Consider the following 55,404-nt stretch of genomic DNA (forward strand, 5'->3'; position numbering starts at 1 on the left):
TCGCATTCGACGGGGTCGGCAAGCACCGACAGTACCTCGGGGTAGCACAGACTCGGCAGCGTGTCCCCCGTGATGTCCTGGCGGACGCCCTGCTGGTGCAGGGAAGCGCCCAGCAGGAGGGAGACCGCGTCGTCCCAGCCCGGCACCGCGACATCGTCCTGGTTCCCGGCCGCCCGCTCCTGGATCTGCTCCCAACGGAGCCGGAGTCGTTCGGCGTGGCGGGGCACGGCTTGAGCCCACCAGTAGGCCATTAGAGCGGCCGTGGCCACGCTTGCCTCAGGCAGGGACTGGCCGCCTCCGATGCCGTCCTCCTCGTTCGCGACGAGCAGGAACCCGGCGAGGCACTCCAACGCGCTGTCGGCGACGGCGCGCCGCCGGTCGTCGGTCATCGCCTCGCACGCGCCGTGGATGTCGCGGCCAGCGCGCAAGATCGTGGCGAGCTCGCGGAACTCCGGAGTCCCCGGGCCGCCATGGTCGTCCTGGAGCATGTGGGAGGGCAGGTCTCCGCCGCTGACACGCAGTGCGATGAGGCACGCGGTCTCGACCAGTCGGACAACCGCCACGGCGTCCTGGCAGGCTGCGTCCAGCAGCCGGTCTCGGCACTCGGCGCAGCCCTGCACCGTGGCGGCTGCCAGCTCGCCGATCATCAACAGGTCTACTGGCCGGCCGAAGGAGTCCGTCTCGCCCCCGGGCAGTTCCTGCAGGCCGTGCCAGTGACGGTCCACGACAGCCCCCTTCTTCTTCGCGGATGATCCACGGGCTCCTGGATGCCCGTAGTGGTGGTGCGGTCCAGGTTCACGCAGGCTACCTCGTGGCTGCCCCCCCGGTACGGCGGTCGCGTTCGGCTTGTCCCCCATGCCGAGGAACAGGCCGTCGACGCCCGGCACGGCGGCGATCGCCTCGGCGTTCTCGACGCCGTGGGCCGTCTCGATCTGCACGACGCACAGCACCCGGTCGTTGGCCTGCTCGAAGTAGCCGGGCAGGTCGCTGAAGTAGCCGGATTCCCGCACCGGGTTGACCCCGCGGCGGCCGGCCGGCGGGAAGCGCGTCGCTGCGGCCACCGCCTCGGCTTCGGCGCGGGTGCTGACCTTGGGCACCATCACGCCGTCGGCTCCGATGTCGAGGGCGTGCTCGATGGCGTGCTGATCGTGCGAGGGGACTCGCACCAGGACGGATACTGCTCGGCCGGCGAGGGCCTTCGTCATCCGCAGCACCTCGGGCCTTCCGAGCGCCCCGGCCTCCATGTCGATCACGACGAAGTCGAGCGGGAGCAGCCCGCACGGCTCGGCGATGCCGGGCTCGCTCCAGAGCAGGAACAGACCGAGCAGACTTGGATCCAGCCCGTCCACCGGCCCTGGCTGGCGACGGAGCTGCAGTCGGCTTGAGAGGCCGTTCGGTGCGCTTCGATGTGCAGACAGACCGGCCACCCGCCGGACGCGGGGAGTCCTGCCGGCCGAGCGAGAGGATCAGGAACAGCGGGTCGGCGGGGCGGGAGTCCAAGCGGAGCTGGAGCGCATGCGGGGCTTGGTCAGCGGCGAGCGGGCGCCGCAGGCGTTGAGGGCGATCAGCAGCACGTCCTCGGTGTTGACGTTCCACTGCTTGGCCACCTTCTCCAGGTGGCCGACCGATTCGAGCATCTCGTCTTCTCCTTCGCGCAAGTGGCGTGCGGGCGGGACGTGGCCGGGCGGCCGCGTCCGCGAGGAGCGGTCGTGCGATGTGCGGTGGTGCGGGCCCGCCGTCAAGCGGCGGCCGGGACGAGCGGCAGTTGGACGACGATCGACTTGCCGCCCGTGGCCTTGTCGCCGACGACGTCGTGGCTGCCGTGGGCCTCCTCGACCAGGCCCTTGACCAGGGCCAGACCCCAGCCGCCCGACCCGTGCGGGGCGGGCAGGGCCTTGGGTCGGTAGGGGTGGGCGTCCGTGACGACCAAGGTCAGCTCGGCGGTGTCGGCACTCAGCTCGACCTTCGCGGTCGGCGAGAGCACCGCCGCATGCCGGGCGACGTTCGTGACCAGCTCGGTGACGATCAGACAGGCGATGAACACCAGGTCCTCGTCCAGCCCCCAGGCGACCAGGACCTTCCGGGTCTCCCGGCGGGCCACCGGAATGTGCTCCTCGGTGGAGAGCACCTGGAAGACGTGGCTCGTCGCACTGGTGGACATCACAACCCCCTCCCTCCGGGCTGCTGGCCGACCCGGACAGTCACCGAAGGTAAGGGAGGGAACACACTGCGGTATTCACGGCTGTGAACTCCGTGTGCCCTGACAGCGACCAGGGGCCCTCCCGGCGGAAGAGCCCCTGGTGGAAGGACGGACGGAGCGGTCGGTCGAGTACGAGTGAACGTGCTCAGCCGAGTACGACTCCAACGTGCCCAGGCGGGCGGTCAGAACTCCCGCAGCGTCCAGGCGGGGTCGAAGTCCGGATGGTGCGGATAGGTCATGGCCAGTGCGCGGACGGCCTCCCGGAGGGCGGCCTTGCGCTCGGAGCCGGCCGGGGCCGCCTCGAACAGGTCGACGATCAGGCGCCGGGAGTCGATGTTGGCCCGTGCCCGATTGGGGTGCCAGGTCTGAAGGTGGTCGGCGACGTGCCTCCAGGTCTGCACGACCTCCACATCGTGGTCGTCGATGACGGTGCCGCTGCGGGCCGGGCGGTGCCGCCAGCCGGTGCCGTCGCCCGAGCTGCCCTCCTCGTCCTCGTCGAGGCGGGCGTGGACGAAGGCGGCGAGCGGGTCGTGGCGGCGGTGCGCGTGCGGGCGGGCTTCAAGCTCCGGCCCGGCCTGGGAGCGGTCCGGCGCGTGCTCGGGGCAGTAGGTCAGCCAGCCGGTCCGCCCGCGCATCAGCGTCCCCTCGCCCGGCTTCACCAACCCCCGGCAGGTCGGGCAGAAGTCCTCGTACTTGTTCGTCGCCACCGGCCAATTGTGCAGCTCAGAACTGCAGGCCCATGCGGTGGGCAAGCCCGCGAAGGTCCCGGGCGGCATGTGAGGGCAGCTGGCGGTCCAGCAGGTCGGAGACGGTGTCGCGGACGAGCGCGTTGGCGTGGATGCGCTGGGGTGCGACGTGCTCGGCGGCCAGCAGGGATGCGACCGCCTCGGTGTCCCGCCCGCGCAGGTGTGCGAGCGAGCGGCCCAGGTCGGCGCGGAACGCGGCCTCCCGGCCCGGGGCGGCCAGGATCTGCGGGCGGACGCCGCCGCCGGCCTCGACGGCCTGACCGTGCAGGCCGAGGTCGGTGTTCAGGCTCACCTTGTGGATGCCGACGTTGGTGGGCCCGAAGTTCAGGTGCCATGCCTTGGTCTCACCGGTGCGGGTGGCCAGGCCGGCGGCCTCTGCGAGGTGCTGGTTGACCTCGCGGGTCCGCTCGGCGCCCGAGCGGCGGACGTCCTGGGTCAGACAGGTGGCCTGGATCAGGTGGAGCTCGCCCAGCAGCGCGTGCGCGGCCGGGTTCATCAGGTGCCGCTCGACCTGGTCGGCGGCCTGCCCGGCTCTGACCAGGGCCTGCGTGGGGCTGCCGGCCGACATCAGCACGTGCGTGTGGAAGAACCCGGACAGCGCGTGGTAGATCGGGTCGTCCAGCTCGGCGATCGCCTCAGCCGCCCGGGTGACCGCGATGAACGCCAGGTCGGTGTAGCCGAGGTTCTTCAGCAGCAGCGTGCAGGCCGGGTGGTAGGCGTCTGCCAGCAGCCGCAGCAGTCCTGCCCGCTGGGCGGAGGCAGCGGTGTCCACTGCGGCGTGCAGATCGCTCAGCAGACGGGGAAGAGCCGCGGCGACCTGCCCGTACTCGCAGGCGTGATAGAGCCGGTTGGCGTCCCTGACCCGCTCAGCCAGCCGGCTGGCCGGACCGGCCGGCGGACCCTGGTCCGGCGGCAGGCCCAGATTCATGCCCATCAGAGCCAGGCGAAGCGCCGGAATCGACTCATGCGCGCTCTCGGTGGACGGGTCAGCAGGTGCGAAGGGCTGCCCTGTCAGCTCGGAGGGAGCGATCTGCAAGGCCTCGGCCAGGGCGGTGATGTGGCCGGTGCGCTCCAGGTGCCGCTGCCCGTTCTCCACCATCGACAGGAAGCTGGCCGACAAGCCCGACAGGCCGGCCAGCGTTCGCAGGCTCATCCCGCGGCGACGGCGGGCCGACCGCAGGCGCTCGCCGATCTGCTGGATCTGCTCTTCGCTCATCGCGCCCCGCCCTCGCAGTCCTGTGGCTCAGCCGTAGCGTAGGGCGACCGGACGGCCCGTCAGGACAGGATTCCCCGAACCGAGTGGTCCAGTCACAGCATTCCGGCCCGGGCAGCGATCCGCCGGACCGCCTCCGCAGCCGCCGGGCTGCCGGTGCGGGCGGGCAACGCGGCCAGCAGCTCGCGGGCGAACGGGTCGAGATGGACCCGCAGCGGCGCCAGCTCCTCGGCAGCGGCGAGGTGGGCAGCCGCCTCCTCGGGGTGGTCGAGCCGGGCGTGAGCCGAGGCGGCGGCCACCATCACCGAGGCTCGCCCGGCCGGCTCCAGGGCGTCCAGATCCGCAGACCGGGCGTGCTCGGCCACTTCGTCCGCCGATCCGCCCTCCGCGGCGACCGCGACCCGGGTGGCCGCGACCACCGAGAGCATCCGGGCGTCCTCCGCCCGCTGGGCCACCTGGTGAAGCAGCCCGTCGGCCGTCTGCCGTCGCCCGGCGGCGGCGTGCGCGAGTGCTTCCAGCAGCGGCAGGTTCCGGTCGCCCCCGGCGGCCTTGGCCCGTTGGGCCCGGGCGAGGGCATACTCCGGCAGGGCCATGTCGATCAGCAGCCGGGCCTCCTCGACGAGGACCGCCACCGGCTCGGGGCCGCCGGGCCGGGCGGTGTGCAGCAGCATCCACGCCAGATCCCGATAGCCCAGGCGCCGCAGCAACCCGGCCGCCGCGACGTGTCCAAGCACTCTGAGATCCGCCGCCCGCTGCCTGCCGGCGGCCGACGGCGCCGCCGCCGCCGCCGCGATGCTGTCGGCCAGGCGGATCGCGCCCGGCAGGGCAAGCGCCAGCGCGTACTCGTCCCCGGCCGCCTCGGCGGCCAGGACCCACGAGGTGCGGGCGTCGAGATCGTCCACCGACCCCGGCAAGGACTCCGGTGCGGATTCGGCGATCTCGCGCCGCAGCTCGAAGGCGACGGCCCGCACCGCCGCGTGCTCGGCACCGGCTGGCGGGTAGGGCTGCCCGGTCAGATCGGTGGGGTCCAGCCGCAGGGCCCCGCTCAGGGCGGCCAGCTCGCCGCGGCGGTCCACCCAATCCCGGCCGTTCTCCAGGACCGCGATGCGGCCTGGCGGGATCTGGGCCCGCGCGGCGAGTTCGCCGACGCTCACTGCCCGTCGTGTGCGCCAGGCGGCCAAACGCCCGCCTATCGGGCTCCGGCCGTCCTGATCGCCGTGTTCGTCGTGCCTCACGGGGCTTGCTCGATCCTCTGCCGTCACGTCCACTGCCAGCCGAAGGCAGGCTCCCTCCGACCAGCGGAGGCCCCCGTGCGAGCGCATGTACCCTTCGCCCGCACCACAGTAATGACCCCGACTCACCTGAAGCGAACGCTCCCGCAGCACGAGACGGGGATCCTTGTGATGCGCGGCCACGATCGACGGCGGACCCCGGCACTCGGCCGATCGTGGATCTGTCCGCCGACGCGCGGACATCAGCACGACGTTCCTGCCTGCGGCCGATCAACGGCCGCAGCTGTTCTGGTGTCACCTCAAAAGCGACACTCCGCCCCAAGAGTGTCGGCCGGGCCGACATCTTGGTCGTCCCAGCCGACACGCTCCTCGGGGACTGGCTGGAGGGGAGGTCAGCGCCGGGTTGGTAGGACCACCACGGTGCCTGCGGCCTCTTCGAGCTGGTGCCGTAGTCTCCGGTTGTCCTCCTCCAGTTCCGCGTTTCTCAGTGCGAGGACCTGGATCTGGTTGGCGTAGGTCGACACGGTGTCCAGGAGCTCCCGCAGCGCAGTGGCGTGCTCGCGGCGAAGCGCGCGTTCGTCCTTGCGTAGGCGTGCCACCTCCGCCCGGAGCTCGTCGGGTTCCGGCCGCCGGGTCTGGGGTGCCTCAAGGATCTCCTTGATGGCCTTGGCCACCGGTGAGCGGCAGTAGGACGCCCGTGAGACTCCGGCCTCGGTGCAGATGTTCACCACCGTGACCGCCCCGTCGGTGATCTCCGGGGTCCCGTGCATCAGCCTCTCGAACGCCTCCATCAGCGACCGGTCAAGGTCCGTCAGCGCAGAGCCGTCCTGCGACAGCTGGACAGCTGCAAGCCCACCACCTCGTCCACCGTGCGGGTGACCACGCGCTCCCCAGCGCGCAGTCTCGATCCGGGCGGGCGGGGATCGGGCCAGCACGTCCTGGTGCCGCTCTTGCGAGTGCGTGCAGGTTCCGCGGTCGACCCGGCGCTCAGATGCCAACTGATTACCGCTCTCATCCTGGCCACCCGCGCGGGCGGCCAGGATGAGCTTTCTATGCACACAACCCGTGCGCTTCTCCTTCTCCGAAGGCTCCGTGGCCCTCGGCCGCCCCGCCGTGACCCGTGACGCCGAGTAGCGCCAGCAGGTCCGCGGTCACGATGCGGTAGGCACTGCCGAGTCGCAGGACGCGGACGGGGTACTCGCCTGCCTTCGCGAGCGCATACCCGGTGGACCGGCCGATCCTCAGCGCGCGGTTGGCCGTGTCGAGGTCGATCGCCACCGGAAGGGCGAGCAGTTCGGGCGCGCTCATGCCGTCAGAGGTGGGTGCCGTCATGATGCTCTCCTGGTCGCTAGACGTGCTGCGGTGATGCCGTCAGTTTGTATCACGGAGTTGCGGCAGCACTTCTTCTGATCGTAAAGTGCATCCATGACCCCAGAGCATTGGTCGACGACCTTCACCACCCGGGTAGCACAGTCCATGCGCGAGGCCCGGAAGGCGGCCGGCCTCACGATGTCGGCGGTCGCGGACGGCTGCGCCGCCCGAGGCCTGCCGGAGATCACCGATCAGACGATCAAGAACTTGGAATCAGGACGTCGGAGCACCATCACGCTCACCGACTTCGCTGTCCTCGCAGACGTGCTCGGGGTGCCACCGATCACCCTGCTGTTCCCTCTAGGTTCCGCCGAGACCGTCGAGGTTCTGCCTGGCCAGGAGGTCTCCACCTGGGATGCGCTCGCCTGGTTCACCGGGGAGACACCGGCCGCGGATCCGGCACCGCCGGGGAGCGCTCGCGACGTGCTGGACACCTTCCGGGCCCACGCCGACCTCGCCGCCGCAGCCAGAGCATCCGCAGCACTGGCAACGGAGCGGCGCCGGGCCGCGAGCACCACACCGGCTCCGGATCGCAAGGCCGCTCTTCTGGAACTGGCCGCTGGTTATGAGGAGTACGCGGGCGCCGACCGCAAGGAGCTGGCCTCCTTCCGGAAGCGGATGCGTGAGCGGGGTCTCATCCCGCCCGTGCTCCCCGACGATCTCTCGGCCGTCGATCAGGCCGAGGACGCAGTACGCACAGAAGACAGCGAATGAAGGAAGCTACATGAAGGAACCCATACGCAAGATCACCCACAAGGATGGGAGCGTTCGGTACCGCCTGGTTGTCGACATCGGCGTCAACGCCAACGGTAAGCGCAAGCAGCTCACCCGGACCTTCAAGACCAAGAACGAGGCGCTCGCCGAACTCTCCCGCATCCGCCACGAACTGGGCGCCGGCACGTTCGTCGCCCCCAGCAAGATGACGCTCAACGGCCTGCTGGACATCTGGCTGAAGAGCGCGACGCGCGACATCGAGGAAGGGACCGCCTCGAACTACGAGAGCGCGATGGTTCCGGTGCGCACCCACAGTGGCGACAAGGAACTCCAGAGCCTCACCGAGGAGGACATCGAGGCCCTGGTCGACTGGATGCTGACGAGCGGCCGGCGTCGCGGCGGAAAGCCGGGGACCGGACTCGGCATCAGGAGCGTGCGGCTTGCGCTGGGCCGTCTGCGTGCCGCCCTGAACCTCGCCGTCCGGCGCGGGCTGATGGTGCGTAACGTCGCCCAGCACGTGACCATCTCCCGTGAGGCCAAGACGAAGGCGGAGGCGGCCAAGCCGAAAAGCGTCCACGCGCGTGCACGGTCCACTTGGGCTGACGGAGGCCCAGGTGATATCTCGGCCAGAAAATGTCCGACTCCGTCCGTAGGCGCTCACCGGCAACCAAAATGGCTGGTCCCAAAGTGGTCCCAAGGCCCGGCAACGGGTCCGGATACGCCGAGTAACCGCACTCCAGCCAACGCTCGCCCCATGCCAATGACTCCGTCTGGGAGAGCGGCCTGCAGGCTCACCTATCGCGGGGCATCCACGGGCAGTCAAAGCCACCTACCCGCCAACTACGTTCCGTGATCTCCGGGGCGGCGTGTCGTCCTGCGCGTGTCATCGCCGACCAGCCTCGGCGGCGCTGCTGGAATCGAGCGGATCCGTGTAAGCGTCGCCTCGGCTGGCGCTCATCGGCGAAGCTGGGACTGAAGCCGGGTTTGCCGGTCCGGTGGCCTCAACCGGCCACCACTGTCTCCGATACGGTCAGCCTCATGACACAGACCTTCGCCGCACCCGCCGATGCCGCTGAAGCCATCATCAGGGAGGTCCTGCAGATCCGGGAAGACGCGCGGCGGCAGGCACACGATGTCAGCCACCACGGTGGTGGAGCCATCCAAGACATGGAACACACACTCAGCGCCATGCGCGAGGACGCGATCCTGCGGTGCCTGGGCCACCTTCTGGGCGTCACGGACAATGCCTCCGTCGACAGCTATGTCATGAACTGGGCTGCAGCGCGTGGAATGGATCTGGGTGAGACGTCGGTGCGCGTTCGGGAGTCACCGAACGCCAGCGAGCTCTACAAGCGGCGCGCACAGGCGCAACTGCTCGACGTACTTCGCGAGACGGGCGACGCCGGCATCCTCAAGACCAAGCTCCTGCCACTGATCGGGGAGGCAGACAGGAGCGCGTGGCGCGGAAGCAGTCAATGGCTCGAGGAGTGGCTCGGCGACGGTACCGTGATCGCTCGGCAGCGCGGTCGCAGCACCATCTACGTACACCGTGACTTCGCCGCCCCCAATGTCGCTCACGGCCTGCACCCGTTCGGGGATGTGGCGACGGACGCCAGCTGACTGCTCGTTAGGACTCCGCCATGTCTGGTCACCCCACCACCGGTAGCTCCGAACGTGCTCGCGCGCACCGTCTGGGCCGCCAGCTGCGAGCACTGCGAGAGGCACACGGCTTGACCCGACCCGAGTTGGCCTCCGCAGCCGGTGTGCCCCTGCGCACACTGTCCCGTCTGGAGACCGAGTGCGTGGCGCAGCCCGGGCTGTTCACCGTCGCGGCGTTGGCGCGGGCCCTGGAGGTGACGGTGGACGAGCTGGTGGCGGTTGCGGGTCCGGTACCGGGCCTGTGGTCCACGGGTTACGAGGGTCGCACGATCGACTCGTTCGTGGCGGCGCTGGTCGATGCGGGTGTGGACGCGGTGGCGGATGTCCGGCTGACGCCGATCAGCCGCAAGCCCGGGTTCAGCAAGTCCCGGCTGAGTGCGGCTCTGGCCGAGGCGGACATCTCCTATCTGCACCTGCGCTCCCTGGGCAATCCGAAGGACAATCGGGCGCCGTTCTGGGACGGCCGCGTCGACGAGGGCCTGGCGGCGTTCGCCGGCGTCCTGGCGGCGGAACCGGCCCGCCGGGAGCTGGAGGAACTGGCTGAGTTGGCCGTCGAGCGTTCGGTGGCGGTGCTGTGCTTCGAGCAGGACGAGAGCCGCTGCCACCGCCAGGCCGTCCTGGCCGAACTGCACCAGCGAACCGCGCTGCCCGTCGCCGCCCTGACCTGATCCGCTTCAACTCCCGGCCCAACAGGCACCCTTGCGCTTTCGGCACCGTGCCCGCCCAATGGTGACAGGAGTCGGACCAGGGGGCTGGCATGTCGGCATCGGGCTGGGAACGAGCACGGATCCTGATCACCGTCAAGACGTATCCCGACGTCTCGCACAAGTACCTGGAGACCTGCTGCGTCGCCGGCATCCGCCTGGACACCGACCCGGTGCGGCATGTGCGGCTCTTCCCCGTCCCGCACCGGCTGCTCGACGAGGAGAAGCAGTTCGGGAAGTACTCCGTCGTCGAGGTCGACGTCCGGCGTCACCATGCCGACCGGAGACCGGAGAGCCTGAGACCCAACCTGGACACCCTCCGGGTCGTCGACACGGTCAGCAGCCGGAACGGCTGGGCCGAGCGCCTCGACATCGCCAGACCGCTGATCCAGCCGTCCCTGTGCGCGATCAAACGTCTCCAGACCGCCGACGGCACCTCCCTCGGGCTCTTCCGTCCCGCGCGCATCGACTCCTTCCGCCTCGCCGACGCCAGCCCCTGGAGCGCGGAGCAGCACGGCATCGTCAACCAGACCGACGTGCTGCACCCCGACCACCGGCCCCTCGAATGGGTTCCCTACGAGTTCCGCTACCGCTTCCGCTGCGAGGACGACGCCTGTCGGGGCCACAACATGGGCCTGCACGACTGGGAAGCCGGCCAGTCGTGGCGCAAGTTCCGCCGCAGCTACCCCTCCGACCGGCTCACCGGCGTCCTGCGTGAGCGATGGTGGACCAGGATGGTCACGCCGGAGCGGGCCACGCACTTCTTCGTCGGCAACATCGCCGCCCGCCCGAGGACGTTCATGCTCCTCGGCGTGTTCAACCCAACGATCGCCGCCCTCACCGCCCCCCACCAGGACGCGCTCTTCTGAGCGCACACTTCGATCCTTTCATCGGTATCGGACCGCGGGCGTGTGCGGCGGCTCATGGGACCAGCCCCGCCACCGCGGAGCCCGACGGAGGCGGCGTGGTCCTGCTCAGCCAGCATCGTGCTCCAGCTCAATCAGACCGGCGCAAAGCCTGCTGGATCACCAGCATCGCCCGGAGGCGGGTACGTGCTCACCAGGCCGATCGGCGGACTGGTTGCCCACGTTTCAACATGGTTACTTCGTTGCGTCGCGGAGAGCGGCCGTCCTAGCGTGCCGGTACGGGGAGTGGCGGCTGCCTCGGCAGCCAGAGGACGTTAGAGGGTTCATGTATCTGGCACGCGTGCAGGCCGAGAACTTCCGTATCTTCGGCGGGCCTGCTACCGACTCGGATCCCGGGTCGGCTCTGGACCTCGCTCTTCAGCCGGGCCTCACCGTTCTGGTTGGAGAGAACGACAGCGGCAAGAGCGCCGTGATCGACGCGATCCGGCTGTGCCTGACGTCGAGCGCCGACTTCACCCGCATCACAGCGGACGACCTCCACTACGGTGCCGGTGGCAGAGCCGACTACCTTCAGATCAGCTGTACGTTCGAAGGCCTCGACGACCAGGAACTCGGCTCCTTCAGCGAGTTCCTGACCGCACTCCCGGGGGAGGCCCCCCGGCTGACCGTGACCCTGCGGGCAGAGCCGTTCGACCCGGATGTGCCCCACCGCATGTCCGTCAGGGTGCGTGCTGGCGAGACCCCGCTCGACGGCGAAGCCCGCGAGCGTCTGCGCGCGACATACCTGCGGCCGCTGCGCGACGCCGAAGGAGAGATGCGGGCAGGCCGCAACTCCCGGCTGTCGCAGATCCTCACCCAGTACCCCGGCATGCACGAGCAGCGGGAGGACGACTTCGACTCCGCCGAGGACAGCGCCGGCACCTTGGTGGGCATCCTGCAGCGCGCCGACCACCACATCAATGCCAACGCCCTGGTGCAGAAAGCCCGGGACGAGCTCAACAGCGGATACCTGAACAGGTTCGCCATCGGCCAGGACACCCTCTCCGGCGCGATCAGCATCGCCACGACCGCATCGCTCCAAAGCGTCCTTGAGCGCCTCGAGCTGGCCTTCGCACCCGACCCCGGCCTCACCGAGTCGACCCGTCACGGCCTCGGCTACAACAACGCCCTGTTCATGGCCGCCGAACTCCTCCTGCTGGGCCGGGAAAGCACCTCCCCCATCCTCCTCATCGAGGAGCCCGAGGCTCACATGCACCCGCAGCTGCAGACCCGCGTCGTCGACCTGCTCCAGGACCGCAGCCGGGGCGAGTCCCCCGTCCAGATCATCGCCACCACGCACAGCCCGCACATCGCCTCCAGTGTGCCGGTGGAGCACCTGACCCTCGTGGCGTGGGGCCGGACGTTCCCTCTCCGGCCGAAATGCACCCACCTCGACTCCGCGGACTACGCGTTCCTCAGCCGGTTCCTGGACGCCACCAAGGCGAACCTCTTCTTCGCCCGAGCCGTCGCCATGGTCGAGGGAGATGCGGAGGTCCTGCTCCTCCCCGCACTCGCCCGTGTCGCCGGCCACTCATTCGCCGAGAACGGCGTCAGCATCGTGAATGTCGGCAGCACCGGTCTGTTCCGCTATTCCCGGATCTTCCAGCGCAAGGACTCCACCCTGCCGCCGGTACGCGTGGCCTGCATCACGGACATGGACCTGGCTCCCGATGGAGCCGACAAGGAAATGGCCAAGGAGCTCACGCGGTGGAGCAGCCTCACCGCGGCGGAGCGGAGCGAACGCATCGTCAATAAGCAGAAGCGCGACGGCGGGGCCGTCCGGACCTTCGTGTCGAACTGGTGGACCCTCGAATACGACTTGGCTCGCGCCTCATGGCCGATGGCGACGCTGATGCACCAGGCGATCAGCGCGGCCAAGCGCTCCAAGTGGCCTAAGGCGGAGGACCTCGTGGGAATCGAGGAGATCGCGGCCATGGAGGTGAAGAAGTGGCGGGAGGACGATCGCCTCTCGCTGGAGGAGTGCGCGCTCAGGATCTACCGTCCGCTGCGCGTGGGAAACACCAGTAAGCCGATCGCGGCCCAGCACGCTGCCCGCCTACTGGAGACATCCGGTATCGCTCCCGAGGACCTGCCGGGCTACCTGGTGGAGGCGATCGGCTACCTGCGCGGGAGTGCCCGGTCGTGACGCTGCCCCTGTCCACCACCGCCCTGGACCGTGAAAGCATCGAAGCCAAAGCCCGGAGCATGGGCCTCGCCCTGACGTCTCCCGAGCAGTTCGCGTTCCTGGAAGCCCGCGGCCCACTGCACCTGCAGGCGGCCCCCGGCTCGGGCAAGACCACCCTCGTCGCTCTGAAACTCGCACTGGTGGCGGACGACTGGTCGTCCGACCGCCAGGGCATCTGCGTCCTGTCCCACACCAACACAGCCACCCAGGAGATCGCGAGCCGACTGACCGGACGGGCACGGCGGTTGGAGCACTACCCGCACTTCGTCGGGACGTTCCAGAGCTTCGTCCACACCTTCCTCGCTCTGCCGGCCCTGCGTTCGTTGAAGGTCGCCACCCGAGCCGTCGACGACCAGGCCTTCGCCGCCCAGGCCCGCAGACTTCTGGATCTGGGCCCGTTCACGACGCTGAGGGCCTACCTGAAACGGCGGAGTGACGGGCTGAAGATGGTCACCGAAGCCACGTACGTCTTCGACCCCGCCGAGCCGGAACTGCAGGTCCGGGTCGACAACCTCAAGCGCGGCACCGCCAGCTACAAGCAGCTGATGAAACTGAAGGAGCACCTTTTCCTGCGTGGTGTCTTCCGCTACGCCGACATGTACGCGATCGCCACCCGGCACCTGCACCAGCACCCCCGCCTGGCCGCCGGCCTGCGCTCCCGGTTCCCGTTCGTCCTGATCGACGAGATGCAGGACACCGGTGAGGAACAGCGCCGCCTGTTGGAAGCGGTGTTCAAGGACGGCACCGTCGTGCAGTGTGTAGGAGACGTCAACCAGCGCATCCTCAGTGCAGATGGTGTCGGACCTGCGGCAGGGAGCTTCCTGTACGAGGAGGCGATGGAGCTCCCGGTTAGCCTGCGCTTCGGCGCGGGGCCCGCGAGAGTGGCGAGCAGACTCGCGGTTCACCGCCCGCAGGAGATCCGCGGCCACGGCCCCGAGAGCGCTCTCGCCCTCATCACCTTCACCAAGGACAGCATCGTCCGGGTCCTGCCAGCTTTCGACGAACTCGTCCGACGAACGGTGCCGCCCGAAGCCGTCGCCGCGCACCCGCCGAAGGTCCTCGGCGCTCGCGAGAGCCCTGGAACCTCACAGCTCTTCCCCCGCGCGGTCGGCTGCTACCTGCCCCAGCCGGATACCGGGACGGCGGTGGAGGTGAGTCGGCTACTGCAGGCCTACCGGCGTGCCAGGGCGGTCCTGCTGCACACCGGCCAGGTCGGCTCAGCGGTCACTGTTCTGTGGGGAGCCGTCCGCGCTCTCCTCTGGGAGTTGCAGGCACCGACCACTCCCCCGACTCTTCCGGATAGTCTGCCGCCGTTCCCCCAACTCGACCGCAGACCAGGCACACCGGGCCACCATCTGCGAGTGCTCCTGGTCAAGGCACTGCACAACGACTGCGACACCCCTGCCGCCTGGGAGGACTTCGTCAACCGCCTCGGGAGTCTGGTGCGGGAGGCCGTCGGCGCACCCGTCCCGATGGACAGAGCCACCTATGCCTTCTGGCTATCCCACACGCCGCTGCCGCAGGCCTCGGAAGAAACTCTCCCATCGATGCTCACAGCTACCGTCGCGAGCGCGAAGGGCGAGACGCACTGCGCGACCCTCGTCCTCGAATGCGCCACCAAGCACGGGAGGAGCCACGATCTCGGCATCCTGCTCCCCGTGATCACCGGAGCGACTCCCGTCGGGAACCTCAATGCCACCGATCGGCATGCCGCGATGACCACCTTCGTCGCAGCCACACGCGCCAGGCACCTGCTCGCGCTCGCCGTTCACGAGGGCCGCGCAAACCCCCACCTCGACGCCTTGGCGCGCGACGGCTGGTCCATAGTCAGCCTCTGAGCGGGCGTGCGGTTCAGCGTGAGACCTGTCCGGGGGCAACAGCGGAGTGGAGTATCGCCGTGCCTGATGGGAAGCCAGGTCGAAGCTCCCATCCCCTGCAGGGTTGATGGTGATAACGGCGGCCTCCGCCAGAATCATCGTGCCCGCCGACCGGTTCCCCATCCGCGCGCGAGGCCGAGATATATGGGGCGCCGAACTCGACGGCACCCGCCTCCTGGTGGGCAGCCCGGCGCTGCTACGCCGGCACGGGGTCGACCTCCCCGAGCAGGCCGCGCTCTGGACCGAGCAGTTGCGCGCCCACGGCGAGACCGTCATCTGCCTCGCCCACGACGAAGACCTGATCGGCATGCTCGGCGTCTCCGACGCCGTGCGTGCTGAGGCCTACACCGTCGTGCGCCAGCTCCAGGACCTCGGTGTCACCCGCATCCTGCTGCTCACCGGCGACGCCCCCGAGACCGCCCAGGTCGTCGCCGACACCCTCGGCATCACCGAGGTGCACGCCCACGCCCTGCCCGAGGCCAAGCTCCAGATCGTCCGCGACCTCCAGACGGAGGGCCACCTGGTCGCGATGGTCGGCGACGGCACCAACGACGCCCCCACCCTGGCACTGGCCGATGTCGGCATCACCATGGGCGAGCACTCCTCCCATGTCGCTCTGGAGGCTGCCCACATCGCCCTCGCCACCAACGACCTGCGCCAAGTGCCCGCCGTAGTGGAGCTGAGCCGCCACACCCTGCGCGTGGTCCGCCAGAACTACGGCCTCGCCACCGGCGTCAACCTCGTCGGCCTGCTCGCCAGCGCCAGCGGCTCCCTCAACCCCGTCCTTGCCGCCCTACTCCATAACACCAGCAGCATCGCCGTCGTCGGCAACTCCGTCCGCCTCGTCAACCACCGGCCCCACCTCCCCAGTGCCCCTGGGCCCGTCCGCCACGCCGCCCCGCTGGAGGACCGTCGGGTGCGCTGAGCCGGGCCCGGCCGCCGTCAGATCCGGTTGCCACGACCGTCGCGTCGACGGCGCCGACGCCCGTGCCGCGGAAGGCCCGAGCCGGCCAGGGGCGCGGAGTCGGGGTGGTCGGCTGCGGCGATCAGGGCGGCGAGACCGGTGGTGACCGGCACCGCGGCCATCGCCTTCGCACTCCTGCACTGACTGAAACCTCCGGCCCGGCCCACCACATGCGACATGCCACCAGCGTCATGACAGAGCGTGACCGACCCGCCCGACGACGCCCTCGCTTCGGATGCGCCATATTGCCTGACGATCAGTCAGATAAGTCAGCAAAAGGTCAGCATCGATCCGATTAGACGCTGCCAAACGCACCCACAGATGGGAATGGCCGCGCTTCGCAGATGCCCTGCCGGACGACCCGGACAGCCGACCACCGACCGGTCCAACAGGTGGCTCCATCTCCAACCCTCCGCTCACCGGAGGACTGCGATGCCGACACCCGCGATCAGGAATACCCGCAGGTCAGCGCACTCGACCACGCGGCTTCAGTTGAAGTGTCGGCAGCTCTGGAGCGCGCAGACGAGCACCGTCGTAACCGTGCACTTCACCGAAACGAGAGGTCTTCTCCCAGTCGTTTCGTGCCTGTACGATCTCATCACTGGATCGGCCGATGAAGTTCCACCACATGACCAGCTTCTCCTCGAACGGCTCGCCGCCGAGGAGGAGGACGGCGGCGTCGGTGCGGGCCAGGAGGGGGAGTTCGCGGCGGTCGGTGCCGAGGTAGAGCATGGAGCCCGGTTCGACGCGGACGCCGTCGACGTCGACGCTGCCGGACATGGCGAGCACGGCGTACTCGAAGCCGGGCTCCAGGGGGAGCTTGAGGTCGGCGCCCTCGGTCAGGGCGAGGTCCGCGCCGACCAGGGGGGTGTAGGCGGTGCCGGGGGAGGTCGCGGTGTCGAGGCTGCCCAGGATGACGGTGCCGCGCAGGCCGGGGGCGGTGACGACGGGCAGGTCGGCGTGGTGCTCGAAGGCGGGGGCGGTGTGCCGGTGGGCGTCCGGGAGGGCGACCCAGAGCTGGGCGCCCTCCAGGAAGCGGGCGTGCGCGCGCGGGGACTCCTCGGAGTGGGAGATCGCACGGCCGGAGGTCATCAGGCCCAGCTCGTAGGGGCGGACGGTCTGCAGGCTGCCGAGGCTGTCGCGGTGCAGGACCTCGCCCTGGTGGAGCCAGCTGACCGTCTGCAGGCCCATGTGCGGGTGCGGCGGGACCTGCATGCCGGGCTCGTCGGCGATGTCGTCCGGGCCGTAGTGGTCGACGAAGCACCAGGCGCCGACCATCCGGCGGCCGAGGTTGGGCAGCAGGCGGCGCACGACGGTGCTCTCACCCAGCGGGACCTGGCGTCCGGTCAGCAGTTCGCGGACCGGTCCGGCGCCGGACTCGCCGCCGCAGGGGGTCGGAGCGGGCTTCTGGTCGAGGTTGCTCATGTCGCGGATCCACCACCGTACGGGTCGGGGCCGGCCGGGGCCGTGCGGTCCGGGCCGGAGGGGCGTCGACAATGATCATCCACCATGCGGGGACGGCGCTCCACCCACTCCGGACGGCCGGCCACCCGGTGAGCCGATCAGCCGGCCACCCGCCCCGCCCCGTCAGCCGGCGCCGCGGCCCGCCAGCGCGCGGCCGAGGAAGGCGACCGCGTCCGGCAGGACCTTGCGCCAGTACGCCGCGTCGTGGACCCCGGGGGTGAAGCGGGCCTGGACGGTGTCGCCGGCCAGTTTGCGGGCCGCGTCGCAGAACGGGTCCTCGGTGCCGCACCAGACGCCGATCGGGCGGCCGTGCGGCTGGTCCTGGTGGAGCAGCGGCTCGTTCTCGCGCCAGTCGGCCTCGTCCTTGAAGACGCCCACCGCCTTGGCGTCGCCCCAGCTGCGGAACAGCGCCGGACTGAGCACCGCGACCGGGCCGAAGCCGGCGCCCCGGTTGCGGGCGTAGCGGAGCGAGCCGAAGCCGCCCATGGATATGCCCATCGCCGCGTCGGGCGCGCGCAGCCCCTGCTTGGCGAGCCAGCCCGGCAGCTCCTCCAGCAGCATCTTCTGCGGGTCGTCGCCGGACGGCGTGCGCCGCCAGTAGGTGGCGTCGCCGCCGTCGACGGCGACCACCGCGAACGGGGGGACGCCGGCCGCGATGGCGGCGACCAGGATCTGCGGCAGTCCGAGGTCGGTCCACGCCTGGGCGGTGGCGCCGCGCCCGTGCAGGGCGACGCAGACCGGCAGGTCGGCCGGGCGGGCGATGCCCTCCGGGACGATCGTGATCATCTTCACCGCGGCGCCGTTCCGGGCCGCCGAGTGCTGCTCCTCGCTGCGGAGCGAGGGGACGACGGCCGTGGCGCCGGACGGTGCCGCCGTACCGGTGGGCGCCGTGGCGGGGGTCGTACCGGCGGCGGAGGGCACGCCCGGGCCACCGGAGCCGCCGGACCGGCTGCCCGAGCCGTCCGAACCGCCGGACAGGGCCACCGCGGTACCGGTGCCGACGACGGCGAGGCCGCCTAGGCCGAGGCCCGCCCTGAGCAGCCGGCGCCGCCCGAGCGTGCCGGGGCCGAACGCCCCCGGGCCGAACGAACCCGTGCGGGCCCGGCCGGTCACGCCGATCACGGGCGGCACGGCGGGCGGCGGCGCCATCACGGGCGGCGGCGGGGCGACGGGGGGCGGCGGCACCGGAACGCCGCCCGCCACCCCGACACCCACCGCTCCGGCGTGTCCACTCCCCTGCTGGTCCAGGTCCACGGTTCTCCCCTCCGACAGTCAGCCGGCACTGTACGTCGGGCCCGGCCCGCGGGCCGCACCGTGTCCGTCACAGCTGATCAACAACTCGTCACCGCGGCCCGGGGGCGGTGTCCCCGACGACTCAGTGCTTGCAGGCCCACCAGGAGTCCGCGGTCGCCGCGTCCGCGAGCGCGCGCAGCTTGGCGACGGCCTCGGCCGGGTCCTCCGCGCCGTACACCGCCGAGCCGGCCACGAAGACGTCCGCGCCGGCCTCGGCGCAGCGCTCGATGGTGCTCGCGGAGACCCCGCCGTCCACCTGCAGCCACAGCTCCAGGCCGTGCTTGTCGATCAGCTGCCGGGTGCGGCGGATCTTCGGCAGCATGATGTCCAGGAACGCCTGGCCGCCGAAGCCCGGCTCGACCGTCATGATCAGCAGCATGTCCAGCTCGGGCAGCAGGTCCTCGTACGGCTCGATCGGCGTGGCGGGACGCAGCGCCATGGACGCGCGGGCGCCCTTGGCCCGGATCTCCCGGGCGAGCCGGACGGGCGCGGCCGCGGCCTCGACGTGGAAGGTGACGGAGCCGGCGCCGGCCTCGACGTACTGCGGGGCCCAGCGGTCCGGCTCCTCGATCATCAGGTGGCAGTCGAGCGGCGTGCCGGTGGCCCGGGCGAGGGCCTCGACCACCGGGACGCCCAGGGTCAGGTTGGGCACGAAGTGGTTGTCCATCACGTCGACGTGCAGCCAGTCCGAACCCCTGACGGCCTCGGCCTCGTCGGCGAGCCTGGCGAAGTCCGCGGACAGGATGCTGGGGTTGATCTGCGCCATTTCCGATGCTTCGCTTCCTACGAGGGTTCCCGGCGCCCGAAACGGCCACCTCGCCCCATCATCTCGCGGGGAGCGGGCGGGAACTGAACGGCGAACCCTCCCCGTGACCCGCATCACACCCGCTCGGGGGTTAACGCGAGCGCCGCCGTGGTCATCAGCCCTGTGAAACCCGTCGTTCGCACCTCCGGCCGCCCTCGTTCCCGCCCCTCTTCCGCCACACATCCTCCGCGGAGCCCGCACCGGAAATCCCCCCGCGGACCCCTGCCCGCTCCGCGGAACCACCCCCTCCCAGCTCCCTCACGCAGTCGCGGAACCACCCCCTCCCACCCCCTCACGCACTCTCCGTGCTCACTCCGAGGAAGGTCCTCCGTTGGCCGATCTGGTCCATCCCGCCCGGGCCCTGTGGTGGCTCTTCGAGCCGGTGCACGCCGTCACCTACTTCTCCCCCGAGGGCCGCGCGGCGTTCGAGGAGGCCGGACTGCGCGGCGGCTGGCGCGGCTACTTCGCCGGGCGGGCGGCGCCGCTGGGCGCGGTCGACGCACCGCCGGTGGTCGCCGCGTTCTTCAACTTCGCGCCCTCGATGGTGGAACGCGCCCTGCCGGACGTCTGGAAGCGGGCGGATCCGGACAGCGCCCTGGCGGCCCGGGTCGCGGGCGCCTCGGCGGCGCTCGCCCGGCTGCTGGAGCACGTGGAGCCGGAACAGGTCGAACGGGTGGCCGACCTGCTGGAGCGGGCCGTCGACCGGCTGGACTGCGCGGGCCGGGTGCTGGCCGCCGCCAACGCCGCCGTCCCCCGCCCGGCCGGCCTGTACGGACGGCTCTGGCAGGCCGCCACCGTCATGCGCGAGCACCGCGGCGACGGCCATGTCGCGGCGCTGGTCTCCGCCGGGCTGGACGGTTGCGAGGCGCTGGTGGTGCGCTGCGCGCTGGACGTCCGCCGCGAGGTGCTGCAGCCGATGCGCGGCTGGACCGACGAGGAGTGGGCGGCCGCCACCGCCCGTCTGGTGGAACGCGGTTGGCTGACGGAGCGCGGCACGATCACCGAGTGCGGCCGGATCCGTCACCAGTCCCTGGAGGCCGCCACCGACCTGGCCGCCGCCCGGGTGTGGGAGAGCCATCCGCGCACCGAACTCGACCGGCTCGCCGCCGCGCTCACGCCGATCTCGGCGCTCTGTCGCAGTGCGCTGCCCCCGATCAACCCGATCGGCCTGCCGGCCACCACGGCCTGACACCGAGGACCTGATCCGTCGACACCGGACGCCCGGCACCGGCCACTTCGACCGCCGGTGCCGGACGGCCGGGCCGATGGCCGGTTCCCCCCAGCCGCCCGATCCGGCCGCCGCTCAACTCCCCGCGTTCGCCGCCCCCGGAGCCCCCGCCGCGTCCGGAGCCCCCGCCGCGTCCGCCGTCTCCCGCTCTCCCGCCCCGGCCGACCGGCCGTGCGCCGGCGGGCCGAGCACGATCCCGCGCCCTGCGTAGAACCGGTCGAACAGCCGCCAGGGCACGTGCGCGTAGGCCTGCGACTCCCCCGCGAACCCGGACGGGTTGTGGATCACCAGCGCCGTGCCGGTGACGCCCACCGCCAGCACCAGGTGCCCGCCGCGCCGGTGCGGCTCGGGCCCCTCGGGTTCGCGGATCGCGGGGTGCACGGACAGCATCACCAGGCGCCCGGCGGTCACCTCCGCCGCCACCTCGTCGGCCGTCAGCTCCCGCGCCTGCGCGGCCAGTCCCCAGCGCTCCCGCACATACGCGGCGAACGGCGTGTGGATCAGCCCGTGCAGCCGCTCGCCGTCCTGCTCGTACGCACCGGCCGCCAGGCACTCCGCGGCCAGCGGGACCTGCGGCGGCGCCACACCCCACCAGCGGTCGAGCGCCATCCGCAGGCACGCCACTCCGCAGAGCCGCCAGGACCAGTACGCGTAGTCCTCCGGCGTCCGCGCCCCCGACTGCCCCCAGCGCGGGTCGTCCGCCGCGCCCACCGATCCGTCGATGATCTCCTGTACCAGCTCCGGGGATTCCCACTGCGCGTAGTACGGCACCTCGTGCACCACGGCCGCCCGGCCACCGCTCTCCACCATCCCCCGACGCTCTCACGCCGCCCGGCCGCCACGGGCCCGCGACACACACTCGCTCAGGCCGGGGCCCGGGCGACCCGCCGAACCCCCGGGGGTCGCCCGGCCTCCTACTGCGGCGCCGACCCGGACGCCGTCCCGCCCCCGGATGTCTCCCCCGGCTCCTTCTGGCTCCCCGCCGCCGAGCGGTAGGCGAGCCGGTCCGACGCCCGGCGCCCCCGGCTCTCCAACGGAAGCGACCCGTGCGCCCCGGCCAGCCCGAACGGCGGCATGTCGAAGTAGATCGCCTCGTACGACCCCTCCGGCACCATGTACGTCTCGTGCCAGAGCCCCACGTGCCCGCGGACCTTCCCGGCGCGTATCTTGCGGTTCACCATCCCCCACACCTTGTGGTGGAAGGCGTCCGGCGCGGACGCGTAGGCGTACAGCTTCTCCTTGGACTCCCAGTACTGGACGATGTAGTACGTCCGCGGCGAGGCGGTCAGGAGGATGCGGCCGCGCAGGCCGCGCTCCGGCTCCTTGGCCAGGTCGTGGAGCATCCGGAACATCGCCGCCATCACCGGCATCCAGTGGTGGACGGCCCAGAAGCGGTTGATGCGCATCCCGATCAGCAGCACCACGGTGTCCCCGGTGACGGCCGCGGTGGTGTATCCCGGAGTCGGTTTGGCGAACATGTGTGCCCCCAGCTCTCTGCTCCACCTATGTAAGCGGCGATTACATCAGCGAGCGGGAGCCCGGTCAAGGCTCCGCGTGCCCTCAAATCCGCTACTTGGAAGGGTGGTTGATGATCAGAACTGACACTCGGTCAGCTCCGGCCGGCGATCCCCTGGCCGAAGGTGTCCAGCACCTGCACCGCCAGCCCCTCCGCCTTCTCCGGCGGCAGGTACCCGTCCACGATCATCTGCGCGAGCCCGTAGACCAGCGCCTGCCCGGCCAGGCCCACCAGGGCCGGGTCCCCGGGGCGCAGCCGGCCCGCCTCCTGGTCCGCGACGATGAAGCCGGTGAGCGCCTCGTCGATCCCGGCGAGCCGCTCCCGCAGCTCCGGCTGCCGGGCGGCGGTGAACACCCGGGAGCGGACCAGCTCGAACCGGTGCGGGTGATGGATGGTGTAGCGGACGAACCCCAGCCCCATCGCCTTCATCGCGGGGCCCTCGCTCCGCTGGATCTCGGCCAGTTGCCACCGTTCGAAGTCGGCCAGCACCTGGTCCGCCAGCTCGGTCAGCAGCGCCTGCCGGTCGGGGAAGTGCCGGAACGGCGCGCCCGGGGACACGCCCGCCCGCCGTGCCACCTCCCGCATGGTGACCTTCGCCTGCCCCTCCTCGTCCAGCAGCGCGAGCGCCGCCGCGACCAGCGCCGCGGGGAGGGACCCGTGGTGGTAACTACTGCGCTCGGCAGGCCTTTCCGTCATGTCAGCCAGTGTTACCACAGCCCACCGGGGTGACCGGCGGGTACGCCGAAGGCCCGCGGCCCACGCGTGCGCGCCGCGCCGAAGCCCTTCGCGCCGCGCCCGGGACCGGGGCACGGCGCGAAGGGCGCGACGAGCGGGATGAGACGAGAGGGACGGGACGAGTGACACCGCGCCGGAGGCCGGCCCGTCCTACCAGGCGTAGTCCTCCGGGGCGGGGCGGTGGCCGGGGAAGATCTCGTCCAGGCGGTCGAGGGTCTTCTGGTCGAGCTTGAGGTCCAGCGCGGCGACGGCCGCGTCGAGGTGGGCGGCGGTGCGCGGCCCGATGATCGGCGCGGTGACCACGGGGCGGCTGAGCAGCCAGGCGAGGGCGAGGTCGGCCGGGTCGGCGCCGAGTTCGGCGGCGAAGTCCTCATAGGCCTGGATGCGCTCGCGGTTGGCCTCCAGGACCTCGCTCGCGTGGCCCATCGCGCCGCGGACGGCGGCGCCCTCGCGCAGCTTGCGCAGCACGCCGCCGAGCAGACCACTGCGCAGCGGGGACCACGGCAGCAGGCCGAGGCCGTAGTGCTGGAGGGCGGGGACGACCTCCAGCTCGATCGTGCGGTCGATCAGGTTGTAGAGGGACTGCTCGCTGACCAGGCCGAGGAAGTGCCGGGAGCGGGCCGCCTCCTGGGCCTGGGCGATGTGCCAGCCGGCGAAGTTGCTGGACCCGACGTAGATGATCTTGCCCTGGGCGACCAGGACCTCCATCGCCTGCCAGATCTCCTCCCAGGGCGTGTCCCGGTCGATGTGGTGCATCTGGTATAGGTCGATGTGGTCGGTGTTCAGGCGGCGCAGGCTGGCCTCGACGGCGCGGCGGATGGCGAGCGCGGAGAGCCGGCCCTCGTTCGGCCAGTCGCCCATCGGCGCGTACGCCTTGGTGGCGAGCACCGTCCGCTCGCGGCGGCCGCGGCCCTGGGCGAACCATCTGCCGATGATCTCCTCGGTGCGGCCCTTCTGGTTGCCCTCCTCGTCGCGGCCGTAGGAGTTGGCGGTGTCGAAGAAGTTGATGCCCCGCTCGTGGGCGGTGTCCATGATCTGGTGGGCGTCGGACTCCGTGGTGTGCGGGCCGAAGTTCATGGTGCCCAGGCAGAGTCGGGAGACGGTCAGGCCGGTACGGCCGAGATGGGTGAACTCCATGCTGCCCACCATCTGCCGCACCGGCCCCGCTGTCCAGCACATTCCCCCGACCGGATAGCAGGTCCGGCGGGTCCGGCGCCCGGCGGGTCCGGCGGGTCGGCGGGTCCGGCGGGTCCGGCGCCGGTCGAACACCGCACCGGCCGGGACAGTCCGGACCGCACAGTCCGGACGACACAGGCCGGACGACACAGGCCGGACGCAACACCTCAGGCGTCGAAGCGGCTGCGTGCGGTCTCGATGTGGTCGAGGTTGCGGCGGGTCCAGTCGCACATCCGGTGGACGGTGTCGCGCAGGCCGAGGCCCGGCTCGGTGAGGGTGTACTCGACCCGCGGCGGCACCACGGGGAACACCCGCCGCTCCACTAGCCCGTTGCGCTCCAGCATGCGCAGGTTCTGGGTCAGCATCTTGTGGCTGACGCCCTCCACCTCGGCACGCAACTCACTGAACCGCAGGGTGCGTTCACCCACGGCCTCGATGATCAGGAGTGCCCACTTGTTGGCGACGTCCGAGAAGATCTCCCGTGCCAGGGAGTCCGCCCGCCGGAGGTCCGCCTCCTCGGGCGAGTCACCGAACTGCTTGGTCACCATGAGGTTCCCCCGTCACTGGAAAGTGCGTTCTTCCATGTCAGCGCTCACTCTCCTACGGTTCCCGAGTAACCACAAGTGACCAAGGACGGGCGCGGGACCGGGGCGGAGCAGGCCCGTTCCGGCCCCCGCTCCCCCCGTAAATCGTTCGTGGCCGGGCTGCCCCGCGCCGTACCGTGGGCCGGTCGATGATCTTGGCCGCCGGGTGCGGTCGCACACGGAGGGACGGACCGATGCAGCAGCACCAGGGGTGGGCCGACGAAGGGTTCGGGGCGGTCGCCGACGCCTTCGCGCGCAACTACGCCGACTTCCCCGAACTCGGCTCCGCCGTCACGGTGTTCGCCGGCGGCCGCAAGGTCGTCGAGCTGTGGGGCGGCGTCGCGGACGAGCGCACCGGCCGGCCGTGGGAGGCCGGCACCGTCGTCCCGGTCTTCTCCTGTGCCAAGGGCCTCGTGGCGATCTCGGTCCACCTCCTCGCGCAGCAGGGCCTGCTCGACCTCGACGCTCCGGTCAGCCGCTACTGGCCCGAGTTCGCGGGCCCGGACGCCGATCCGAAGCGCACGGGCCGGTACGACAAGGACGCGATCACCTGCCGGATGGTCCTGGGCCACCGGGCCGGGCTCCCGGCCCTGGACGCCGCGCTCTCCTTCGAGGAGATCGCCGCCTGGGCGCCCGTCGTCCGCGCCATCGAGGAGCAGCAGCCGCTCTGGGAGCCGGGTACGACCTTCGAGTACCACGGCCACGTCTTCGGCTTCCTGCTCGGCGAGGTCGTCCGGCGGATCACCGGCCTCACCCCGGGCGCCTTCTTCCGCCGGACCATCGGCGAGCCGCTCGGGCTGTCCGCCTGGCTCGGCCTTCCGCCGTCCGAACTCGGCCGCCTGGCGCGGCTGGTGGAGGCCGAGGGCCGCCGCCCGCTGCCCGGCCCGGAGCACCTGCTGACCCGGATCGTGACGATGAACGGCGCGCTCGTCTTCCCCGGCCTGGACGAGCCGCGCGGGTGGAACGACCCGGCGCTGCACGCCGTCGAGCTGCCGGGGGCGGGCGCCGTCGCCTCCGCGACCGGTCTGGCCGGCCTGTACGCGGCCGCCGTCACCGGCGTCGAGCGCACCACGGGCGGGCGGAGCGAGCGACTGCTCTCCCCGGCGACCGTCACCGACGCCGTCCGTGAACTCTCCTCCGGCGCCGGCTTCCTGGGCTTCGACCTGGGCGCCCGCTGGGGCTCGGGGGTCCTGCTCCCCTCGCCGTCGTTCCGGCCGATGCTCGGCGCCCGCAGCTTCGGCAACGACGGCGCCGGCGGCCAGTTCGCCTTCGGTGACGACGAGTTCGGCATCGGCTTCGCCTACACGGCGAACCGCATGATCGGCCACGGCGACGCGCGGGCCGATCGCCTGGTCGAGGCCGTCCGCGACAGCCTCGGCGACTGACCACCTCACCTTGGCGCGCGGGCCCCGGCGCACGGGGCCCGCGCGGCTGCGCGCCCGTACGCCCCCTTTCGGCCTGACGCGTCCATGACTAGAGTCCCGGGCACACGCCGTCGAACCGTGGAGAGCCCCTCATGTGCAGAAGACCGAGCCCCACCGGAACCGCCGCCGCCACCCCCGGAACGCCCGACACCCGAACCGTCCCCGATGCCCTCGCCGTCCCCGACACTCCCGGTAAGCCCGCCATGCCCGGCACGCCCGACTGACGCCGCCACCCCGCACCTGGCCTCCGCCCCCTCTCCACCGCTGCCCGATCGGGCCGGTATGACGGGGGGTTAGCCCCACCCTCACCTGGGCGGACAGCAGGATCGTCCCGGACGGTCGCCCCTGGACATGCTGGGACCAGCACCTACCGCTGGATTCCCGACGATCACCCAGGAGTTGCCCCGTGCGCGAGCAGGCATCGCAGAGGTTCCGTTCTTCCGACCGGCAGCAGGGCGGTGGCCGGCGCAGGGCCCTGCGGGCCGCGGCCGCCGTCGCCGGGGGCGCCATGGCGATGGGGCTCCTCGCGGCGCCCGCGGCCTCCGCGGCCTCCGGGACGTCCGCGACCTCCGGGACGTCCCGGCCGGACGCCGTCCAGCAGGGGCTGACCGCGCTGCTGCAGTCGGACGGCACTCCCGGTGCACTGGCGAGCGTCACCGACCGGTACGGCCGCACCCGCACCTACACCGCGGGGGTGGGCGACGTGACGACCGGCGCGAAGGTGCCCGACGACGGACAGGTCCGGATCGGCAGCAACACCAAGGCCTTCACGGCGGCGGTCGTGCTACAGCTGGTCGGCCAGCACAGGATCGACCTCGGCGCCAAGGTCGAGGACTACCTGCCGGGCCTGGTCCGCGGCGAGGGTGCCGGGGCGGGCATCGACGGGAACGGCATCACCGTCCGCCAGCTCCTCCAGCACACCAGCGGACTCCCCAACTACAGCAAGTACCTCGACGACGACGTCCGCTACTACGACCCCCGCGAGCTCGTCGGCATCGCGCTGCGGCACCCGGCCGACTTCGACCCGGGGAAGGGCTGGGCGTACAGCAACACCAACTACGTGCTGGCCGGCCTGATCGTCGAGAGCGTCACCCACCGGTCGCTCGCCACGGAGATCGATCGGCGCATCATCAAGCCGCTCGGTCTGCGCCACACCTACTTCCCCGCCCCCGGTGACGCGACCATCCGGGAGGCCCACCCCCACGGCTACTACCGGGACGAGGCGGGCGCCCTGGTCGACATCACGGACATGGACCCCTCCTGGGGCTGGGCGGCGGGTCAGCTGGTCTCCACCAACTCCGACCTCAACCGCTTCTACAGCGCGCTGCTGACCCCCGGCCGCCTCCTCCTGCCCGAGCAGCTCCGCCAGATGCAGGACACCGTTCCCGCCGAGGGGACCTTCGGCCCCGGCGCCGGTTACGGACTGGGCCTGGTGAGCATGCCGCTGCCGTGCGGCCCCGGCGTCTACTGGGGTCACGGCGGCAGCTTCCCCGGGTTCGAGACCCGGGGCGGCGTCACCACCGACGGCCGGGCCGCCAACGTGGCGGTGACCGTCCAGCTGACCGACCAGCCGTCCCGGTCCCGCGTCGACGACGTGGTGCGCACGGCCCTCTGCCGCTGACCCGCACCGGCCCGCACCCGGCCCGGACAACCCGCCGGCCCGTCACCCCGGGAAGCCGGCCGACGCCACCCCGGGAAAAGCCCGGCCCGGACAACCCGCCGGCCCGTCATCCCAGGAAGCCGGCCACCGTCGCCACGAACCGGTGGGCGTCGTCCAGCCACGGGTAGTGGCCCGCCCCGGGCTGGACGACCGGCTCGGCGTCGGGGAACAGTGCGGCGAACTCCGCGACCGGGCGCGGCGGGCTGTTCAGGTCGAACTCCCCGGTCAGCAGCAGCGCGGGCGAGGGGAGGGCGGCGAGCGCCGCCCTGGTCGCCCCGGGGGTGAAGGCGCCGTCGGCCGCGAACCGCGCGACGGCCTCCGGGTTGCCGGGCCGCCCGGCCTCCTGGACCTGGCGCGCCGCCGCGTCCCACCGCCCGTGGAAGAACGGGTCGACGGCCGCCCAGTCGGTGCCGGTCCCCTCGGTGATCGCCTCCAGCGCGGCGTACGCCGCCGGGAACCACGGCTCGCCGCTGCGCAGCCGCGCCACCTCGCGCCGGGTCCCCCCGTCGATTTCGATGCCGATGGCCCGCGTCCCGGGGCCGACCAGCACCAGCCTGCGGACGTTCGCCGGGTGGCGGGCCGCGTACTGCGTGGCGATGTTCGCGCCGGCGGAGTGGCCGAGCACGTCCACCCGGTCGAGTCCGAGGTGGCGGCGCAGGGCCTCGACGTCGTCGACCAGGCGGTCGCAGCGGTAGGAGGCGGGATCCTCCGGGAGGGCGGACCGGCCGGTGCCGCGCAGGTCCGGGACGATCAACCGCCGGTGCGCGGACAGGCCGCCGAGGTCGCCGAGGTAGCGGGAGTCCGCCGGACCGCCGGGGATGCAGAGCAGCGGGTCGCCGGCCCCGTGGACGCGGTAGGCGAGTCGGGTGCCGTCGGGTGCGGAGTAGGTGGGCATGGCAGGGATCATGGCACTCATAACCAGGTTATACAACCCGGTTATGGGCAGCGCCGCCGCAGGTGTATAACCGAGTCATGGCAGGCGACCGCGACACCCACCCGACGTACGAGGCCCTGACCGAGGACCAGGCCGAGCGGATCATCGCCGGCATGAACGAGGTCATCCGGGCCGGTGAGGAGATGCGGACCCTGCGCACCGAGATGATCCAGGTGCTCGTCGGCCTCGGCTGGAGCCAGAGCAGGATCGCCCGGCTCACCGAGATGAGCCAGCCGGCCGTCTCCAAGCAGGTGGCCAGGCACGGGAGCGGCGAGCCGCACCCCCCGCTGGACGTCTCGCTCGACCAGCACGACACACCCTGGCTCGAAGGGCGCCTCTGGGGCCTCGCCGAGGAGGTCTCCGAGACCCTCGACGACCGCGCCCACTGCACCCGGCACGTCACCGCACTCGCCCGGGGCCGCAAGCGCTTCACCCCCCAGGGCGTCGACGAGCTGCGCCGGCTGCTCGAAGAGGACCTGCGGGTGCACCGGGAGCGGCTGCCCGGCAGCCACCGCGCGGCCTACGACGCGATCAGCCGGGCCCTGGACGTCCCCGCCGCGCGTACCGCACCCCCGGCCGGTCCACCGAAGGCCGTCATGGCCTCCGCCTCGGTGCGCCGCGCCCTGGCCCACCGAGTGCAGCGCGACCGGCTGCGGGGCGGCGAAGCCGGGACTTCCGCGCAGAATTGACCCACCGAATCCCCTGCGGAAAGCACCATCTCGCGGGCCGCATCCGCTCCTAGGCTCGTACGCATGACACCCGTTCAGATCCCCCAGCGCATGAACCTCTCCGCCGTCGCCCCGAAGGTCTTCAAGGCCGTCCTGGCGCTGGACGCAGCCTCCCGCCAGGGCCTCGACCCGGTCCTGGTCGAACTCGTGCAGATCCGCGCCTCGCAGCTCAACCACTGTGCCTACTGCATCGATTACCACACCGGCGACGCCCGCCGGGCGGGCGAGCGCGAGGAGCGCATCTACCAGCTGAGCGCCTGGGAGGACTCCAGCCTCTTCACCGCCGAGGAGCGCGCGGCGCTCGCCCTCACCGAGGCGGTGACGCTGCTGCCGCTGGGCGTCTCCGACGCGGTCTACGACGAGGCGGCCGCGCACTTCGACGAGAAGGCGCTGGCCCAGCTCATCGCGCTGATCTTCACGGTCAACACCTGGAACCGGATGAACGTCGCCACCCGCAGGACACCCGGAGCCGCGTGAGGCGCTCCGCCGAGTCCCACCCACGGGACGGAGTTCCGGCGGGGCCGCAAACATCCTTCCTCCCCCCAGGTGAACCAGCCCCCGGCGGCCGCCACGGGGCGTGTGCGCTCCGGGCGCACGCCCCCCAGGCGCGCCTCACCCCAGGATGCGCGGGAGGGTGACCCGCACCCATTCCTCCGGCTGCGACAGATGCGGAGCGTGACCGGCGCCCGCGTACATGTGGCGCTCCGCCTTCGGCAGCACGAGATCGATCATGTCCAGCACCTCGCCGTAAATCGGCGCGTTGTCATCGCTCTGCGTGAGCAGCGCGGGCTCGGTGAAACGGGACAGCGCGGTCAGGTCGAGGTCCAGCGCGTCCGGGTCCCGCAGCTCGTCCAGGTACGTCGGGGCGTTGCGGATGTAGGTGTGCCGGATCGGCGCGGGCAGCTGGGCCCACGCTCCCGGGCCGAAGGCGAGCGTCTCCACGAACAGCTCCGCCGCGGCCGCCGACTCCGCCTGTTCCAGCAGTTCCCGCACGTCGGCGATCCGGCCGGCGAACGCGGTGGCGATGGGCCGCAGGTCCGGGTCGGCCAGCAGCATCGACGTCCCGGGCGGCTCGTGCACGGCGACGCCGCGCACCAGGTCCGGGCGGGCGGCGGCGAGGCGCAGCGTGATCAGCGAGCCGTAGGAGTCCCCGCAGACGAAGACGGGGGCGAGACCGAGGCCCTGGATCAGCCCGGCGAGGTCGGCCGCGTCCTCGTGGACCGAGCCCTGGGTGAGCAGGTCGTCGCTGCGGCTGTGCCCGCGCCGGTCGTAGGCGACCACGGTGGCCTGCTCGGCCAGCCCGGGCACCACCCGCGCCCAGCTGTCGGCGTCGCTCCAGGACCCGTGGACCAGCACCACGCCCGGCCCGGCACCCCGGGCCTCGTAGTACAGCGACACCCCGTTCACCTGTATCTCGGCCATCGCGAGCCTCCCGACCGCGGTCGTGCTCCAGCCCCTCTCCGACAAGCCTGACACACCCGTGTGGGCACCGGTCGGATCAGCGGACCGAACACCGTGGCCCGACCGGGAGACGGTGACGGAGCGCTGTTCCCGCCCTGCGGTGGCCCCTCCCCGGGGCCCACCGCCGCAGCTCTCACCGAGGGTGACGGACACCGGGCGAGCGGCCCCGGCCGCCACCGGCGACCGGTCCGTGAGGAGCAGGGCACGGCGGGCCACCCTGGAGGAGCAACCGCCCCTCGCCGACGGCGGCGCGGGCGTCCGCCATCGACCACCACATCCGCTCGAACCCGCCCTCACCGGGCGCCGGCTCCTGCGGGCCGACGGTCAGGCCACGGGCCTCGAAGAGCTGGAGTCGCGCTGTGGAGCCCGGCACGGAGGAAACGGCGCGGTCAGTACGGCGACCAAGCCTCGGGAGTCACGGGCGACGACGACGGCCGCGTCCCGGTTGGGCAGCTGCGTGTTGGACATGTACGGAGACCGGGCCCCGGCGCTCCGCCATGCAGGCGAACGGCACGTTGGTCACGGTGGGGTAGACGATCCCGAGCCCCTCGGGTCCATGGGCTGCTCCCTCCCCTGGTGGCGGCGGTCGAGGAGGGTGTCCGACCAGGTGACGCCCCGCATCAGGGCGGCGGCGAGGGTCGTCCACCAGACGACGCGGGCGGTGGCGGGCTCACCGGGTCCGACCAGGGCCGCAGCGAGGAAGGCGAGCCCGAGGCTGAGCGCGAACACGACCGCTAAGGCGACGAGTTCGGCGGTCGAGGGGCGGTTGGAGGGGCGATCGGCGGAGCCGGCTCGCGGGACCGGATGACCTTCGCGCGAGGCGTGATCACGTCCGGTGAGGATGCGGCGGCGGTGCTTGGGACGGCGGCGGTGCTTCGCTCGGCAGTGCATGGTGCTCAATTCCTGAGAAGGGGAGGAGGATCGGCGTCCGCCAGCAGGACGCGCACCCAGACGCGCTTGCCCGCACCGCGCCGCACGACCACGCCGAAGTCGAAGGCCAGCTCCCGGACCAGCTCGATCCCGCGCCCGCCCTCGTTGAAGCGGCGCGGACGCCGCTCCTGGAGCGGCAGGTCGTAACGCGGGTCCCACACCTCCAGGCGGCAATCGCCGCCGAACTCCTGGAGGTAGATCCGGACTTCACCGTGGCCCTGGCAGGCGTGCACCACGGCGTTGGTGACGAGTTCCGAGGTGATCAGGACGAGATCGTCGACGCGTTCGCCCTGCCACCCCCACTCGGTGAGTCGTTGACGGACCTGATGGCGGGCCGTCCGCACCGAGCCCGCGTGCTCGGTGAGGGCTGCTTCCCAGGTCTGGAGGACAGGTCTGCTCAAAGTGGACATAGTTCGCCCCTTCGCATCTCAACACCCCGTCAGGAGCGTGTTCGTGCGGTCACGTTGAGTGTGGAGCTTGGCGATTCGAAATAGCAACTAGAACGTCTTAGAAAATCGGTGGATCTTGAAACGGCTTGAGTCGAACGGTTCTGTCCGGCAAGACTGGTCGTCCACACCCGAGGGGAGGGGCCCCACTTGAGCAAGGACCTGTCCGCGATCAGGCAGATCAGGCTCGGCGACGAGCTGCGCGCCCTGCGGCTGGAGAACAACAAGACCCTCATCGATGTGACGAGTGGCCTGGACGGCTGGAGTCCGGCTCGCCTCAGCAAGATGGAACGGGCAGACCAACCTGTCGGTCCCAATGACCTGGCAACGCTCATGGACTACTACGGCGTGACGGGTGCGGATCGGGACTACTTCGAGAACCTTCTCGGGAGCGGTCCGCCCAAGCAGTGGTGGCGAAGCCTCGACTACGCCGAGGCGATCACGCCGGCCTTCGCGGAGTATCTCGCTCTCGAAGCCGACGCTTCACACATGCAGAACTACTTCCCCTCAGGGTTCCCCGGACTCGTCCAGACTGAGGGCTACGCAAAAGAAATGATCGCCGCCGGAACGGACGCGCCCAACGAGGAGTTGGTCGAAGCTGGAGCGGAGGTTCGCATCCTTCGCCAGCGACGGCTGAGTGAGGCGCCCACGCTCAGCTTTGAGGCGTACTTCGGCGAGGTCGCGCTGCTCGTGGCCGGTGACCAGAAGGTACTTGTCGAACAGATTCGGCACGCGATCAGGGTCTCCGGACAGCCCAACATCACCCTGCGAATGGTCCCCTTGAGCGCGGGACGACAGGGCATCCTGAACTCGGGCATCACTCTCATGCGATTCCCCGACGACCCCGAAAATGGCTTCGTATTCGTCGAAGCCATCGGCGGTATGCTCCCCCGGAGAACGGGACGCGACGTACGGCGAGCCGAGCGGGCCTTCGCACGAGTCAAGCGGTGCGCGCTGTCTCCGGAAGACACCATCACCGCCCTTGAGCGCAAGTTGGAAGAGCTGACGTGAGCGAGAAGCACAGTCCGTATGACCACGATCCCGCCACCGCTGACTGGGTCAAGTCCCCGTTCTCCGGGGAAGGCAACGGCGACTGCGTGATCATCGCCCGCTTCCCCAACGGCGACGTCTGGCTCGGCGACGACAAGGACCTCACCCGCCCCCACCTCGCCTTCGACCAGGCCGAGTGGAGCGCCTTCGTGAAGGCCATCGAAGCCCACTCCCCCAACTTCACCGCCTGACAGAGGTCCCAGGCCCTGCCCGCCCGGGCAGGGCCTGCACCGCGCCTCCGGCGAACGCTCCCTCCTCCGCTAGCCCGATGGCGTGACCCTCGCGGACCAGAGCACCCGGGTCGCCCGCGGCACCTACGAGAAGTGAACCCGGCCGGCGGCCCCGCTACACCGGCTTCGTCGCGCGGATCGAGTAGATCAGCGGCACGCGCGGCTGCCCGGCCGGATAGCGGTAGGCGCCGTCCTCCGACTCCAGGACGGGGAAGCGGGGGAACAGCGTGAAGTCGTGCTCGTGCAGGAACTCCACCCGCAGGCCGACCGCCACCAGGGCGCTGAGCACCTCGCCGATCCCGTGCTGCCACTCGATCGTCACGTTGGCGGTGGTCGCCGCGCTCAGGTCGGCATAGGTGCCGGGCTCGTCCCAGACCATCGGGTCGCGCCGGAAGTAGTCCGCCTCGACGGTCCGGCCGTCCTCCGCCAGGATGTCGGCGAACGGGTGGAACTCGGCCAGGTAGAGGAAGCCGCCCGGGGCGACCAGCGCCGCCGCCGTCCGGGCCCACCGGTCGATGTCGGGGAGCCAGCACAGCGCGCCCAGCCCGGTGTAGACGATGTCGAACGTGCGGCCGTCGAGCACCTCGACGGCGTCGTACACATCGGCGGTGACGAAGCGGGCCGTGGCCGCGCCGATCTCCTTGGCGATCCCCTCGGCCTCGGCCACGGCCGGCGCCGAGAAGTCCAGCCCGGTGACCGTGGCGCCCCGCCGGGCCCACGCCAGCGTGTCCAGGCCGATGTGGCACTGCAGGTGGACCAGCGTCCTCCCGGTGACGTCGCCGACCTCGGCGAGCTCGAAGTCCCGCAGCGGGTCCTGGCCGGCGACGAAGCCGGGCACGTCGTAGAACGCCCCTGAGGTGTGGATCGGGACGCGCTCGTCCCAGTTGGCGCGATTCACCGCGCGCCAGTCAGCGGCTCCCGGATGCTCAGTCATACCTGCCACGCTAACCAGCGACCCGGGCAACCCCCAACCCCATACCGACGACCGGACGCACGGCACGGTGGGCTTCCGGCCGCGCGACCGGACCGCCGGAGCCGCTACGACCGGCCGCCCACGACCGGCCGCGACGCGGACGCGCCCGAGGCGACAGTGCCGATTCCGGCAGGTTGGCGGACGACACCTCTGGAGGTGTTCGGTGTTCAAGAGCGTCACCACCGTGATGACCTTCGCGCTCGACCCCGAGGCGTCGGCCCGCTGGTGGGATGAGTTCCTGGACGTGCCCGTGACCACGGACGTCAGTGACACCGGGTCCGTCTCGCCTGGGTGGAGATCGCCGGGGTCGAGGTCGGGTTCCACCCCGCCGATGACGAGCGCAATCGCCGGGGCGCCAGCCCGGTCGTGCACTGGGGCGTGGACGACCTCGACCAGGTCCGTGAACGGCTGTTGGCGGCAGGCTGCGCGCACCACCGCGGGCCGCTGACGATCGCACCGGGCCGCCGGATCGCCCAGCTGCGCGACCCGTTCGGCACCGTCGTCGGCATCGAGGGCCCGTAGCCGGACCGCGCCGAACGCCTCTCCCCCTGCTGGTGGTTCGGCACCTTCCGCGGCCCGGCCTGCCTCCAGGCGGCCGTCCGCCCCCCAGGGCCGGGCCCCCGGTCAGCCCCGCAGCTCGGTTTCGAGGCGGTCGCGGAAGGCGTCCAGGCGGCTGCGGCCGGGGGTGAAGGGCGGCAGCTGGCGCAGGATCGCGCCGACGGCGGGCGGTGCGTGCTCGATCGCCCACCGGATCTCCGCATCACCGGCCGCCCGGTCGCCGGCCGCCGCGAGTTCCCGGGCGTGCGCCGCGTACATCGCCGGGCCGAGGGCGTGTTTCGCCTGGTGGGGGGTGGCCAGCGGGTGGATGTAGGGGCTCGCCGCCGCGTAGCCCGCGGCGCGGGCGGCCGCCGTGGCCGCCGGGTCGGCGACGTCACGCGCGGCTGCGAGCGCCGCGAGGGCGACGGCGCGGAGCCGCCCCGTCCGCTTCCCGTCGCGGGTGAAGAGGCGGATGCCCTCGATCGCCTCGCCCGGGCGGGTGTCGGCGGGGGCCCGCGCCTCGAACAGCGGCAGGACGCGCTCGGCGCAGTCGGCGGTCCAGGCTCCGAGGAGCCGGCGGTCTTCGTCGCTGATCGTCACCGTGTCCATCCGCCCATCCTGCCCGCCCCCGCCACCCGCCGTCGCGCGCCCGCCACCGTGCACCCGCTCGCCGTCGTCCGCCGAGGCACCCGGCCGGGGCCGTACAGTCCTGGCCATGGCGACCGACACCCCCACCCCACCCTGGCGCGAGCTCGAACGCGCCACCGTCTTCGGCAAGTTCGGCCGATCCGTCGACCGGGTCGACTTCCAACTGCCGGACGGCAGCCGGGCGGACTTCTACCTGAAGCGCGAAAGCCCGGCCGGTGCGGTGCTCGCGCTCACTCCCGACCGGCGGGTCGTCCTCCCCCGCCAGTACCGGCCCGGGCCCGGCCGGGTGCTGTACGAGCTGCCCGGTGGCCTGCTGGAGCCGGGCGAACTCCCGGCCGAGGCCATCGCCCGGGAACTGCTGGAGGAGACCGGCTACCGGGGCGAGATCCAGCCGGTCGGGCAGCCCCCTGTCAAGTTCTAGTGTTCAGATTATTTGCGTCCCACCGCCCGGCAGAATCCGGCCGTCGGCAGGGGCAAGGCAGGGCGGATGTGGGGGTGCCCCGAGCCGTCCGGACGGCTCGGGGCACTCACGTGTGGTGGGTCAGGCGCTCGGCTTGATGGGGGCGACGCCGCTGCCGGGACAAGGGGCGGCGAGGTCGGCCGCGAACTCGGAGAAAGCACCGGCCAGCGGGTCGGCGCCGCGCGACCTGGTGAGGGTGTCACTCATGGTGCTCCTCCTTGACCTCCTGTTTCGGGTGGTGCCAGGCCCGTGCCCAGCCACCGTGCATCCGTGTGCGGCGGCCGGGCCGGGAGTCTGTGGATGTGCCGTGTGGCCGGTGCGGATCAGGGGCGGCCGAGGGCGCGGAAGGTCCAGCCGGCCGCGCGCCAGCGGTTCGCGTCGAGGCTGCCGCGGGCGTCGATGACCTTGGGGACGGCGATGTGCCGGGCGAGGTCGGCCGGGTCGGCGTCGGAGTACTGGGTCCAGTCGGTCAGGTGCAGCAGCAGCCCGGCGCCGGTGACGGCCCCGGTGGGGTCGTCGGCGTAGTCGAGCTGGGGGTAGGCCCTGCGGGCGTTCTCCATCGCGGCGGGGTCGTGGACGGTGACCTCGGCGCCGGCCCGCTGGAGGGCGTCGGCGACCGAGAGGGCCGGGGAGTCGCGGATGTCGTCGGTGTGGGCCTTGAACGCGGCGCCCCAGACCGCGATCCGCTTGCCGATCACGGTGCCGCCGAGGGCCTCGCGGGCGAGCTCGACGGTGTGCTCGCGCCGGCGCCGGTTGATCGCCGCGACCTGGCGGAGCAGACCGGTGTCGGCGCCGAGTTCTTCGGCGCGGTGGATAAAGCCGGCCAGGTCCTTGGGCAGGCAGCCGCCGCCGAACCCGAGGCCGGGCCGCATGCCCTTGGCTCCGATCCGGTGGTCATAGCCCAGGGCGAGGGCGATCTGCTGGACGTCGGCGCCGGTCTTCTCGCAGAGCTCTGCCATCGCGTTGATGAAGGAGATTTTGGTGGCGAGGAAGGCGTTCGCGGCGCCCTTGATCAGTTCGGAGGTCGGGATGTCGGTGACGATGAGTGGGGAGCCGGTGGCCAGGATGTCGGCATAGACGGTCCGGAAGACGGCTTCGCTGCTGGCGTCTCCGTCCTCGATGCCGAGGACGATCCGATCCGGCTCCAGGGTGTCCAGGACGGCGAAGGACTCGCGCAGGAACTCCGGCGACCAGGCCAGGCGGGCGCTCGCCCCGGCGCGGACGTGCTCGTCCAGGGTCTGCCGCAGCTTCGCGACGGTGCCGACCGGGACGGTGGACTTGCCGATGATCAGCGCGCCGTCGCCGAGCCGTGGGGCCAGCTGGCGGACGGCGGTGTGGAGGTGGGTGAGGTCGTAGGCCCCGCTGCCGTCCTGCTGGGGGGTGCCGACGCCCAGGAAGTGGACGTCGGCGAAGGCGGCGGCCTCCGCGTAGGAGGCGGTGAACCGCAGAGCGCCTGCGGCGGTGTGCTTGCCGAGTAGGTCATCCAGGCCGCGCTCGACGAACGGGGCCTGGCCCTTGTTCAGGGCGTCGACCTTGTCGGTGTCGGTGTCCATGCCGAGGACCTGGTGGCCGAGCTCGGCCATTGCGGCGGCGTGGGTCGCGCCGAGGTAGCCGCAGCCGATCACGGTGAGCTTCACGAACGTGTCCTTCCAAGGGGGCGGGGGCCGCCCGGCCAGGCGCGCCAACCCCCTTTGAGGACGGGGGCGTCAGGCGCCCGGCTGGGCGGCCAGGAGGCGGTGGATGCCGTCGCGGATGAACGGCGGGATGGTCAGAACGGGCAGGTGCTCGGGGGCGAAGAACTGGAGCTTGACCCCCTCGGCCAGCGGCAGCGCGGTCTCGTCGCCGTCCCAGGAGCCGGCGAAGAAGGTGATGATCTGCCCCGAGCCGTGGACGTCCCGGGTCTCGAACAGCTCGGCCAGGCCGCCGTCGACGGCCAGGCCGGCTTCCTCGTCGAGCTCGCGGACGATCGCCTCGGTCGGGCGCTCGCCGGGGTCGCAGCCGCCTCCCAGGAGGCTCCAATGGCCGGGCCAGGTCACACCGTCGAGGTCGTCGCGCAGGTGCAGGAGGAGTTCGCCGCGCCGGTTGGTGATGATCGCGACCGCTCCGCGCGGCTCGGCGGCGGACGGCTCGGTGGGGAGAGTCTGGGGGTCCATGCGCTCACCGTAGTGAGCCGACGATGCGTCATGCTGCCGTCGTGAGGGCGTGGTCGCAGAACCAGGCCGCGGTCATCAGCGCCTGCATGCGGGTGCGGTCGAACCGCCCGCCCGGCTTCAGGCCGCCGGCCAGCAGCGGCCGCAGCGAGACGGGGGCCTGGTCGAGAGCGGTGGAGATCTGCGCGGTCGCCCAGGGCTCCAGCGGGCCGGACAGCCAGCTCGGGACCGGGGAGGCGAAGCCAAGCTTGTCCCGGCTTCCCCAGACCTCTCGGGGCAGTCCAAGGGCCTTCGCGGCGTCCCGCAGGATCCGCTTCCCAGCCGCCGGATCGGCGATCTTGTGCTCGACCGGCAGCCGGTAGGCGAACTCGACCAGGTCCCGTGCCAGGAACGGTGAGCGTCGCTCCAGCGCGAAGGCGGAGGCCAGCTTGTCCGAGGTCATCACCAGCGGACGCCAGGCCGTGGCCAGGTCCGCCAGCGTCAGCCCCCGAGCCAGGTCCCCGTCGGCCCGGCGGAGGGCGTCGGCGACAACCTCCCGTAGGCGGCCGTCCGGGTCCTGCCCGCGCAGGATGAGCTTCACGATCGCCTCGGCTGGCTCCAGCGCGCCGCCAGCGTCGCCAAGGAGCTTGGACGCGAGCGGCCGGTAGGCGTCCAGCCCGGCGCCCAGCACAGCCTCCGGGCCGAAGAGGACGAGCGCGTGGCGGACGTAGCCCATCAGGAACTCGTCCGGCCCGAGTCCGCCGACGGCGACGCGGATGCCGCGTTCGGCGATCGCCCGGTAGGCCATGTGCTCGGAGAACGTGGACGCGTTGCCCATCGGGTAGTCCAGTGCGTGCATGATTTCCGGCAGCGTGCGAGCGAAGTCGGCGGCGGTCGGCTCGACGACGACCAGCTCGGCACCGATGTCCCGGGCGACGACGGCTGCCGTCGCGGACTCGTCGAGGCGGTCCTGTCCGGGGTAGCGGACCGTGATGCAGAGCTGGGGCCGCATCAGGTAGGCCAGCACCGAGGAGTCCAGTCCGCCCGACAGCAGCAGCGCGAAGTCGCCAGCCGGCGCCCGCATCGGGATCCGGTCGGCCAGCAGGGTCGACAGCCTGGCAAGCGCGGTGCGGTAGTCACCCTGCCAGGGCTCCAGGCCCTCCAAGGTCCACCAGGTCCGCTGGACCAGCGAGCCGGTGGCGACGTCGAAGGCAAGAAGCCCGGCGGGCGGGAGGAGCTGGATGCCCTGGAACGGGGTGTCGGCGCCGGTGGGCGTCTCGATGCTGAGCATCTCCGGGCGGACGACCAGCGGGGCGGCGCCGTAGCCGGTCAGGGTGGTGACCTCGGAGGCGAACGCGAGCCGGCCACCGTCCAGGCGCCAGTAGAGCGGCTTCTCGCCGAGCCGGTCCCTGGCCAGGAACAGGCGTCCCTCGCACGGGTCGTAGGCGGCGAGGGCGAACATGCCGTCCAGGCCGGCCAGGCAACCGGGGCCGAGCTTGGCCCAGGCCCGCAGGACCAGGTGGGCGTCGGTCTCGCCGGGCTCTAGGACGATGCCCCAGGCCGCGGCGACCTGCCGGTAGTTGTAGATCTCGCCGTTGAAGGTGAGGACGATGCCGCTGGCCGGGTCCTGGTACGGGCCGGGGGCGCCGGCCGTGTCGACGATCAGCAGGGTGTTCATGGACAGCACCGCCCGGCCGTCGGCCGAGGTGAGGTGCCGGGTGCCGTCCGGTCCGCGGTGGTGCTGAGCGAGCCCCATCGCGGCGACGGTGGTCTGGTGGCGGACGGCGTCGGCGCCGGCCAGTCCTGCGATTCCGCACATCTGGTTGTCACCCCTGAGCGTGAAATCGGTGGTGGCCCCCGCCGGGAGGTTCTTCCCCAGGTCCCGGCAGAGGCCCGGAACACCAGGCAACCGCCTGACGGCCGATGAAGGCAGGGCTCGCAGGGGGGCTCACAACTCGTGAAAGCGGTTCACTGCGAGCGGTGGAGGCAATACCCTCGGTGATCCGGCATCAGGTGCCGGGCGTACGAATTCTCGTGCCCAGTCGAGTACGACTCCCCGTGCCCAGCCGGGGAACGGATTGAGGGGGACGCTGTGGCGTCGACCACCCGCCGGGCCAAGCCGCCGAACGACGCGCTGGCCCGGATGATCGAACAATGCGAGGGCGCCAGCCACAAGTCGCTGGCCCACCGCGTGAACCAGCTGGCTGACGAGGCCGGGCTGACCACCACATATACGCATACCTCGGTCGCGAACTGGTGCCGCCGGGGCATGGTCCCCGACTGGCCCGTGCCCAAGCTCCTTGCGCGGGCGATCGGCGAACGGCTGGGCCGTCCCGTGCAGTTGGCGGAAATCGGTATGGCGGATGCGGAGACACCGGGCGCCGCGCTGGGGTTGGATTTCCCGCGAGAGCCCGCCGACGCCGTGCGCGTCGCCACTTCGTTCTGGAGTTCCGTGAACCGCCGCGACTTCCTCACCGGATCCAGCTTCGCCGTCGCCTCGTTCACGACCCCGGTGACCCGGTGGCTGGTGAGCCCTGCCGACGACCGCGCCGACCACCGCGGCGGCGCCCGCGTCGGTCGGGCCGACCTGGACGAGCTCCGCGACGCCGCCGACGAGGCCCGTCGCTGGGACTCGAAGTATGGCGGCGGCAACTGGAAGGCAAACTCCGTCACCGACTGCCTCCGGCGCCGGGCCGCCCCGCTGTTGTCCGGCACGTTCTCCGACGAGGTGGGCCGCGAGCTGTTCTCGGTGACCGCCGAGCTGTCCCGCCTGGCCGGCTGGACCGCTTTCGACATCGGCCAGCACGATGTCGCCCAGCGCCACTTCATCCAGGCCCTCCGCCTCGCCCGGGCCGGCGGCGACGTGCAGCTCGGCTGCTATGTGCTCACCACCATGGCGATGCAGGCCCTGCTGCGGGGCTTCCCCAGCGAGGCTGTCGACATGACCCAGGGCGCCTTCGCGCGCGCCAACGGCCAGGCCGCCCCCCGGGTGCTGGCCTTCACCAAGCTCATCGAGGCCCGCGCCCATGCCCGCGACGACAACGCGAAGGCGGCGGCCTCCGCTCTGGCAGCCTCGGAGATACTGCTCGACCGAGCCCGCGACCGCGCCGACGAGCCGGCGTGGATCGACTTCTATCACCACGCCCGGCTCTCCGCCGACGCCGCCGAGGTCTTCCGCGATCTTGAGAAGCCCAAGGAGGCCCTGGCCTGGAACGCTCAGGCCGCCGCCATGCAGCCCGGGGTGTTCACCCGCTCGGTCGGGATGCGCCTGGCGATCGTCGGAACCGCCCACCTCCAGAGCAAGGACCTCGACCAGGGCCTGGAACTCGGCAACCAAGCCGTCGACATCCTCACCCGCGTCCAGTCCAGCCGGGCCAAGGACTACGTACGCGAGTTCAACGCCGCCCTTACCCCTGGCGCCGCGAGACAGCGGTCCGCGACTTCCTCCATCGGACCCGCAGCGAGCTCACCGTCGCCGCCTGATCCTGGCTGGTCCCGACAGCGGTGCTGCCGGGACCAGCGGGCCGACCGTCGACCGGTCCGGTCAGTGCTTGGGGAAGCGCAGGACGTTGTCGGGCAGCCGCGCCTGCTCCTCGGCCTTGCGCAACCGGTCGGTCAGGAAGGCTCCCGCGAGGGCGAGGTGGGTGCCCTGGCCCTTCAGCCCGGTGTTCTCCTCCGTCAGGTCGGTAACCCGCTCCTAGAGCTTGGTGATGGTCCTCCGCAGCCGCTTCTCGTCCTCCGGGGCCTGCTTGGTCTCGGTGCGGACGCGAGCTGACCGACGCCGCCGCGGCCTACCTCGCCCTGGACCACCTCGGCCTGCTCTGACCGGCCGGGCCCGGGGCGGTCAGCCGGCGGAGCCGGGCGGCGCCACCTTGGCGTGGTGGTCCATGAGCCTGGCCAGCAGCTCGGTCAGCGTGCCGCGCTCCGTGGCGCTCAGCGGCGCGAGCAGCTCCTCCTGCGCCGCGTCGACGATCGCGTCGAGGCGGCGCAGATACCCACGCCCCTCCGAGGTGACCGTGACGACGTTGCGGCGGCGGTCGTCGGGATCGGGCGTGCGCTCCACGAAGCCGCGGTCGGCGAGGTCGTTGACGACGGCGACCATGTCACTGCGGTAGACGCCGGTGCGGCGGCTGAGCGTCGACTGGCTGGCCGGGCCGGCCTCGGCGAGGGCGACCAGGACCACGAAGTGCCACTTGCGGGCGCCCTCGGCGGCGAGGCCGTCGCCCACCAGGCGGTCGGCGTACATCGCGTTCATCGCCAGGAGCCTGCTCGGCAGCGCGCGCACCCGGGCGGGCGCCGGATGGTCGGCCGGGCCGTCGTCGCGGACGGCGGCAGCGGAGCCCGTCGAGGTCGGGGTCCGGCTCGGGGTCGGGCCCTTGGCGCCCTGGGTGTCCATGGCCCTGATTCTACTCATTGCGTTAGTCGCACTAACGACATACGGTAGGGAGCACATCGAAACCGTTAGTGCCACGAACGTTAGTGCAGCATACGAATCACGCGGCACCGCGAGAGGACCGACCGACTATGCCCACCGTCGACGTCATCGACTCCCACATCGCCTATACGGACAGCGCCCCCGCCGGCGGCACCGACAGCGGCCCGGACCACCCGCCCGTGGTCTTCCTGCACGGCAACCCGACCTCCTCCCACCTGTGGCGCGGCGTCACCCCGCACGTCGCCGGCCGCGCCCGCACCCTCGCCCCCGACCTGATCGGCATGGGCGCCTCCGGCAAGCCCGACATCGCCTACGACTTCGCCGACCAGGCCCGCTACCTGGACGCCTGGTTCGACGCGCTGGACCTGCGGGACGTCGTCCTGGTCGGCCACGACTGGGGCGGCGCTCTCGCCCTCGACCGGGCCGCCCGCCACCCCGAGCGGGTACGCGGCGTGGTCCTGCTGGAGACCATGCTCAAGCCCCTCACAGCCGCCGAACTCCCCGCGCCCGCCCGCGCCCGCTTCGAGGCGTTCCGCACCCCCGTAGTCGGCGAGCGACTGGTCCTCGAACAGAACGTCCTCATCGAGACCGCGTTCACGGGCGGCGTGCTGACCCCGCTCGCCGAGCCGGACGTCCGGCCGTACCGCGCCCCCTACCCCACCCCCGCGAGCCGGCGCCCGCTGCTCGCCTGGCCGCGCATGATGCCGATCGACGGCGAGCCGGCCGACGTCGTCGCCCGGATGACCGCCTACGGCATCTGGCTCGCGAACAGCACGGACGTGCCCAAGCTGCTGCTGACCTTCGACTCCTCGCCGACCCTGCTGATCGACGAGGCCATGATCGCCTGGAGCCGTGAGCACATCAGCCGTCTGACCGTCGAGCACTGCGGCCCGGCCGGGCACCACGCCCCCGAGGACCGGCCCGACGCGATCGGCGGCGCGATCGCCGACTGGCTGGCCGCCCAGGCCTGGTGACGGCCCCGGCACCCCGCCCGCGCGAAGGACACTCCGCCCGCGCCACATGGCACGACGGCGGGGCACCGGGACCGCTCACCCCGCTACAGCACCACCTCCGCGAGCTTCCCGGTCGCGATGTCGAAGACGAAGCCGCGCAGGGCGTCGGTCCTCGGGACGAACGGACTGTTCCGGATCCGGGCGGCGGACTGCCGGACGTCCGCCTCCAGGTCGGCGAAGGCCTCGGCCGCCCACGGCGGCTTGATGCCCGTCTCCTCCCGGATCGACTCCCGGAAGGCGTCGTCCCCGAAGGTCAGCATGCCGCAGTCGGTGTGGTGGATCAGGATGATCTCCTGTGTGCCCAGCAGCCGCTGACTGATCGCCAGCGAGCGGATCGCGTCGTCCGTGGCGACGCCGCCGGCGTTGCGGATCACGTGCGAGTCGCCCTCGTCGAGCCCGAGCGCCGCGTAGACGTCGAGCCGCGCGTCCATGCAGGCCAGGACGGCACTCCGGCGGCCCGGCGGGAGCGGCAGCGGCCCCTGGAAGTCGACCGCGTAGGCGGCGTTGTTGCGGAGGTAGTGCTCGGTGGCGGCACCGGCTTCGGTCATGACTGTCTCCTTCGAGGACGTTCGACGACGTTCCAGGACATTCGAGGACATGTGAGGACGGGGGTTCACCGCGGGAGGTGCCCGGGCGCGGGGCACCGACGGGTACGCCGGAGCGGCTCGGCCGCCTCGGGCGCTTCGGGACACGGGGCCGGCTCACGGGACCGGCGAGGACCGGACGGCGACAGCGCGGGGCACGGGAGAGGCGCGCGCGGAAGGCCGTACGTCAGCGGTCGAGCGGACAACTCGCGCTGGACAGGCGGCCGTAGTCGACGTGACGACGGCGGACGAGCTCGGTCATGGCCGCACCGTAATACCCAACTCACCATCTCCGCCAGGGAATCGACCCGACACCACCCGAACGAGGCAATCGGACTCCCCCGCCCGGGGCACAATGACCCTCCACAGCACAGGAACCCGGGGCCCCGCATGACCGACTTCGCGATCGACGAGACCTTGGTGCGGGAACTCCTGCGGGAGCAGCACCCCGACCTCGCCGGGCTGGACATCCGCCGGGTGGACGCCGGGTGGGACAACCAGCAGTGGCGGCTCGGCGAGGAGTTGGCCGTACGGATCCCCCGCACGGAACGGGCGCCGGAGCTGCTGCGGAAGGAGCGGGAGTGGCTGTCCGTGCTGGCCCCGCGGCTGCCCCTGCCGATCCCGGTCCACGTTCGGGCCGGCGAGCCGTCCGCGCTCCTCCCCCGGCCGTGGAGCGTGGTGCGCTGGGTACCGGGCGAGCCGGCCGACCGGGCGCCGATCGAGCGTGGCGACCACGCGGCGGGCGTGCTCGCGGAGTTCCTCGCGGCGCTCCACCGGGAGGCGCCCGCCGGGGCGTTCCCCGGTTCGAACCGGGGCGCTCCGCCCAGGGAGGCCGCCGGCGGCTTCGAGCAGCAGTTCCACCTCGTCGCCGCCGACGTCGCGGCAGACGTCCGGCGGGTCTGGGCGGAGGCCGTCGCCGCGCCCGACCGGGAGGGCCCGCCGCGCTGGCTGCACGGCGACCTCCACCCGGCGAACGTCGTCGTCACGGACGGGACGCTGTCCGGCGTGCTCGACTTCGGCGAACTCTGCGCCGGCGACCCGGCGGCGGACCTCGCGGCGGCCTGGCTGCTCCTGCCCGAAGGCGCGGCGGACGGCTTCTTCGACGCCTACGCCGAGGCCACCGCGGCCGAGGTGGACACGGCGACGGTGCTGCGCGCCCGGGGCTGGGCGCTGCTGCGCTGCCTCTCCCTGATCGGCATAGGCCTGGCCGGGGAGCGCGGCCTCCCCGGTGGGCAGCGGACCTGGGGTCCGGCCGGGCGGGCGGCGCTCGCGCGGGTCCTGGCTACGGGGTAGACCCGGGGGCGGGCGCCCCGGCGGCCGCCCGGTGCCGTGCGCGGTAGGAGCGCGGCGTGGTGCCGGTCAGCCGGGCGAAGTGCTGCCGCAGGCTCGCGGCCGACGCGAAACCGGCCAGCGCCGCCACCCGTTCCACCGGCTCGTCGGTCTCCGTGAGCAGCTCGCGGGCGCGGTCCAGGCGCAGCCGGAGCAGGTACTGCGGCGGGCTGACGCCGGCCTGGGCGCGGAACCGGCGGTTGAGGCTGCTGACGCTGATTCCGGCGTGCGCGGCGACGTCGGCGGGGGTCAGCGGGAGGTGGAGGCGGGCCTTCAGCCAGCGCAGGGTCGGTTCCAGGCCCGCGCTGTCGGCGAGTTCGCGGTCGATGCCCTCCTGGACGCGGTCCGCGTGCCGCAGCAGGGGGGTGAGGAGCTCCCGCGAGGTCTCGCCGGCCGTCCGCTCCCCGTGGTCCTGGGCCAGCAGGTGCAGGCAGACGTCCAGCCCGCCGAAGATCCCGGCCGAGGTGAGGAAGCGGCCGTCGGCCACCGCCGCGCCGACCGGGTCGACCTCGATCCGGGGGTGCCGCCGGGCCAGTTCCGCGGTGTGCCGCCAACCGGTGGTGGCGCGCCGGCCGTCGAGCAGGCCGGTGGCCGCGAGGGTGAACACCCCGGTGCCGATCGCGCCGATCCGGCCGCCCCGCGCGGCGGCGGCCCGCAGCATGTCGAGGACCTCGGACGGCGGCTCCGCCGGGGCGCCGTCGCGCCCCGCCAGCAGCACGATGTCGGCGTCGGCGAGGCCCTCCAGCCCGTGCGGGACGGTGATGCCCAGCGGCGCCGGCAGGCCGATCCCGACCGGCCCGGGCGCGGCACACAACCGCACCTCGTAGGCGACCCCCGGGTGCTCACGTGCCGCCGTCCCGAACACCAGCCCCGGCGTGGTGAGGTGGTGTCCGGGCAGCCCGTCGGGCACGAGGACGGCGATGACCGACATACCCGGAATGTACCCGAAGCCCGGGGCGGCCTGGCCACCGTCCCGGCGGTCACCCCAGGTAGGGCGTCGCCCGGTGGTCGAGGTGGTGCCGGAGCCGGAGCCGCTGCGTGTGGTGCATCGGCAGGTCCCCGATGTCGTCCGGAGCCACGAACCGCAGGTCGGTCGACTCGTCGGAGATCCGGAGCTCCCCGCCCGTGACGCGGGCGGTGAAGCAGACGTTGAACTGCTGCCGCACCTCGCCGTCGGAGTAGGCGATCACATGCCGGGGGTCGGTGTAGGTGCCGACCAGCCCGGTGATCTCGACGACGAGCCCGGTCTCCTCGCGGACCTCCCGGACCGCGGTGCCGGGAAGCGACTCACCGAGGTCCATCATGCCGCCCGGCAGCGCGTACAGGCCGTTGTCGGCGCGCCGTTGGAGCAGCACGCGCCCCTCCTCGTCGGTCACCACGGCCGACGCCGCCACCACCAGCCGGTTCGGCTCCGGCGCGCCGGGATCGTCGTAGAACTCGGTTCGTGCCACGTGGTCAGCTCTCCTCGACTCTTCGGCGACCGGTGGGGCGGCGTTCCCATACTGCCCTGGCGGCCGGGGGCCGGGCGGCGGGAGCGCCCGGCGCTGCCGCCGCCGGGAGTCAGCTGTTCTGGTGGATCGTCTGCCGGATCCAGTCCGCGTACGCCGGAACGCTGGTGTAGAGGCCCGGGCCGGTCGAACAGGTCGGGTCGGTGTCGCCGTCGCCCGAGGTGGTGCCGACGAGTTCCCAGCGGCCGCCCCGGCCCTTCTGGAGCTGCGGGCCGCCGGAGTCCCCGAAGCAGGCCATCGCGCCCGGCACCTGGCTGACCGTGCAGAGGCGCAGCCACCCCGCCCGGCCGGGGGCGCACTCGTCGACGGCTCCCCGGCGGGTCTCCAACTGCTGGAGCCGGTTCGCGAACTCGGCCCGCTGCGGGGTGTCCACGTCGGCGACGCTGCCGAAGCCGAGCAGCCGGGTCGGCGTACCGGGCCGGGCCGCGCGGTCGGCGATCCGGACGGGCTGCTCGCTCACCGGGCGGTCCAGCCGGATCAGCGCGAGGTCGTCCTGGTTGGCTCCGCCGCCGCCGGTGCCGATCCCGTAGCCGGGGTGGGTGATCGTCCGCTCGATGGTGCGCACGGTGCCGCCGGACGTGCGCCGGTCCGAGCCGATCCGGACGGTGCCGTCCAGGACCACGCCGATCTCGGGGTCGAGGCAGTGGCCCGCCGTCAGCACCCACTGCGGGTGGATCAGTGTCGCGCCGCAGACACCGTCGGCCAGGCCCTGCGTCGGAGCCGACATCGGGATCGAGGCCATGTACGGGTAGCGCCCGGTGGCGTCCGTCCCGTTGACGATGGCTCCGGCGCTGCCGGTCATGGCGGTGGCGCACACCGTCGCGGCCAGGGCGACGGTGGCGACGCGGGCCGCTCGGCGGGCCAGGGAGCTGAAAGCGGGCATGGCAGGTCCTTCGTTCGGGGTGCGCGTGAGCGCGCTTCGGGTGTTCGGATCAGGAGTGGCGCGGACGCCCCGGCGGTGCGGGTGCCGCGTACCGCCCATCCTTCGCACCGGCCCGCGCCCGGAACAGCGGCTCCGATGTCACCCTCGGCTAAATTCTGGACATGCCAGTGATCGCTGTCCTCGCCCTCGACGGCGTACCGGGCCACCAGCTCACCGCGCCGGGGATCTCCTTCGGCGCCGCCGCGCGCCACCACCCGCACGTCGGGTACGAGGTGCGGTACTGCGCGGGCCCCGGGTTCCGTACGACGGGGGCGCCGGCACCGTTCCGGCTCGACACACCGTGGGGCCTGGAGGGGCTGGCGGGTGCGGACACCGTACTGGTGCCCGGCCACGACGGTTTCCGTGCGGAGCCGCCGCCCGGGGTCGTCGACGCGCTGCGGGCCGCGGCGGCCGGGGGCAGCCGGATCGGTGCGATCGGGACGGGGACGTTCACCCTCGCCGCCACCGGGCTGCTGGACGGGCGGCGGGCCGCGACCGGCCGCCGGTACGCGGCCGAACTGGCCGGGCGCCACCCCCGGATCGAGGTCGACCCGGAGGGCTCGGTCACGGACGCGGCGCCGTTCCACAGCGCGGCGGGGGTGCTCGGCGGGGTCGACCTCTGCCTGCGGCTGATCACCCTGGACCACGGCGAGCCGGTCGCCATCGAGACGGAGCGGCAGGTCTTCCTGGAGCTGCACGGGCCTGCCGGGCCGGCGGCCTCCAGCGGGGCGGCGGCCACCACCGCGTCGGCGGCCACCACCGCTACCGCTCGCGCACCGGGTCCCGGGGGCTCCCGGCTCGGGCCGACGCTCCGGTGGCTGGAGGCCCACCTCGACCGGCCGCTGACGCTGAACGACCTCGCCGACCACGCCGGACTCACCGTCCGCGGCCTGACCAGGCGCTTCCGGGCCGAGACCGGGCTGCCGCCGCTGCAGTACCTGCTCCGCGCGCGCATCCAGCTCGCGCAGCGCCTGCTGGAGCGCGGCGACGAGCCGGTCGAACGCATCGCCACCCGCACGGGGCTCGGCACGCCCGCCAACCTGCGCCACCACTTCCAGCACCACACGGGGACCAGCCCCCGGACCTACCGGGCGGCCTTCCGCTCCCTCGTCTCCACCCTGACCTGGGCCGACGGCCGCCCGGCCGGCGACGCCCCGGCAGCGGGCCGGGCCGACCGACCGGTTCCCCCGCACGACCGCCGCGCCCCGGCCGATCGTCGTGCCTGGTCCTGACAGGACCAGGCACGACGGCGGCGCGTCGGCCAGAATCGGCACATGAGTTCCCCGACCGCCCTCGGCGTCTTCCTGCGTTCCCGCCGCGCCCGGCTGCTGCCCCAGGAGGTCGGCCTGCCCGGCGCGGGCGCCCGGCGGCGGGTCGCCGGCCTGCGCCGCGAGGAGATCGCCGAACTCGCCGGGGTCAGCGTCGACTACTACACCCGGATGGAACAGGGCCGGGTCCGCAACGCCTCGCCCGCGGTGCTCGACGCGCTGGCCCGGGCGCTGCGCCTGGAGGAGCAGGAGACCCGGCACCTGCACCGGATCGCCCGCCCGGCCGCCGCCACGCGGCGGGCCGCGCCGGCGGCGGAGGAGCCGCAGCGCGTCCGGCCGATGCTGCGGACCCTCCTGCGGTCCCTCCCGGAGCTGCCCGCGCTGGTGATGGGGCAGCGGATGGACGTGCTGGCCTGGAACCGGGCGGCGAGCGCGCTGTTCGGAGACTTCGCGGCCCTGGAACCCGCCGCGCGCAACATCGCCAGGATCACCTTCCTGCACCCCGAGTCCCGTTCCCTGTACGCGGACTGGGACGAGTGCGCGCGGGGGAACGTGGCCCATCTGGGCATGGAGGCGGGCCGCCGGCCCGACGACCCCCGACTGCGCGAGCTGATCGGTGAACTCGCGATGAAGAGCCGGGAGTTCCGCACCTGGTGGGCCGAACGCCCGGTGCGGGACAAGACGTCCGGGGTCAAGCGCTTCCACCACCCGGTGGTCGGCACGCTCGAATTGACCTACGAGACCCTGCGGGCGGCCGACGACCCGGCCCAGGCGCTGATCACCTACGCGCCCGAGCCCGGCAGTCCGTCCGAGGACGCCCTGCGGCTACTGCTGGCCTGGACGGCGCAGCAGACCCCGGCCGACCACCCGGCCCCACCGACCGGCACCGCTCAGGGCCGCCCGTCGGACGACCACGCCCGGCGCGAGGACCACGCCCGCTAGGCGCCGGACAGGCCGGCTCCCGGCCCGCCCCCGCCCCGGCCCGCCACTGGCTCCAGCGCCGTCGCCATCCCCGTCACCAACGCCGACCCGGCGGCCGCTCATGCCCCGGTTGCCCGAAAGGGCAACCGCCCGGCGCCTTCGGGCAGGGGTCGCCACCGGCCGCGCAGGCCGTTCCTCCGCCGCAACTCCGGCCTGGTCACCGCCCGTTCCCACGGATCGCGTCGGCGACCGCGAGCCTCCTCCGGAGAAGGGTTGACACCACAAGTTGGTCTAGTCCACCGTAGGGGAAGCAAGTTTGACGAGGTGGGAAGTCCTGGCGATGCCCCGTGCCGGACACGCGAGTTGGCCGACGCCGCCGCATGTCCACCGAGGGCGTCAACGACGCGTCGGGGGCTTCGAACACAAGAAGGAGGAAGGAATCCCGGCCCCGTCCCCGCGGGAAACGGGCGGTCCGTCCCTGGATGCGACAGCCCCGAGGGCCCGACCGGGCCCGCCACCCCCGCAGGAACCGCACGCGCGCTGAGCGCCGCCGGGAACCGCGAGACCCGCAACCTCCCCGCTGTCCGAAGCCCCGTCGCCCGACACCCCGATCAACCACCCTCCGCCCTCTCCCCCTTCACCTTCACCCTTCACCCTTCACCCGACCGGCGCCTTCGGCCGCGCTCTCCCAGGAGCCGTCCGCCGCCGGCCGTTCGTGGCCACCGCGCCCCGAACCGTCCGCGCCCGAGCACGCGTTGCCGCCGGTCGGCCGTCCTCCGACGCCGCCCTGCGGCGATGCCGCCGTGCGCGCGGCGGAACGGGAACGGCGGTGCGTACGGGCGCAGGAGCCGCCCCGTGAACCGGCGCTGCGTCCCGGCCGCGGTAGTTTCCCGACCTCTGGAGTGATTGCATGCCGAAGCCTGACGGATACCTGTATCGGGCCGCCTCCGACACCCCGTACTTCAGCAACGACGGCGAGACCTACCTCGCCAGGACACCGCTGAAGGACATCGAGAAGGCGCGGCCGCTGCGCGTGCTCTCCGAGGAGGACTACTCGTTCTGGCAGACGTACGGCTACGTCGTCGTCCGGGAGGCGATCCCGGCCGAGGCGGCGAAGCGGCTGCTGGACTTCGCCTGGGACTTCCAGGGCCTGGACCCGGAGCGGCCGGAGACCTGGTACGAGGAGCGGGAGTTCGCCGACGAACTGGCCCAGCACCTGCACATCTACGGCTTCGTCGAGGCCTACCAGCACCAGCTGATCTGGGACAGCCGCCAGGCGCAGCGGGTCTACGACGCGTTCGTCGACGTCTGGGACTGCGAAGAGCTCTGGGTGACGCTGGACCGGCTCAACCTCAACCCGCCGAACGTCGGCAACCGTGACCGCGCGCTGATCGAGGCGACGGACAAGGGCTTCGACATCGAGCTGCACTGGGATGTCGACACCACGCTCGGCATCCTGCCGCAGCGCGTCCAGGGGATCATCGCGCTCAACGACACCCGGCCGGACCACGGCGGCTTCCAGTGCAACCCCGAGCTGTTCCGGCGGTTCAACCAGTGGCAGGCCGCCCAGCCGGCCGACCGCGACCCGATCCGGCCCGCCGTCGACCGTGCGGAGTTCCCGGTCGTGCGGCCCGAGTTGAAGGCCGGCGACCTGCTGATCTGGAACGGCCTGCTCGCCCACGGCGTGGCCCGCAACACCTCGGAGCAGGGCGTCCGGGCGGTCCAGTACCTCTCGATGATGCCGGCGCTGGAGGAGCACGAGGAGCTCAAGGCCTCGCGGATCGCCTCCTGGCGCGACCTCTCCACCCCGACGTGGAACAAGACGCTGGTGGGCGACCCGCGGAAGCACGAGTCGCTGCGCTACGGCAAGGCCGAGCTGAGCGACCTCGGCGCCAAACTGCTGGGCCTGGAGTCCTGGCACGCCGAGCAGCGCACCGAACCGGAGACCGAACCGAACACCGCACAGCACACCGCACAGCACACCGTCCGACACAGCACCCCGGACGGCGACGCGTGAACCGGGCCGCCGGCGTGGACAGGATCTGCCTGACCCTGCCCACCAACCGGGCCTGCGCCGACACCATCGCGTCCATCGGCGAGGAAGCCGCCTACGCCGCCGCGCAGTTCGGCGTCGAGGTGCACCTGCTGGTGCTGGACTCCTCCGACGAGCCGACGTTCGCCGTCCACGCCAAGGCCGTGGACGCGCTGCCCGGGACGGCGGGCGTGGTCGTGCACCACCTCGACGAAGCCCGGCAGCGGACGTTCCTGCGGCGGGTGATCGACGCCGCCGCGGTCGCCGAACCGGCCCGGGTGCTCGACCTGATGCTGCCGGACGCCGTCTCCTACGGCGCCTGCACCAACCGGGCGTTCCTGATCGCCGCCGCCCTCGGCTGCCGCTCCGTCCACCGCCGGGACTCCGACAGCCACTACCAGGTCCTGGACGGGAAGCCGGTCTTCCCGATCCACCACGAGCTGCTGTCCCTCGGGAAGCGGGCGGCCGACGCGGCGGCCGGCGTCACCGAGAACGCCCTCGACCCGGCGCACGCCGAGAAGCCGGTGGCGATGGTCGGCGGCTCCTTCGTCGGTGAACTCTCCGTCGACATCGGCGAGATCCGCGAGCTGGACCCGGCCGTCTACGACGAGGTCGTCGCGCTCTGGGCGCCGGCCGGGGCGTCGGAGCAGGAGAAGCGGGAGCTGGTCGACGACTCCTTCGTGGGCGGTGGCACCGACCCGTTCACCGAGGACCGCGCCGTCCTGGACCTCCCGGACATCTGGCGGGTCGACATGTGCAACATCGGCTTCGACCACGCGGTGTACGAGCGCCTGCCGCTGCCGTCCGCGACCGACACCATCGGCAGCGACTACTTCCTCCTGCACGTGGTGCGCGACGCCACCCTTCCCGGTGTGGTGCACAACCGGCACATCGTGAACTACTACACCCCCGAGCGCCGCACGGGCGCCGGATTCACCGCCTACCAGCTGCGGTTCACCAAGTTCCTGCTGTCGATGCTCTACCTCTACCCGGTGTACTTCGACATGGAGGCGGCGGGCGGTGCGCTGCTCGACGACGAGCACCGCGTACGGGTCGCCGTGATCGCCGACTCCGTCCGGCGCAGCATCGGGACGGACCGGGCGGAGAACGTCCGCCGGCTGTCCGTCCTGGACGGCGCCTACCGCCGACTCGGCGGCAAGTACGCCGAGTTCGCCGACCATCTGCTCACCCTGCGGGACCGCCTGCTCGACGAGGCACAGGCGGACACCGAGGACTTCGCACTGCTGATCGGGGCGTGGGGTCCGCTGGTGCGGGCGTGCAAGGCCACCGGCCCCGAGCAGCTGGCCCGCTGACCGGGCCTGGAGCTATCGACGATGTCTGAGAACACACTTCTGCGCGCCGCCCTGGCGGCCGCGACCGACGACCGGATCTACTACGACCTGGACGGGATCGAGGGCCAGTACACGGCGCTGCTGCGCGAACTGCCGGGCATCGCCGTCCGCTTCGCCATGAAGGCGTGCCCGGTGGACGAGGTCCTCGCCCACCTGGCGGAGCTGGGCGCCGGCTTCGACGCGGCCGGCCCGCAGGAGATCGCCCAGGCCCTGCGCACCGGCGTCCCGGTCGAGCGGATCCACTACGGCAACACCATCAAGTCCGACCGCAACATCGCCGAGGCGTACCGGCTCGGCGTCCGGGACTTCGCGACGGACAGCCTGGAGGACGTCGCGGCGCTCGCCGTCCACGCCCCGGGTGCCCGGGTGTTCTGCCGGGTCGCCACCACCGGGGACGGCGCGCTCTGGGGCCTGAGCCGGAAGTTCGGCTGCTCACCGGCGGACGCCGTCCTGGTCCTGGAGGAGGCGCGCGCGGCGGGGCTGACCCCGTCGGGGCTCTCCGTCCACGTCGGGTCGCAGCAGATGACCTCCGACGCCTGGCAGAGCGCGCTGGACTCGCTCACCGCCGTGGTCGAGGAGCTGGACCGGCGGGGCATCCTGCTGGACCACGTCAACCTCGGCGGCGGCCTGCCCGCCCTCGGCGTCCTCGACAAGCGGGGCCGGCCGCTCGACCCGCCGGTGGACAAGATGTTCGCCGTACTCCGGGAGGGCATGCAGCGACTCCGGGAGGTGTCGGCGGCGCCGCTGGACTTCCTCCTGGAGCCGGGGCGCCACCTGGTCGCGGACCACGGCGCCATCCGGACCCAGGTCGCCCGGCTGACCTCCCGGCAGCAGCTCGACGGCGAGCGGCAGCACTGGCTCTACCTGGGCTGCGGCAAGTTCAACGGCCTGTACGAGATGGACGAACTGCAGTACCGGATGGAGTTCCCCGCCCACCCGCGGGACTCCGCCACCGAGGGCGGCTACATTCCGGCCGTCGTCGCGGGCCCGACCTGCGACAGCGACGACGCGTACACCGACGTCGACGGCCTCGTCGCGGTGCCGGCGGCCGCCGCCTCCGGGGATCCGGTCTGGATCTTCTCCTGCGGTGCCTACGCCACGGCGTACACGACCCAGGGCTTCAACGGGTTCGAGCCGCTCCCGTACACCTGCGTCCGCCGGACCGACAGCACCGGCCGCCCCACCCCCGCGCCTGCCCGCACCCCCGTTCCCGTCTCCGAGGGAGGTCCCGCATGATGGCCGACGAGATCGCCGAGGGCGTCCGCGTCCGACTGCTGGCCGCCGACGACTGGGACGAGGTCGTGGCACTGGAGGCCCGCGCCTACAGCGCGAGCGGTCTGTCCGAGGGGCGGGCGGCGCTGGAGTCCCGGGGCCGGGCCTCGCCCACCACCTGCTTCGCGGTGGAGCACCGGGGGCGCCTCGGCGGCTACCTGCTCGCCCTGCCCTACCCGCTCCACGCGTGCCCGGACCTGAGCCGGCCGGAGGCCGCCGGCGTCCTGTCCACCAACATGCACGCGCACGACCTGGTGATCGCCGAGGAGCTGCGCGGCCGGGGGCTCGCGCCCCTGGTGCTCGGCCACCTCGCGCGAACGGCCCGGCTGCGGCGGTTCGAGACCATCTCGCTGGTGGCCGTCCGGGGCAGCGAGGTCCTCTGGGCCCCGCTGGGCTACCGCGCCGAGCCGGAGGTCGAACTCCCGGCGAGCTACGGCCCCCAGGCGGTCTACATGTCGATGTCCCTGCGCACGGCTCCCCCCGCCGCGCCTCCCCTCCCGGCGGCTCCCACCCCCACGGCCCTGCTCGCCGCAGCCGGCTCCGGGGCGCCGCGGCACCCCCACGGCCCGTTCCCCGGGTCGCCCCTG

General features: G+C 72.3%; 58 protein-coding genes (2 of these 58 running past the window's edge). 26 read left to right on the forward strand and 32 right to left on the reverse strand.

Annotation, left to right across the window (positions count from 1 at the left end; all coding sequences use genetic code 11):
* The 8 genes from OG618_RS08555 to OG618_RS08590 form a co-directional block, all read right to left on the reverse strand.
* Positions 1–1,349 carry the 5' end (the start) of an HpcH/HpaI aldolase family protein gene (locus OG618_RS08555; protein ID WP_329486701.1) on the reverse strand. The gene continues 1,441 nt to the left of window position 1, outside the view, so only the first 1,349 of its 2,790 coding nucleotides appear in the window; the start codon lies at positions 1,347–1,349; its stop codon lies off the left edge, out of view.
* A gap of 117 nt (positions 1,350–1,466) precedes the next feature.
* Complete coding sequence (locus OG618_RS08560; RefSeq protein ID WP_329486702.1) at positions 1,467–1,637, reverse strand: hypothetical protein; 171 nt, start codon at positions 1,635–1,637, stop codon at positions 1,467–1,469.
* A gap of 101 nt (positions 1,638–1,738) precedes the next feature.
* Positions 1,739–2,161 carry an ATP-binding protein gene (locus OG618_RS08565; RefSeq protein WP_329486703.1) on the reverse strand — a complete coding sequence of 141 codons (423 nt, stop codon included), beginning with the start codon at positions 2,159–2,161 and terminating at the stop codon, positions 1,739–1,741.
* A gap of 221 nt (positions 2,162–2,382) precedes the next feature.
* Positions 2,383–2,907 (reverse strand): DUF6221 family protein, encoded by a 525-nt coding sequence (locus OG618_RS08570; protein ID WP_329486704.1) that lies wholly within the window; start codon positions 2,905–2,907, stop codon positions 2,383–2,385.
* Positions 2,908–2,923: 16 nt separating this feature from the next.
* On the reverse strand, positions 2,924–4,162 hold the full coding sequence (locus tag OG618_RS08575) for a helix-turn-helix domain-containing protein (protein ID WP_329486705.1): 1,239 nt from the start codon (positions 4,160–4,162) through the stop codon (positions 2,924–2,926).
* Positions 4,163–4,254: 92 nt separating this feature from the next.
* Positions 4,255–5,313 (reverse strand): helix-turn-helix domain-containing protein, encoded by a 1,059-nt coding sequence (locus tag OG618_RS08580; protein WP_442906770.1) that lies wholly within the window; start codon positions 5,311–5,313, stop codon positions 4,255–4,257.
* 470 nt (positions 5,314–5,783) lie between these two features.
* Positions 5,784–6,182: a hypothetical protein gene (locus OG618_RS08585; protein ID WP_329486707.1), complete on the reverse strand. Its 399-nt coding sequence runs from the start codon at positions 6,180–6,182 to the stop codon at positions 5,784–5,786.
* Positions 6,183–6,441: 259 nt separating this feature from the next.
* Positions 6,442–6,723: a hypothetical protein gene (locus OG618_RS08590; protein ID WP_329486708.1), complete on the reverse strand. Its 282-nt coding sequence runs from the start codon at positions 6,721–6,723 to the stop codon at positions 6,442–6,444.
* A gap of 93 nt (positions 6,724–6,816) precedes the next feature.
* Between OG618_RS08590 and OG618_RS08595 the strand changes: the two genes are divergently transcribed.
* From OG618_RS08595 to OG618_RS08630, 8 genes are all read left to right on the forward strand, one after another.
* A complete protein-coding gene (locus OG618_RS08595) occupies positions 6,817–7,476 on the forward strand; it encodes a helix-turn-helix domain-containing protein (RefSeq protein WP_329486709.1) in 660 nt (219 codons plus the stop codon).
* Positions 7,477–7,486: 10 nt separating this feature from the next.
* On the forward strand, positions 7,487–8,329 hold the full coding sequence (locus OG618_RS08600) for an Arm DNA-binding domain-containing protein (protein WP_329486710.1): 843 nt from the start codon (positions 7,487–7,489) through the stop codon (positions 8,327–8,329).
* A gap of 185 nt (positions 8,330–8,514) precedes the next feature.
* Positions 8,515–9,096, forward strand: coding sequence for a hypothetical protein (locus tag OG618_RS08605; protein ID WP_329486711.1), 582 nt, complete (start codon positions 8,515–8,517; stop codon positions 9,094–9,096).
* A 20-nt stretch (positions 9,097–9,116) separates the two neighbouring features.
* A complete protein-coding gene (locus OG618_RS08610; RefSeq protein WP_329486712.1) occupies positions 9,117–9,803 on the forward strand; it encodes a DUF488 family protein, N3 subclade in 687 nt (228 codons plus the stop codon).
* An 89-nt stretch (positions 9,804–9,892) separates the two neighbouring features.
* Positions 9,893–10,708 (forward strand): hypothetical protein, encoded by an 816-nt coding sequence (locus tag OG618_RS08615; RefSeq protein ID WP_329486713.1) that lies wholly within the window; start codon positions 9,893–9,895, stop codon positions 10,706–10,708.
* Positions 10,709–11,045: 337 nt separating this feature from the next.
* Positions 11,046–12,890: an ATP-dependent nuclease gene (locus OG618_RS08620; protein ID WP_329486714.1), complete on the forward strand. Its 1,845-nt coding sequence runs from the start codon at positions 11,046–11,048 to the stop codon at positions 12,888–12,890.
* On the forward strand, positions 12,887–14,767 hold the full coding sequence (locus tag OG618_RS08625; protein WP_329486715.1) for a UvrD-helicase domain-containing protein: 1,881 nt from the start codon (positions 12,887–12,889) through the stop codon (positions 14,765–14,767). The genes OG618_RS08620 and OG618_RS08625 overlap by 4 nt, the downstream gene beginning before the upstream one ends.
* A gap of 139 nt (positions 14,768–14,906) precedes the next feature.
* Entirely contained in the window at positions 14,907–15,731 is an 825-nt protein-coding gene (locus OG618_RS08630) for an HAD-IC family P-type ATPase (RefSeq protein ID WP_329486716.1), read from the forward strand.
* A gap of 17 nt (positions 15,732–15,748) precedes the next feature.
* Here OG618_RS08630 and OG618_RS08635 read toward each other — a convergent pair whose 3' ends face one another.
* From OG618_RS08635 to rpe, 4 genes are all read right to left on the reverse strand, one after another.
* On the reverse strand, positions 15,749–15,892 hold the full coding sequence (locus OG618_RS08635) for a hypothetical protein (RefSeq protein ID WP_329486717.1): 144 nt from the start codon (positions 15,890–15,892) through the stop codon (positions 15,749–15,751).
* A gap of 343 nt (positions 15,893–16,235) precedes the next feature.
* Entirely contained in the window at positions 16,236–17,195 is a 960-nt protein-coding gene (locus tag OG618_RS08640) for a pirin family protein (RefSeq protein ID WP_329486718.1), read from the reverse strand.
* A gap of 162 nt (positions 17,196–17,357) precedes the next feature.
* A complete protein-coding gene (locus OG618_RS08645) occupies positions 17,358–18,488 on the reverse strand; it encodes an alpha/beta hydrolase (protein WP_329486719.1) in 1,131 nt (376 codons plus the stop codon).
* 121 nt (positions 18,489–18,609) lie between these two features.
* Entirely contained in the window at positions 18,610–19,293 is a 684-nt protein-coding gene (gene rpe, locus OG618_RS08650) for a ribulose-phosphate 3-epimerase (RefSeq protein ID WP_329486720.1), read from the reverse strand.
* 370 nt (positions 19,294–19,663) lie between these two features.
* Here rpe and OG618_RS08655 point away from each other — a divergent pair, with 370 nt between their 5' ends.
* Complete coding sequence (locus OG618_RS08655) at positions 19,664–20,521, forward strand: SCO6745 family protein (protein WP_329486721.1); 858 nt, start codon at positions 19,664–19,666, stop codon at positions 20,519–20,521.
* Between the two features lie 114 nt (positions 20,522–20,635).
* Here the strand turns inward: OG618_RS08655 and OG618_RS08660 are convergent, their stop codons facing one another.
* From OG618_RS08660 to OG618_RS08680, 5 genes are all read right to left on the reverse strand, one after another.
* A complete protein-coding gene (locus OG618_RS08660; protein ID WP_329486722.1) occupies positions 20,636–21,370 on the reverse strand; it encodes a C39 family peptidase in 735 nt (244 codons plus the stop codon).
* A gap of 104 nt (positions 21,371–21,474) precedes the next feature.
* On the reverse strand, positions 21,475–22,038 hold the full coding sequence (locus OG618_RS08665; RefSeq protein WP_329486723.1) for a DUF4188 domain-containing protein: 564 nt from the start codon (positions 22,036–22,038) through the stop codon (positions 21,475–21,477).
* A gap of 131 nt (positions 22,039–22,169) precedes the next feature.
* Positions 22,170–22,772: a TetR/AcrR family transcriptional regulator gene (locus OG618_RS08670; RefSeq protein ID WP_329486725.1), complete on the reverse strand. Its 603-nt coding sequence runs from the start codon at positions 22,770–22,772 to the stop codon at positions 22,170–22,172.
* A 189-nt stretch (positions 22,773–22,961) separates the two neighbouring features.
* Positions 22,962–23,948, reverse strand: coding sequence for an aldo/keto reductase (locus tag OG618_RS08675; RefSeq protein WP_329486726.1), 987 nt, complete (start codon positions 23,946–23,948; stop codon positions 22,962–22,964).
* 206 nt (positions 23,949–24,154) lie between these two features.
* Positions 24,155–24,535 carry a winged helix-turn-helix transcriptional regulator gene (locus OG618_RS08680; RefSeq protein ID WP_329486727.1) on the reverse strand — a complete coding sequence of 127 codons (381 nt, stop codon included), beginning with the start codon at positions 24,533–24,535 and terminating at the stop codon, positions 24,155–24,157.
* 230 nt (positions 24,536–24,765) lie between these two features.
* Between OG618_RS08680 and OG618_RS08685 the strand changes: the two genes are divergently transcribed.
* Together OG618_RS08685 and OG618_RS08690 are read left to right on the forward strand one after the other, a co-directional pair.
* Positions 24,766–25,956: a serine hydrolase domain-containing protein gene (locus tag OG618_RS08685; protein WP_329486728.1), complete on the forward strand. Its 1,191-nt coding sequence runs from the start codon at positions 24,766–24,768 to the stop codon at positions 25,954–25,956.
* 445 nt (positions 25,957–26,401) lie between these two features.
* Positions 26,402–27,616, forward strand: a complete 1,215-nt coding sequence (locus OG618_RS08690) for a serine hydrolase domain-containing protein (protein ID WP_329486729.1) — start codon at positions 26,402–26,404, stop codon at positions 27,614–27,616.
* Positions 27,617–27,722: 106 nt separating this feature from the next.
* Here the strand turns inward: OG618_RS08690 and OG618_RS08695 are convergent, their stop codons facing one another.
* Positions 27,723–28,550, reverse strand: a complete 828-nt coding sequence (locus OG618_RS08695) for an alpha/beta fold hydrolase (protein WP_329486730.1) — start codon at positions 28,548–28,550, stop codon at positions 27,723–27,725.
* Between the two features lie 77 nt (positions 28,551–28,627).
* On the opposite strand from OG618_RS08695, the gene OG618_RS08700 reads away from it, so the two are divergent.
* Complete coding sequence (locus OG618_RS08700; protein ID WP_329486731.1) at positions 28,628–29,278, forward strand: sigma-70 family RNA polymerase sigma factor; 651 nt, start codon at positions 28,628–28,630, stop codon at positions 29,276–29,278.
* A 63-nt stretch (positions 29,279–29,341) separates the two neighbouring features.
* Complete coding sequence (locus OG618_RS08705; protein WP_329486732.1) at positions 29,342–29,794, forward strand: carboxymuconolactone decarboxylase family protein; 453 nt, start codon at positions 29,342–29,344, stop codon at positions 29,792–29,794.
* 135 nt (positions 29,795–29,929) lie between these two features.
* On the opposite strand, the gene OG618_RS08710 is transcribed toward OG618_RS08705, so the two are convergent.
* The 3 genes from OG618_RS08710 to OG618_RS08720 all read right to left on the reverse strand — a co-directional run bounded on the left by OG618_RS08710 (position 29,930) and on the right by OG618_RS08720 (position 32,109).
* Entirely contained in the window at positions 29,930–30,739 is an 810-nt protein-coding gene (locus tag OG618_RS08710; RefSeq protein WP_329486733.1) for an alpha/beta fold hydrolase, read from the reverse strand.
* A 558-nt stretch (positions 30,740–31,297) separates the two neighbouring features.
* Positions 31,298–31,507: a hypothetical protein gene (locus tag OG618_RS08715; RefSeq protein ID WP_329486734.1), complete on the reverse strand. Its 210-nt coding sequence runs from the start codon at positions 31,505–31,507 to the stop codon at positions 31,298–31,300.
* Positions 31,508–31,674: 167 nt separating this feature from the next.
* The gene (locus tag OG618_RS08720) at positions 31,675–32,109 is read right to left on the reverse strand and encodes an ATP-binding protein (RefSeq protein WP_329486735.1); all 435 of its coding nucleotides are present in this window, start codon (positions 32,107–32,109) and stop codon (positions 31,675–31,677) included.
* 195 nt (positions 32,110–32,304) lie between these two features.
* On the opposite strand from OG618_RS08720, the gene OG618_RS08725 reads away from it, so the two are divergent.
* Positions 32,305–33,165 carry a helix-turn-helix domain-containing protein gene (locus tag OG618_RS08725; protein WP_329486736.1) on the forward strand — a complete coding sequence of 287 codons (861 nt, stop codon included), beginning with the start codon at positions 32,305–32,307 and terminating at the stop codon, positions 33,163–33,165.
* Positions 33,162–33,395 carry a DUF397 domain-containing protein gene (locus OG618_RS08730; protein WP_329486737.1) on the forward strand — a complete coding sequence of 78 codons (234 nt, stop codon included), beginning with the start codon at positions 33,162–33,164 and terminating at the stop codon, positions 33,393–33,395. The genes OG618_RS08725 and OG618_RS08730 overlap by 4 nt, the downstream gene beginning before the upstream one ends.
* A 154-nt stretch (positions 33,396–33,549) precedes the next feature.
* On the opposite strand, the gene OG618_RS08735 is transcribed toward OG618_RS08730, so the two are convergent.
* Positions 33,550–34,368: a class I SAM-dependent methyltransferase gene (locus OG618_RS08735; protein ID WP_329486738.1), complete on the reverse strand. Its 819-nt coding sequence runs from the start codon at positions 34,366–34,368 to the stop codon at positions 33,550–33,552.
* Between the two features lie 330 nt (positions 34,369–34,698).
* On the opposite strand from OG618_RS08735, the gene OG618_RS08740 reads away from it, so the two are divergent.
* Positions 34,699–34,929: a VOC family protein gene (locus OG618_RS08740; protein ID WP_329486739.1), complete on the forward strand. Its 231-nt coding sequence runs from the start codon at positions 34,699–34,701 to the stop codon at positions 34,927–34,929.
* Positions 34,930–35,031: 102 nt separating this feature from the next.
* Here OG618_RS08740 and OG618_RS08745 read toward each other — a convergent pair whose 3' ends face one another.
* Positions 35,032–35,553: a putative immunity protein gene (locus OG618_RS08745; protein WP_329486741.1), complete on the reverse strand. Its 522-nt coding sequence runs from the start codon at positions 35,551–35,553 to the stop codon at positions 35,032–35,034.
* A gap of 106 nt (positions 35,554–35,659) precedes the next feature.
* On the opposite strand from OG618_RS08745, the gene OG618_RS08750 reads away from it, so the two are divergent.
* Complete coding sequence (locus OG618_RS08750; RefSeq protein WP_329486742.1) at positions 35,660–36,013, forward strand: NUDIX hydrolase; 354 nt, start codon at positions 35,660–35,662, stop codon at positions 36,011–36,013.
* A 120-nt stretch (positions 36,014–36,133) separates the two neighbouring features.
* On the opposite strand, the gene OG618_RS08755 is transcribed toward OG618_RS08750, so the two are convergent.
* From OG618_RS08755 to OG618_RS08770, 4 genes are all read right to left on the reverse strand, one after another.
* Positions 36,134–36,259 (reverse strand): hypothetical protein, encoded by a 126-nt coding sequence (locus tag OG618_RS08755; RefSeq protein WP_329486743.1) that lies wholly within the window; start codon positions 36,257–36,259, stop codon positions 36,134–36,136.
* 116 nt (positions 36,260–36,375) lie between these two features.
* Positions 36,376–37,689: a UDP-glucose dehydrogenase family protein gene (locus tag OG618_RS08760; RefSeq protein WP_329486744.1), complete on the reverse strand. Its 1,314-nt coding sequence runs from the start codon at positions 37,687–37,689 to the stop codon at positions 36,376–36,378.
* Between the two features lie 69 nt (positions 37,690–37,758).
* Complete coding sequence (locus tag OG618_RS08765; protein WP_329486745.1) at positions 37,759–38,205, reverse strand: NUDIX domain-containing protein; 447 nt, start codon at positions 38,203–38,205, stop codon at positions 37,759–37,761.
* A 28-nt stretch (positions 38,206–38,233) separates the two neighbouring features.
* Positions 38,234–40,000 carry an asparagine synthetase B family protein gene (locus OG618_RS08770; RefSeq protein ID WP_329486746.1) on the reverse strand — a complete coding sequence of 589 codons (1,767 nt, stop codon included), beginning with the start codon at positions 39,998–40,000 and terminating at the stop codon, positions 38,234–38,236.
* Between the two features lie 273 nt (positions 40,001–40,273).
* On the opposite strand from OG618_RS08770, the gene OG618_RS08775 reads away from it, so the two are divergent.
* Complete coding sequence (locus tag OG618_RS08775; RefSeq protein ID WP_329486747.1) at positions 40,274–41,956, forward strand: sporulation protein; 1,683 nt, start codon at positions 40,274–40,276, stop codon at positions 41,954–41,956.
* A 69-nt stretch (positions 41,957–42,025) separates the two neighbouring features.
* Here the strand turns inward: OG618_RS08775 and OG618_RS08780 are convergent, their stop codons facing one another.
* A complete protein-coding gene (locus OG618_RS08780; protein WP_329486748.1) occupies positions 42,026–42,577 on the reverse strand; it encodes a MarR family winged helix-turn-helix transcriptional regulator in 552 nt (183 codons plus the stop codon).
* Positions 42,578–42,705: 128 nt separating this feature from the next.
* Between OG618_RS08780 and OG618_RS08785 the strand changes: the two genes are divergently transcribed.
* Positions 42,706–43,590: a haloalkane dehalogenase gene (locus OG618_RS08785; RefSeq protein WP_442906771.1), complete on the forward strand. Its 885-nt coding sequence runs from the start codon at positions 42,706–42,708 to the stop codon at positions 43,588–43,590.
* An 83-nt stretch (positions 43,591–43,673) separates the two neighbouring features.
* On the opposite strand, the gene OG618_RS08790 is transcribed toward OG618_RS08785, so the two are convergent.
* The gene (locus tag OG618_RS08790; RefSeq protein WP_329486750.1) at positions 43,674–44,177 is read right to left on the reverse strand and encodes a beta-class carbonic anhydrase; all 504 of its coding nucleotides are present in this window, start codon (positions 44,175–44,177) and stop codon (positions 43,674–43,676) included.
* 426 nt (positions 44,178–44,603) lie between these two features.
* On the opposite strand from OG618_RS08790, the gene OG618_RS08795 reads away from it, so the two are divergent.
* Positions 44,604–45,506, forward strand: a complete 903-nt coding sequence (locus tag OG618_RS08795; RefSeq protein ID WP_329486751.1) for an aminoglycoside phosphotransferase family protein — start codon at positions 44,604–44,606, stop codon at positions 45,504–45,506.
* Here OG618_RS08795 and OG618_RS08800 read toward each other — a convergent pair.
* From OG618_RS08800 to OG618_RS08810, 3 genes are all read right to left on the reverse strand, one after another.
* Entirely contained in the window at positions 45,496–46,473 is a 978-nt protein-coding gene (locus tag OG618_RS08800; RefSeq protein WP_329486752.1) for a GlxA family transcriptional regulator, read from the reverse strand. The genes OG618_RS08795 and OG618_RS08800 overlap by 11 nt on opposite strands.
* Before the next feature lie 49 nt (positions 46,474–46,522).
* A complete protein-coding gene (locus OG618_RS08805; RefSeq protein WP_329486753.1) occupies positions 46,523–46,993 on the reverse strand; it encodes an NUDIX domain-containing protein in 471 nt (156 codons plus the stop codon).
* A gap of 109 nt (positions 46,994–47,102) precedes the next feature.
* A complete protein-coding gene (locus tag OG618_RS08810; protein WP_329486754.1) occupies positions 47,103–47,933 on the reverse strand; it encodes a S1 family peptidase in 831 nt (276 codons plus the stop codon).
* Between the two features lie 161 nt (positions 47,934–48,094).
* Between OG618_RS08810 and OG618_RS08815 the strand changes: the two genes are divergently transcribed.
* The 6 genes from OG618_RS08815 to OG618_RS08840 form a co-directional block, all read left to right on the forward strand.
* Positions 48,095–49,204 carry a GlxA family transcriptional regulator gene (locus OG618_RS08815; protein ID WP_329486755.1) on the forward strand — a complete coding sequence of 370 codons (1,110 nt, stop codon included), beginning with the start codon at positions 48,095–48,097 and terminating at the stop codon, positions 49,202–49,204.
* A 42-nt stretch (positions 49,205–49,246) separates the two neighbouring features.
* Entirely contained in the window at positions 49,247–50,182 is a 936-nt protein-coding gene (locus OG618_RS08820) for a helix-turn-helix transcriptional regulator (protein ID WP_329486756.1), read from the forward strand.
* Between the two features lie 889 nt (positions 50,183–51,071).
* Positions 51,072–52,178: a phytanoyl-CoA dioxygenase family protein gene (locus OG618_RS08825; RefSeq protein ID WP_329486757.1), complete on the forward strand. Its 1,107-nt coding sequence runs from the start codon at positions 51,072–51,074 to the stop codon at positions 52,176–52,178.
* Positions 52,175–53,506, forward strand: coding sequence for a DUF6271 family protein (locus OG618_RS08830; protein ID WP_442906772.1), 1,332 nt, complete (start codon positions 52,175–52,177; stop codon positions 53,504–53,506). Before OG618_RS08825 ends, OG618_RS08830 begins: the two co-directional genes overlap by 4 nt.
* Before the next feature lie 21 nt (positions 53,507–53,527).
* The gene (locus OG618_RS08835) at positions 53,528–54,781 is read left to right on the forward strand and encodes a type III PLP-dependent enzyme (protein ID WP_329486758.1); all 1,254 of its coding nucleotides are present in this window, start codon (positions 53,528–53,530) and stop codon (positions 54,779–54,781) included.
* A protein-coding gene (locus OG618_RS08840) for a GNAT family N-acetyltransferase (RefSeq protein WP_329486759.1) crosses the window boundary here: on the forward strand, positions 54,778–55,404 show its 5' portion. Its footprint extends 21 nt past the window's final position; 627 of the gene's 648 nt are visible here — the first part of the coding sequence; it begins with the start codon at positions 54,778–54,780; the stop codon falls past the right edge of the window. Before OG618_RS08835 ends, OG618_RS08840 begins: the two co-directional genes overlap by 4 nt.

It is taken from the genome of Kitasatospora sp. NBC_01246, from assembly GCF_036226505.1.
Classification (GTDB): Bacteria; Actinomycetota; Actinomycetes; order Streptomycetales; family Streptomycetaceae; genus Kitasatospora.

Coding starts and splice junctions, on each gene's coding strand:
- OG618_RS08560 (WP_329486702.1), bottom strand. CDS start 1,637: ATGCTCGAATCGGTCGGCCACCTGGAGAAGGTGGCCAAGCAGTGGAAC.
- OG618_RS08565 (WP_329486703.1), bottom strand. CDS start 2,161: ATGTCCACCAGTGCGACGAGCCACGTCTTCCAGGTGCTCTCCACCGAG.
- OG618_RS08575 (WP_329486705.1), bottom strand. CDS start 4,162: ATGAGCGAAGAGCAGATCCAGCAGATCGGCGAGCGCCTGCGGTCGGCC.
- OG618_RS08585 (WP_329486707.1), bottom strand. CDS start 6,182: ATGGAGGCGTTCGAGAGGCTGATGCACGGGACCCCGGAGATCACCGAC.
- OG618_RS08590 (WP_329486708.1), bottom strand. CDS start 6,723: ATGACGGCACCCACCTCTGACGGCATGAGCGCGCCCGAACTGCTCGCC.
- OG618_RS08595 (WP_329486709.1), top strand. CDS start 6,817: ATGACCCCAGAGCATTGGTCGACGACCTTCACCACCCGGGTAGCACAG.
- OG618_RS08600 (WP_329486710.1), top strand. CDS start 7,487: ATGAAGGAACCCATACGCAAGATCACCCACAAGGATGGGAGCGTTCGG.
- OG618_RS08605 (WP_329486711.1), top strand. CDS start 8,515: ATGACACAGACCTTCGCCGCACCCGCCGATGCCGCTGAAGCCATCATC.
- OG618_RS08610 (WP_329486712.1), top strand. CDS start 9,117: ATGTCTGGTCACCCCACCACCGGTAGCTCCGAACGTGCTCGCGCGCAC.
- OG618_RS08615 (WP_329486713.1), top strand. CDS start 9,893: ATGTCGGCATCGGGCTGGGAACGAGCACGGATCCTGATCACCGTCAAG.
- OG618_RS08635 (WP_329486717.1), bottom strand. CDS start 15,892: ATGGCCGCGGTGCCGGTCACCACCGGTCTCGCCGCCCTGATCGCCGCA.
- OG618_RS08640 (WP_329486718.1), bottom strand. CDS start 17,195: ATGAGCAACCTCGACCAGAAGCCCGCTCCGACCCCCTGCGGCGGCGAG.
- rpe (WP_329486720.1), bottom strand. CDS start 19,293: ATGGCGCAGATCAACCCCAGCATCCTGTCCGCGGACTTCGCCAGGCTC.
- OG618_RS08660 (WP_329486722.1), bottom strand. CDS start 21,370: ATGGTGGAGAGCGGTGGCCGGGCGGCCGTGGTGCACGAGGTGCCGTAC.
- OG618_RS08665 (WP_329486723.1), bottom strand. CDS start 22,038: ATGTTCGCCAAACCGACTCCGGGATACACCACCGCGGCCGTCACCGGG.
- OG618_RS08670 (WP_329486725.1), bottom strand. CDS start 22,772: ATGACGGAAAGGCCTGCCGAGCGCAGTAGTTACCACCACGGGTCCCTC.
- OG618_RS08675 (WP_329486726.1), bottom strand. CDS start 23,948: ATGGAGTTCACCCATCTCGGCCGTACCGGCCTGACCGTCTCCCGACTC.
- OG618_RS08680 (WP_329486727.1), bottom strand. CDS start 24,535: ATGGTGACCAAGCAGTTCGGTGACTCGCCCGAGGAGGCGGACCTCCGG.
- OG618_RS08685 (WP_329486728.1), top strand. CDS start 24,766: ATGCAGCAGCACCAGGGGTGGGCCGACGAAGGGTTCGGGGCGGTCGCC.
- OG618_RS08695 (WP_329486730.1), bottom strand. CDS start 28,550: ATGCCCACCTACTCCGCACCCGACGGCACCCGACTCGCCTACCGCGTC.
- OG618_RS08700 (WP_329486731.1), top strand. CDS start 28,628: ATGGCAGGCGACCGCGACACCCACCCGACGTACGAGGCCCTGACCGAG.
- OG618_RS08705 (WP_329486732.1), top strand. CDS start 29,342: ATGACACCCGTTCAGATCCCCCAGCGCATGAACCTCTCCGCCGTCGCC.
- OG618_RS08710 (WP_329486733.1), bottom strand. CDS start 30,739: ATGGCCGAGATACAGGTGAACGGGGTGTCGCTGTACTACGAGGCCCGG.
- OG618_RS08735 (WP_329486738.1), bottom strand. CDS start 34,368: ATGACTGAGCATCCGGGAGCCGCTGACTGGCGCGCGGTGAATCGCGCC.
- OG618_RS08745 (WP_329486741.1), bottom strand. CDS start 35,553: ATGGACACGGTGACGATCAGCGACGAAGACCGCCGGCTCCTCGGAGCC.
- OG618_RS08750 (WP_329486742.1), top strand. CDS start 35,660: ATGGCGACCGACACCCCCACCCCACCCTGGCGCGAGCTCGAACGCGCC.
- OG618_RS08755 (WP_329486743.1), bottom strand. CDS start 36,259: ATGAGTGACACCCTCACCAGGTCGCGCGGCGCCGACCCGCTGGCCGGT.
- OG618_RS08765 (WP_329486745.1), bottom strand. CDS start 38,205: ATGGACCCCCAGACTCTCCCCACCGAGCCGTCCGCCGCCGAGCCGCGC.
- OG618_RS08770 (WP_329486746.1), bottom strand. CDS start 40,000: ATGTGCGGAATCGCAGGACTGGCCGGCGCCGACGCCGTCCGCCACCAG.
- OG618_RS08780 (WP_329486748.1), bottom strand. CDS start 42,577: ATGGACACCCAGGGCGCCAAGGGCCCGACCCCGAGCCGGACCCCGACC.
- OG618_RS08785 (WP_442906771.1), top strand. CDS start 42,706: ATGCCCACCGTCGACGTCATCGACTCCCACATCGCCTATACGGACAGC.
- OG618_RS08790 (WP_329486750.1), bottom strand. CDS start 44,177: ATGACCGAAGCCGGTGCCGCCACCGAGCACTACCTCCGCAACAACGCC.
- OG618_RS08795 (WP_329486751.1), top strand. CDS start 44,604: ATGACCGACTTCGCGATCGACGAGACCTTGGTGCGGGAACTCCTGCGG.
- OG618_RS08800 (WP_329486752.1), bottom strand. CDS start 46,473: ATGTCGGTCATCGCCGTCCTCGTGCCCGACGGGCTGCCCGGACACCAC.
- OG618_RS08810 (WP_329486754.1), bottom strand. CDS start 47,933: ATGCCCGCTTTCAGCTCCCTGGCCCGCCGAGCGGCCCGCGTCGCCACC.
- OG618_RS08815 (WP_329486755.1), top strand. CDS start 48,095: ATGCCAGTGATCGCTGTCCTCGCCCTCGACGGCGTACCGGGCCACCAG.
- OG618_RS08820 (WP_329486756.1), top strand. CDS start 49,247: ATGAGTTCCCCGACCGCCCTCGGCGTCTTCCTGCGTTCCCGCCGCGCC.
- OG618_RS08825 (WP_329486757.1), top strand. CDS start 51,072: ATGCCGAAGCCTGACGGATACCTGTATCGGGCCGCCTCCGACACCCCG.
- OG618_RS08835 (WP_329486758.1), top strand. CDS start 53,528: ATGTCTGAGAACACACTTCTGCGCGCCGCCCTGGCGGCCGCGACCGAC.